General features: G+C 70.9%; 40 protein-coding genes and 1 other RNA gene (1 of these 41 running past the window's edge). 16 read left to right on the top strand and 25 right to left on the bottom strand.

The annotated features are described in order from the left end of the window. Window positions 1-993, top strand: the 3' portion of a protein-coding gene (locus tag AN215_RS15220; RefSeq protein WP_079123076.1) for a lipase family protein. 405 nt of this gene lie to the left of the window's left edge; the window shows 993 of its 1398 coding nt (coding positions 406-1398); its start codon lies beyond the left edge, outside the window; it ends in the stop codon at window positions 991-993. 73 nt (window positions 994-1066) lie between these two features. Here the strand turns inward: AN215_RS15220 and AN215_RS15215 are convergent, their stop codons facing one another. Continuing rightward, entirely contained in the window at window positions 1067-1456 is a 390-nt protein-coding gene (locus AN215_RS15215) for a VOC family protein (RefSeq protein WP_070013549.1), read from the bottom strand. An 88-nt stretch (window positions 1457-1544) separates the two neighbouring features. Between AN215_RS15215 and AN215_RS15210 the strand changes: the two genes are divergently transcribed. Further along, window positions 1545-2315 carry a TetR/AcrR family transcriptional regulator gene (locus AN215_RS15210; RefSeq protein WP_070013548.1) on the top strand — a complete coding sequence of 257 codons (771 nt, stop codon included), beginning with the start codon at window positions 1545-1547 and terminating at the stop codon, window positions 2313-2315. Window positions 2316-2499: 184 nt separating this feature from the next. Here AN215_RS15210 and AN215_RS15205 read toward each other — a convergent pair whose 3' ends face one another. The 7 genes from AN215_RS15205 to ftsE form a co-directional block, all read right to left on the bottom strand. Further along, entirely contained in the window at window positions 2500-3447 is a 948-nt protein-coding gene (locus AN215_RS15205; protein ID WP_070013547.1) for an oxygenase MpaB family protein, read from the bottom strand. A gap of 165 nt (window positions 3448-3612) precedes the next feature. Further along, a complete protein-coding gene (locus AN215_RS15200) occupies window positions 3613-4296 on the bottom strand; it encodes a GOLPH3/VPS74 family protein (RefSeq protein WP_070013546.1) in 684 nt (227 codons plus the stop codon). 692 nt (window positions 4297-4988) lie between these two features. Beyond that, window positions 4989-5359, bottom strand: a transfer-messenger RNA (tmRNA) gene (gene ssrA / locus AN215_RS15195). Between the two features lie 159 nt (window positions 5360-5518). Then, window positions 5519-6049 carry an SsrA-binding protein SmpB gene (gene smpB, locus AN215_RS15190; RefSeq protein WP_070013545.1) on the bottom strand — a complete coding sequence of 177 codons (531 nt, stop codon included), beginning with the start codon at window positions 6047-6049 and terminating at the stop codon, window positions 5519-5521. 18 nt (window positions 6050-6067) lie between these two features. Beyond that, window positions 6068-7366, bottom strand: a complete 1299-nt coding sequence (locus AN215_RS15185) for a S41 family peptidase (RefSeq protein WP_079123074.1) — start codon at window positions 7364-7366, stop codon at window positions 6068-6070. A gap of 68 nt (window positions 7367-7434) precedes the next feature. Beyond that, window positions 7435-8346: a permease-like cell division protein FtsX gene (gene ftsX, locus AN215_RS15180; protein WP_070013544.1), complete on the bottom strand. Its 912-nt coding sequence runs from the start codon at window positions 8344-8346 to the stop codon at window positions 7435-7437. Window positions 8347-8447: 101 nt separating this feature from the next. Next, window positions 8448-9137 (bottom strand): cell division ATP-binding protein FtsE, encoded by a 690-nt coding sequence (ftsE, locus tag AN215_RS15175; protein WP_070013543.1) that lies wholly within the window; start codon window positions 9135-9137, stop codon window positions 8448-8450. A gap of 438 nt (window positions 9138-9575) precedes the next feature. Here ftsE and AN215_RS15170 point away from each other — a divergent pair, with 438 nt between their 5' ends. Next, entirely contained in the window at window positions 9576-9770 is a 195-nt protein-coding gene (locus AN215_RS15170) for a hypothetical protein (RefSeq protein WP_070013542.1), read from the top strand. A 163-nt stretch (window positions 9771-9933) separates the two neighbouring features. On the opposite strand, the gene AN215_RS15165 is transcribed toward AN215_RS15170, so the two are convergent. The 4 genes from AN215_RS15165 to AN215_RS15150 all read right to left on the bottom strand — a co-directional run bounded on the left by AN215_RS15165 (window position 9934) and on the right by AN215_RS15150 (window position 15417). Next, the gene (locus AN215_RS15165) at window positions 9934-10614 is read right to left on the bottom strand and encodes an LPXTG cell wall anchor domain-containing protein (RefSeq protein ID WP_070013948.1); all 681 of its coding nucleotides are present in this window, start codon (window positions 10612-10614) and stop codon (window positions 9934-9936) included. Window positions 10615-10870: 256 nt separating this feature from the next. Then, window positions 10871-11989, bottom strand: a complete 1119-nt coding sequence (prfB, locus tag AN215_RS15160; RefSeq protein WP_070013541.1) for a peptide chain release factor 2 — start codon at window positions 11987-11989, stop codon at window positions 10871-10873. Window positions 11990-12211: 222 nt separating this feature from the next. Beyond that, window positions 12212-13564, bottom strand: a complete 1353-nt coding sequence (locus tag AN215_RS15155; protein WP_070031192.1) for a serine/threonine-protein kinase — start codon at window positions 13562-13564, stop codon at window positions 12212-12214. 119 nt (window positions 13565-13683) lie between these two features. Next, a complete protein-coding gene (locus AN215_RS15150) occupies window positions 13684-15417 on the bottom strand; it encodes a serine/threonine-protein kinase (protein WP_070031191.1) in 1734 nt (577 codons plus the stop codon). A gap of 531 nt (window positions 15418-15948) precedes the next feature. Here AN215_RS15150 and AN215_RS15145 point away from each other — a divergent pair. The 4 genes from AN215_RS15145 to AN215_RS15130 all read left to right on the top strand — a co-directional run bounded on the left by AN215_RS15145 (window position 15949) and on the right by AN215_RS15130 (window position 23760). Then, the gene (locus tag AN215_RS15145) at window positions 15949-19644 is read left to right on the top strand and encodes an FHA domain-containing protein (RefSeq protein ID WP_070031190.1); all 3696 of its coding nucleotides are present in this window, start codon (window positions 15949-15951) and stop codon (window positions 19642-19644) included. A 143-nt stretch (window positions 19645-19787) separates the two neighbouring features. Further along, window positions 19788-21218 (top strand): ABC transporter substrate-binding protein, encoded by a 1431-nt coding sequence (locus tag AN215_RS15140; protein WP_079123073.1) that lies wholly within the window; start codon window positions 19788-19790, stop codon window positions 21216-21218. A gap of 311 nt (window positions 21219-21529) precedes the next feature. Then, complete coding sequence (locus tag AN215_RS15135; protein WP_070013947.1) at window positions 21530-22807, top strand: carbohydrate ABC transporter permease; 1278 nt, start codon at window positions 21530-21532, stop codon at window positions 22805-22807. Further along, window positions 22804-23760, top strand: a complete 957-nt coding sequence (locus AN215_RS15130) for a carbohydrate ABC transporter permease (protein WP_070013538.1) — start codon at window positions 22804-22806, stop codon at window positions 23758-23760. Before AN215_RS15135 ends, AN215_RS15130 begins: the two co-directional genes overlap by 4 nt. 31 nt (window positions 23761-23791) lie before the next feature. Here AN215_RS15130 and AN215_RS15125 read toward each other — a convergent pair whose 3' ends face one another. Then, window positions 23792-24766: a class I SAM-dependent methyltransferase gene (locus AN215_RS15125; RefSeq protein WP_079123072.1), complete on the bottom strand. Its 975-nt coding sequence runs from the start codon at window positions 24764-24766 to the stop codon at window positions 23792-23794. A 383-nt stretch (window positions 24767-25149) separates the two neighbouring features. On the opposite strand from AN215_RS15125, the gene AN215_RS15120 reads away from it, so the two are divergent. Beyond that, window positions 25150-27798, top strand: coding sequence for a glycosyltransferase family 4 protein (locus AN215_RS15120; protein WP_070031189.1), 2649 nt, complete (start codon window positions 25150-25152; stop codon window positions 27796-27798). Here AN215_RS15120 and AN215_RS15115 read toward each other — a convergent pair. The 4 genes from AN215_RS15115 to AN215_RS15095 all read right to left on the bottom strand — a co-directional run bounded on the left by AN215_RS15115 (window position 27756) and on the right by AN215_RS15095 (window position 37072). Further along, on the bottom strand, window positions 27756-29924 hold the full coding sequence (locus tag AN215_RS15115; protein ID WP_070031188.1) for a hypothetical protein: 2169 nt from the start codon (window positions 29922-29924) through the stop codon (window positions 27756-27758). The genes AN215_RS15120 and AN215_RS15115 overlap by 43 nt on opposite strands. A 347-nt stretch (window positions 29925-30271) precedes the next feature. After that, on the bottom strand, window positions 30272-35290 hold the full coding sequence (locus tag AN215_RS15105) for an NAD-glutamate dehydrogenase (protein WP_070013535.1): 5019 nt from the start codon (window positions 35288-35290) through the stop codon (window positions 30272-30274). 457 nt (window positions 35291-35747) lie between these two features. After that, window positions 35748-36425, bottom strand: coding sequence for an HAD family hydrolase (locus AN215_RS15100; protein ID WP_070013534.1), 678 nt, complete (start codon window positions 36423-36425; stop codon window positions 35748-35750). Window positions 36426-36559: 134 nt separating this feature from the next. After that, window positions 36560-37072 carry a DUF6912 family protein gene (locus AN215_RS15095; protein ID WP_070013533.1) on the bottom strand — a complete coding sequence of 171 codons (513 nt, stop codon included), beginning with the start codon at window positions 37070-37072 and terminating at the stop codon, window positions 36560-36562. Between the two features lie 334 nt (window positions 37073-37406). Here AN215_RS15095 and AN215_RS15090 point away from each other — a divergent pair, with 334 nt between their 5' ends. After that, on the top strand, window positions 37407-37985 hold the full coding sequence (locus AN215_RS15090; protein WP_245694507.1) for an Rv3235 family protein: 579 nt from the start codon (window positions 37407-37409) through the stop codon (window positions 37983-37985). A 149-nt stretch (window positions 37986-38134) separates the two neighbouring features. On the opposite strand, the gene secA is transcribed toward AN215_RS15090, so the two are convergent. Then, complete coding sequence (gene secA, locus AN215_RS15085; protein WP_070013532.1) at window positions 38135-40966, bottom strand: preprotein translocase subunit SecA; 2832 nt, start codon at window positions 40964-40966, stop codon at window positions 38135-38137. A gap of 230 nt (window positions 40967-41196) precedes the next feature. Here secA and AN215_RS15080 point away from each other — a divergent pair, with 230 nt between their 5' ends. Together AN215_RS15080 and AN215_RS15075 are read left to right on the top strand one after the other, a co-directional pair. Beyond that, a complete protein-coding gene (locus AN215_RS15080) occupies window positions 41197-41805 on the top strand; it encodes a GNAT family N-acetyltransferase (protein WP_070013531.1) in 609 nt (202 codons plus the stop codon). A gap of 75 nt (window positions 41806-41880) precedes the next feature. Beyond that, the gene (locus tag AN215_RS15075; protein ID WP_070013530.1) at window positions 41881-43074 is read left to right on the top strand and encodes a winged helix-turn-helix domain-containing protein; all 1194 of its coding nucleotides are present in this window, start codon (window positions 41881-41883) and stop codon (window positions 43072-43074) included. 152 nt (window positions 43075-43226) lie between these two features. On the opposite strand, the gene AN215_RS15070 is transcribed toward AN215_RS15075, so the two are convergent. The 7 genes from AN215_RS15070 to mtnA form a co-directional block, all read right to left on the bottom strand. Continuing rightward, entirely contained in the window at window positions 43227-43982 is a 756-nt protein-coding gene (locus AN215_RS15070) for a response regulator (protein ID WP_070013529.1), read from the bottom strand. 141 nt (window positions 43983-44123) lie between these two features. Further along, window positions 44124-44822 (bottom strand): ribosome hibernation-promoting factor, HPF/YfiA family, encoded by a 699-nt coding sequence (hpf, locus tag AN215_RS15065; protein ID WP_070013528.1) that lies wholly within the window; start codon window positions 44820-44822, stop codon window positions 44124-44126. A 349-nt stretch (window positions 44823-45171) separates the two neighbouring features. Next, window positions 45172-45897, bottom strand: a complete 726-nt coding sequence (locus tag AN215_RS15060; protein ID WP_070013527.1) for a ComF family protein — start codon at window positions 45895-45897, stop codon at window positions 45172-45174. A 93-nt stretch (window positions 45898-45990) separates the two neighbouring features. Then, on the bottom strand, window positions 45991-47823 hold the full coding sequence (locus tag AN215_RS15055; protein WP_070013526.1) for an LpqB family beta-propeller domain-containing protein: 1833 nt from the start codon (window positions 47821-47823) through the stop codon (window positions 45991-45993). After that, complete coding sequence (gene mtrB / locus AN215_RS15050; protein WP_079123071.1) at window positions 47823-49967, bottom strand: MtrAB system histidine kinase MtrB; 2145 nt, start codon at window positions 49965-49967, stop codon at window positions 47823-47825. Before mtrB ends, AN215_RS15055 begins: the two co-directional genes overlap by 1 nt. Window position 49968: 1 nt before the next feature. Next, window positions 49969-50646, bottom strand: coding sequence for a two-component system response regulator MtrA (gene mtrA / locus AN215_RS15045; protein WP_070013525.1), 678 nt, complete (start codon window positions 50644-50646; stop codon window positions 49969-49971). Beyond that, on the bottom strand, window positions 50643-51794 hold the full coding sequence (gene mtnA, locus AN215_RS15040) for an S-methyl-5-thioribose-1-phosphate isomerase (RefSeq protein ID WP_070013524.1): 1152 nt from the start codon (window positions 51792-51794) through the stop codon (window positions 50643-50645). The genes mtrA and mtnA overlap by 4 nt, the downstream gene beginning before the upstream one ends. 137 nt (window positions 51795-51931) lie before the next feature. On the opposite strand from mtnA, the gene AN215_RS15035 reads away from it, so the two are divergent. From AN215_RS15035 to AN215_RS15015, 5 genes are read left to right on the top strand one after another with little or no spacing between them, the layout of a single operon-like run. Beyond that, on the top strand, window positions 51932-53173 hold the full coding sequence (locus AN215_RS15035) for a DUF7847 domain-containing protein (protein ID WP_070013523.1): 1242 nt from the start codon (window positions 51932-51934) through the stop codon (window positions 53171-53173). Between the two features lie 4 nt (window positions 53174-53177). Beyond that, window positions 53178-53954 (top strand): DUF4129 domain-containing protein, encoded by a 777-nt coding sequence (locus tag AN215_RS15030; RefSeq protein ID WP_079123232.1) that lies wholly within the window; start codon window positions 53178-53180, stop codon window positions 53952-53954. Beyond that, complete coding sequence (locus AN215_RS15025) at window positions 53951-55264, top strand: DUF4350 domain-containing protein (protein WP_070013521.1); 1314 nt, start codon at window positions 53951-53953, stop codon at window positions 55262-55264. The genes AN215_RS15030 and AN215_RS15025 overlap by 4 nt, the downstream gene beginning before the upstream one ends. Beyond that, the gene (locus tag AN215_RS15020) at window positions 55261-56226 is read left to right on the top strand and encodes an AAA family ATPase (protein ID WP_070013520.1); all 966 of its coding nucleotides are present in this window, start codon (window positions 55261-55263) and stop codon (window positions 56224-56226) included. Before AN215_RS15025 ends, AN215_RS15020 begins: the two co-directional genes overlap by 4 nt. 32 nt (window positions 56227-56258) lie before the next feature. Next, the gene (locus tag AN215_RS15015) at window positions 56259-57569 is read left to right on the top strand and encodes a DUF58 domain-containing protein (protein WP_070013519.1); all 1311 of its coding nucleotides are present in this window, start codon (window positions 56259-56261) and stop codon (window positions 57567-57569) included. The last annotated feature ends 102 nt before the right edge of the window (window positions 57570-57671 follow it).

Genomic DNA, 57671 nt, shown 5'->3' with positions numbered 1-57671 from the left:
CCGGGCACGATGGGGCAGGGCGACCAGTGCGCCGCCTCGCTCGCTCTCGAGCACCCGATCAGGTTCAACGGACGGTCCGTATCCGTCGGTTACGAGGACGTGGCGGTCTACCGGCTGCTGGCACGCGGCGCCGCCGTGGTCCTCACCGACTACGCGGGCCTCGGCGCGACCGACCGGCTGCACACGTACGTCAACCGCCGCGACGAGGCACACGCCCTGCTGGACTCCGCCCGCGCGGCCCGCAAGCTGGACGGGGCGTCGGTCACCGCCGCCTCGCGCGTCGGCCTGTACGGCTACAGCCAGGGCGGCGGCGCGACCGCCGCGGCAGCCGAACTGCAGCCGTCGTACGCACCGGACGTGAAGCTCGCCGGCACCTATTCCGGCGCACCGCCCGCCGATCTGACCGAGGTGATGAAGGGCATCGACGGCAGTGCGCTGGCCGGCGCGCTGGGCTGGTCGATCAACGGCTTCGTGCAGTCGGACCCCGCCCTGGAGGAGATCGCGGACGAGAACATCAATGCGGAGGGGAAGGCGGCACTGAAGGATCTGTCGGCGATGTGCGTGGGCGACTCGATCTTCAGGTACGGCTTCAAGCAGAGCGAGGACTGGACGACCAGCGGCAAGTCCATCACCGACATCGTCGCCGAGGAGCCGAAGCTCCAGGCCACACTGGACGCCCAGCGGATCGGCTCCCGCAAGCCGGCGGGCCCGGTGCGCCTGGCGACCGGCACCCAGGACGACATCGTGCCGCACGAGCAGGCGCGCCGCCTCGCGGTGGACTGGTGCGAGAAGGGCGCGGACGTCGCCTACAAGCCCCTCGAACTGCCCAACCTGGGCGACGGGTTGCTCACCAACCACCTCACGCCGCTGATCGTCGACCAGGGCGACGCGATCTCCTGGCTCACCGACCGCCTCTCCGGCAGGCCCGCCACGTCCGACTGCGGGACCGGGCCTCTGCGACACGGGCAGGGGCAGGGGCAGGGGCAGCGCTGACAGACGGGCGCTGACGGAGAGTCGCCCGGCACCGCCCGCGCGGGCCCGCGCGGGCGGGCTCGTACGGGCGGGTTCAGTCGCTGCCGGCCGCGTTCCAGTCGACGAGCTGCACGATGACCCCGTTCGGGTCGGTGACCTGGAAGGCGCGCTCGCCCCAGGGCTCTTCCCGCAGCGGCATCGTGATGGTGACTCCTTCAGCGGTCAGCCGGGCCAGTTCGGCTTCGAGGTCGTCCACGGTGAAGGCGAGGATCACACCGTCGGCGTGGTCGTCGCGCTGGTCGTCGGGGAGTGAGGCGAGGCCACGCCGCAGGTAGACGACGTTGATGCCGGCGTCCGCGCGGGTCAGTGACGCGAAGCCGTCGGCCGCCATCTCCTCATGGAATCCGAAATGGCCGGTGAGGAAGGCGCTGGACGCCGCCACGTCGTCGACGTTCAGGGACACGGCGGAAGCGGTGATCGACACAAGGGCTCCTTGAACCGGGCGGCAAGTTACTTCGTACGATGTACAGTGTACCGCGTACAAGAATGTCTCCCCGTGTGAGGATTTCCACGTGCCTGTCGACAGCAGCAGTGCCGGTGATCCGGCCCGCAGCCTGGAACTGCTGTGGCGAGTTCCTGCCGACGCCCCGCGACGCGGCCCGCAGCAGCGGCTGAGCATCGACACGGTCGTCGCCGTCGCGGTCGGGCTGGCGGACGCCGACGGGCTGGACGCGCTGACCATGCGCCGCGTCGCACAGGAGCTGGGGGTCGCGCCGATGACGCTCTACACCTACGTGCCCGGCAAGGCCGAGCTGCTGGACCTCATGCTCGATGCCGCGTACGCGCAGATGACCCGTGCCGACACCACGGGACAGCAGTGGCGGGCCCGGCTGACGGCGGTGGCCGAGGAGAACAGGACGCTGTTCGAGACGCACCCGTGGGCCGCGACGGTCTCCACGAGCCGGCCGCCGCTGGGGCCGGGGATGATGGCCAAGTACGAGCACGAACTGTCGGCGCTGGAGGGACACGGCCTCGACGACGTCGAGATGGACGCTGCCCTGACCTTCCTTCTCGACTTCGTCCAGGCCAACGCCCGCTCCACGGCCGAGGCACGCGCCGCCCGGCAGAAGAGCAAGATGGACGACGAGCAGTGGTGGGCCGCCAACGCCCCCCTGCTCGAAAAGGTCCTCGATCCCCGCGCCTATCCCGTCGCCGTCCGCGTGGGCACGGCAGCGGGCACCGCCCATGGCGCCGCCTACAGCCCGGAACACGCCTACGAGTTCGGCCTCGGCCGTGTCCTCGACGGGCTGGCCGTTCTCATCGACGGGCCGGTCACCGAATAGGCCGCCCGGCCGCCTGGAGGCGGGTACGGGCTGGACGGGCGGGTCAGGCCGTAGTGCTCGCAGACCCCGCACCGGGGTCAACAGCCCGCAGCGGCAAGGGAGAAAGCGCAATACGGGCTTCGCACCCCTGCCATTCCGGCGTCACACGGGGAACAGTCAGCGGCAGGCGATACGCGGCAGGCAGTCACCGGCGCCCCTGTGCCGAAGGCGGCTGCGGCGGCCGGTGCGGCGGCGGCACATAGTGCTTGGGAGAGTTGCGCTCCTCCGGCAGCGGCGAGTTCCGTACCGGCGACTCCACCTGGGGGGCGTCCGCCGGCCGCAGCCCTGCTTCGCGCTCCCACCCGGCGCGCGCCCGCGGATGGTAGCGGTACCTGAACGGCACCAGCCGCCACGCGTGATGGACGAGCCGCCCGATGCGCCGCAGCCTCCGCTCGTCCCGTACGGTCCAGCGGTGGCCGAGCCGCTCGCGTACCGGAGCGGGAAAGAGCCCGACCGTGAACCAGACGGTGAACCGTGCCTGCGGCCCGCGCAGCGCACGCCACACGGCATGCGGCATCCAGGAGAAGGCCGGCGGCCTGGCGATGAGGCGGATGTCGAGGACGTCACGCGTCGGCTGATTGTCCTCCAGCACCTCGCGCGCCATCCGGTCCCAGTACGTCTGGAATTCGGCCCAGCTCTCCGGCACGGGCTTCATGCTCATCCCGTACAGCCGCCACCAGCGCACGTGTTCGTCGAAGAGCTGCCGCTTCTCGTCCTCGCTCAGTCCCGGTCCGAAACGGTCTGCGACGAGCAGCGTGAGCATGAAGAAGGTGGAGTGCGCCCAGTAGAAGGTGTCCGGGTCGAGCGCGTGATACGGACGCCCCTGCGCGTCGACGCCCTTGATCGTGTTGTGGTATCCGCGCACTTGACGGGCGGTCTCGGCGGCGCGGGGGCCGTCGTACACGACGCCGCCGATCGGATACAGCGAACGGAACAGCCGCTGCCAGCGCTCCTCGAAGAACCGGGAGTGCTCGGCGACTCCGGCGCCCAGACCGGGATGCATGTTCTGCATCGCGCCCGCCCAGGGGGCGAGCAGCACGCCGCGCCAGTCGCCGAAGTACTTCCACGTCAGCGAGTCGGGGCCCAGCGGCATTTCGCCGCTCGGCGGCGTTCGGCCGCTCAGCGGCGCTTGGCCGCTCAGCGGCGTTCGGCCGCTCAGCGGCTCCTGATCGTTCAGCGGCCCCTGCCCGGAGGGGCCGGGCGGGGCAGGCGGTTGCTGCGCCATGTCCCGGCTCCTTCCCTCTGGGGGCCGCGCGAGTCACTCGCCGGCGGCACCCGCGGAGACCGCCGCGCCGATCACCGCGCCGGTCGCGATCTGCATGTCGTCCAGCGCCTTCTTCAGCGCGGGACCGGCCTCGCCGGCCCGCTCCGTCAGCGCCTTGATGCGCTTCTTGTGCTCGCGCCGGTCCTTGCTCGAAGTGACGGTGGGCATCCCGCTCACGGCGGCCAGCGCGGTCAGCGCGGCCTGCCGGGTGCTGAACTCCTCGACGGGACGGCCGCCCGTCAGCGTCTCGGAAGCCTCCGCGTGGAGCCGCTTCACCCGGGCGGCGTCCTTCACGACGACCTTGTCGGAGAGCCACGTGCGCCGCTCGACGCGGATCACCCGGTCCTTCTCCAGCTGCTGCTCCACGCCCTGGAAGGTCTGCTTGCGGTGCCGCTGCACCAGCGCCTTCCACTTGCGGGGACGCTTCTCCGCGGCTATGCCGCGCAACGCCTCGTCGAGCAGCGGGTCGCCGGTACGCCGGTCGCCGACGGTCCGTGCCTTGCCGTCCTCGTCGGTGAGGCAGCCGCGGTCGGTCAGCTCGACCAGCACGGCGGCACGCAGCACGCTGCCGAGCACGTCCCGCTTGGTGAGCTTCTCCTTCTCGGTGTCGCAGGCGAGCAGATACAACTCGGCGGGGAGGCTGCGCTCGTCCCCCCGATTCTTGTCCTTACGGTCCATGCCCCCATCACAGCACGGAAGCGGGGCGGGGCCGAAGGCCCGGTCACGGGGTTTGTTGGCGGGTGCGAGGTGGCGCTGCGCGCTTTGCCGTTTGCGCCTCGGGGCGCGTTCTGGTTCCGGGTGCGTGCCGCTGCGGCGGCGGCTCCGGGAAGGGCATGATTTACCTCCCTGAACCGGTACGGACTGTTGTGCTGCCCTCCATGTACCGGTCCGCAAATCATGCTTGAGTTTCCCGGAGCCACCGCCTCCGCGTCCCACCCCCTCCGGTCCGTTCGGCGGCTGCCCGATCGTGACCACCACATGACCGTCAGGTCCAACTCGTCCCGGCCGGTGACAGGCCGTCAACCACTCGTGAACAGGAGCCAGTTGACCGGGACGTACGTCGTGCCGACGGCGCGACGGGTCCGAGGACCGGGAAGCCTGTGCGCAACCGCCACGGAGTAACAGCGGGCGAACCCCCGCAATAGGGGTCGCAAGGGCGGAGTCCCCGGTGGGACCCGAGCGGTCGCAGAGGGCGAAGCCCACGCAATCGGGGAACCGGAAGACGGTGCGCACCCCCGAGGGGCCGCAGGGGGCGAAGCCCCCGCCGGGGGTGCGGGTGGCGGAGCCCCCGCCTCGCGCGGCGGAGCCGCGCAGAACACGACGAGGACGACCCGGTCCGCGCTTTCCGCGGACACACGTCGCCCTCGTCCGAGTGGAGATGGCGGGAATCGAACCCGCGTCCAACGGTGCAAAAGAAGGGCTTCTCCGAGCGCAGTCCACTTCGATTTTCTCGGCCCCGGAGATCACGTGGACAAGTCTCCGACGGGCCCAGTCACTGTTTGATGTCCCGGCAGACCCCGTGACCGGGCCTGCGCGGTGAGTCCCCTAGCTGATGCCAGGATCCGGGTCGGGAACGCACCCGGGCTGACACTTCACACTCGCTGCTTAGGCAGCGAGGGCGAAGGAATCGCGCTTCTGATTGGCGATTATTTTTTTGCGGCACATGGTTAACGAGATCATTGCCGCGTTCCTCGGCTCGCTTCACCTGCTTCGACATCCGCTGTCGAAACCGATCATCCCCATGTTGAGTTGACAACCCACGGCGCCCTGGCGGGGGCGCCGCGCTGTGACCATGGTACGTGACCCGGCCACACCAGGGCCAACCGTTATGCGCGCATCCGTATTCCCGGGAGCAGAACCGTAAGGTTTCCTTACAGTCCGTGTCGCCTACGCGCTGCGCTCAGACCTTCACCCGCTGCCGCCGACGCGCCGCGGCCATCGCGCGGTCCGACTCGCGCCGGTCCTGCCGCTCACGCAGCGCGTGCCGCTTGTCGTACTCCTTCTTGCCCTTCGCCAGCGCGATCTCGACCTTGGCCCGGCCGTTCAGGAAGTACAGCTGGAGCGGCACGAGCGTGTGACCCGTCTCCTGGGTCTTGCCGATCAGCTTGTCGATCTCGTAGCGGTGCAGCAGCAGCTTCCGCTTCCGCCGGGCCGTGTGGTTCGTCCACGTGCCCTGTGCGTATTCGGGGATGTGCACGTTGTGCAGCCAGACCTCGCCGCCGTCGAGCTGGGCGAAGCCGTCGGCAAGCGAAGCACGGCCCTGCCGCAGGGACTTGACCTCCGTACCCGTGAGCGCGATGCCGCACTCGTAGGTGTCGAGGATGTGGTAGTCGTGCCGCGCCTTCTTGTTCTGCGCGATGAGCTTACGGCCGCCGCGCGCGTCCTTGGCCTTGTCGGCCTTGCTCTTCTTCTTGTCGTCCTTCTTCGCCATAGCCCGGCCATTCTCCCACTACGACCGGGTCTCCAGGCCACTCAATACTGTGCGGGCCCGCTCCGAGGCGTCCCCCGGGGAGTCGACCGGCAGGTCCGGCGTGATGCCCTCCCCGTCCAGCGAGCGGCCCGAGGGGGTGGCGTAGTGGCCGACGGTGAGCTCGGCGACCGAGCCGTCGGGCAGCTCCCGCGGCATCTGGACGGAGCCCTTGCCGAAGGTGCGGGAGCCGACGACGACGGCTCGTCCGCGGTCCTGCAGGGCCCCGGTCAGCAGCTCCGCCGCGCTCATCGTGCCGCCGTCCACGAGCACGACCAGCGGGGGCGCGGTCCTGCCGTTCGCCACGGCACCGTGACGGCTGTCCGCGTAGAGGGCGCGCTGGCTGCCGTGCTCCTCGTACGTGGCGACGAGGCCGCCCTCCAGGAAGACGGAGGCCGCGGTGACCGCCTCGTCGACCAGGCCCCCGCAGTTGCCGCGCAGATCGAGCACGACGCCGGAACCCGACGAGGCGTGCCGGGCGACCGCTTCGCGCACCTGCTCGGCGGAACCCTTGCTGAAGGAGGAGACCTTGATACGGGTGACGCCGTGGCGCATCCGGTCCACGGTCACCGCGTCGGCGCTGAGCCGTGCCCTGTCCAGCGTCTCCTTGAACTGCCGCCCGTCGCGGTCCAGTTCGAGCTCGACGCTGCTGCCGACCGGGGACGGGTCCGCCGAACGGCCGCCGGTCTCCGAGCCGCGCAGCCGGGCCACGACGTCGGTGACGGGGTGGTCGGAGACCTCCTCGCCGTCGACCGCGCGCAGCCGGTCACCGCGCTGAACGCCCGCGCGGTGGGCGGGACTTCCCGGTGCGACCCGGGCCACGGAGACGGACGGCGTTCCCTGGGCGTCCCGTTCGCGGCGCACGGACACACCCACGCCGACGTACTCGCCGTCCAGGGTCCGGCGAAGTCCCTCGTACTCGCGGGCCGTGTAGGCGGAGGACCAGCGGTCGCCGCTGCGGCTGACCAGCTCCTCGGCCCCCTCACCACCCGTGGCCGCGCCGTCGCCCCTGCCGCGCCCGGTTTCCTCGTACAGGCCGGCCGTTCTGCCGGTGGCACTGCCGTCGGTGCCGTCGCCGAAGCCGGCGTTCGCGGGGGTCTCCCCCGACGCCGTGTCACGCGAGCCCGCGAAGGCCCGTACGCCGTCGCCCCAAGCGTTGGTCGCCGCGCCCGTCGCGAGGACGCTCGCGAAAACCAGTGCCAGGCCCGCCCCGCGGCGCAGTTGCCGGGAGCTCCCCCTGCGTTTGTCGGGGGATGGGGCGGAATACCACGAGTCCGACATGCTTCGGAGTCTAGGCCAGACGAGGGGCGCCGCACGGCCCGTTGGCCGTACGGCGCCAGCGTCGTGCGTCACACCTTCAAGTACTTGCGCAGCGTGAAGAACGCAGCCACCGCAGGCATCAGGACCCCCACCGCGATGAGCAACGGCAGCACCTTGAACACCGCGTCCCAGCCGATGAAGTTGATGAGTGCGATCTTCTCCGCGAGCCAGCTGTCGATGAGGAAGAACTTGCCGCCGAGGAGCAGCACGCACGCGAACCCGGCGCCGATGAGCCCGGCGATCGCCGCCTCCAGGATGAACGGCATCTGGATGTAGAAGCTGGAGGCACCCACCAGCCGCATGATCCCCGTCTCCCGTCGCCGGCTGAACGCCGAGACTCTGACCGTGTTGACGATCAGCAGCAGCGCGACGACGAGCATCAGCCCCATCACGAACAGGGCAGCGATGTTCATGCCGTTGAGCAGATTGAAGAGGTTCTCCAGGAGGTTCCGCTGGTCCTGGACCTCCTGCACCCCTGGTCTGCCGGAGAAGGCGGTCTGCAGCACCCGGTACTTGGTCGGATCGTCGAGCTTGACCCGGTAGGACTCCTGCATCTGGTCGGGCGTGAGGGAGTCGGCGAGCGGAGAGTCCTTGAACTGCTCCTTGTAGTGCTTGTACGCCTCGTCGGCGGACTCGTGGTAGACCTTGTCGACCACGCGGAGCTTCTCCAGGTCGGTGCGGATCTGCTCCTTCTGCTGGCCGGTCACGGCGCCCTTGGCGCAGTTCGGGTCGGAGTCGGCGTCGTTCTCGTTGCACAGGTAGACCGACACCTGGACCTTGTCGTACCAGTAGCCCTTCATGGTGCTGACCTGCTCGCGTGCGAGCAGGGAACCGCCGGCCAGGGCCAGAGACAGGGCGACCGAGACGATCACCGCGAAGGTCATCGTGAGATTGCGGCGGAGACCGACGCTGATCTCCGACAGTACGAACTGGGCGCGCATGGCGTCCTTTCAGTGTGTTGCCGTCTCAACTGCTCAGACTGCTCAGACTGTTCGCCCCCGGGGCCCGCCGGACGCAGTGCCGGCGGCGCCCCGCCGGCTGCTCAGTGCTGGTAGCCGTAGACACCGCGCGTCTGGTCACGCACGAGCCGGCCGCGCTCCAGCTCGACGACGCGCTTGCGCATCTGGTCGACGATCTGCTGGTCGTGCGTGGCCATCACCACTGTCGTACCGGTCCGGTTGATCCGGTCCAGCAGCTTCATGATTCCGACGGAGGTCTGCGGGTCCAGGTTGCCGGTCGGCTCGTCGGCGATGAGCAGCATCGGACGGTTCGCGAACGCACGGGCGATGGCCACACGTTGCTGCTCGCCGCCGGAGAGCTCGCCCGGCATCCGGTCGTCCTTGCCGCCGAGGCCCACAAGGTCGAGCACCTCCGGCACCGTCTTGCGGATCTGCACACGGGACTTGCCGATGACCTCCAGCGCGAACGCGACGTTCTCACCGACCGTCTTGTTGGCCAGCAGCCTGAAGTCCTGGAAGACCGTCCCGAGCTGGCGGCGCATCTGCGGCACCTTCCAGTTGGAGAGCCGCGCGAGGTCCTTGCCCAGTACGTGCACCTGCCCGTTGCTGGCGCGCTCCTCGCGGAGGATCAGCCGGAGGAAGGTGGACTTGCCGGAGCCGGACGATCCCACCAGGAAGACGAACTCGCCGCGCTCGATGTCCAGCGAGACATCGTGCAGCGCCGGGCGGTTCTGCTTCGGGTAGGACTTGGAGACGCTGTCGAATCGGATCACGGATACACCATGTCGGCCTTGGGTATGGGCTGCGGAAGCCGCGGTGCGGCTCCCATGGGGCAGTCCCCTGGCTGCTCCCCCTCGCTTCGCAGGGAGGTGCCCCCAGGGGGACTTCCCACCTGACCGCGCCGGGAGGACCCCTGCTGGCTGCGCCGGGGCCCGGCCGGCGTCAGCCGGGGGTGTGGCGACCTTACGCGAACCGGCCCACGGTGCGCAGTCGGCGTCCGTTGTTGGTGGGCTTGGTCACGCGCCCTTTGGGGCAAAGCGGGCATTTGCGGTCTTTCTCACCCGGTGTCGGGGCCGAGCGGGGCCTGCGGGCGGCGGTAGGCACCGAGCCTCTGCACGCGCGCGCGGATGCTGGCACAGTGGAGTGCAGGAGCGCATCCTTTGGGGAACCGATTACTCCCCGGTGTCGTTGGCAGACTGAGAGGAGTTCGCATGACATGCGACCGACTGGTGTGTGCCAACTGCGCCGGCCCCGTGAGCGAGGGCCGCTGCGCCGTGTGCCGCGCACACCGTGAGCGTCTGCACCGGGAGTCGCCTCTGGCGAGCCTCTCCCCCACCGCCCTTTTCGCACTTCTGCTGGCCCTGCTGACCGTCGCGCTCGTGGCCCAGCGGATGGCGACGGCGTAGGCCTACTGGCCTGGCGGTGTGAGCGGGCGGCGACACCGCGTGATCCCTTCGGGTCACCGCGGCTCTCCAGGGCCCGCCTGCCACACGTACACGAACGAGGGGCCCGGGACGCGCTGTGCGCTGCGTCCCGGGCCCCTCGTCTGTCTATCTGCGCGTGCGGACCTCAGGCGGCCGTACGGCGGTTGATCATGCGCGGCATGACGCGGAAGGCCACACCACCCGCGATCATCGTCGCGGCACCGACCAGCAGGTAGGTGGTCTCGGCGGAACCGGTGTCGGCCAGCTCCTCCTTCGGCGCCTGCGGCTGCTCGACGGGCTGGCTGCCCGAGCTGTCGGGCTGCGTCTCGCTGCCGCAGTCGACGCTGTCGTCGTTCAGGTCGCAGGTGTCGTCGCCACCGCCGGAACCGCCGATGGTGGCCGGCTCCTCGCCGCCGCCGGTGTCGCCACCGGTGGAGCCACCGGTGTCACCGCCGGTCGTGGTGGTGGAGCCGCCGTCGTCGCCACCGGTGGTGTCGCCGGTGGTGCCCTCGGTGGTGTCACCAGTGGTCTCACCGGAGGTCCCCTCGTTCTCGCCACCCTCGACGACGCCGCCGATGCTGACGGTGCCCTCGGTGTCGCCACCGGTGTCACCACCCGTGGTGCCCTCGGTGTCGCCACCGGTGTCACCGCCGCTGTCGCCACCGCCGATCACACCACCGAGGAGGCCGCCGACGAGGCCGTCCTCCTGCGCCGTGGCGCTCGGGCTGGCGGCCTGCGCGGCACCCGCGGCGGTGAACGAGGCGCCGACGGCGAACACCGTGCCGGCTGCAACGCGCGCCACACGCAGCCGCGTCTTCGATTTCATCATTGGCCAACTACCCCCAGTAGTTTCAATCTTCCATGGAGCAGCTGTGTGACGGGCTGCGGAGCCTCTTGCCGGGACACGGATTCTGTCCGCTCATCACCCCCGCACGCGCCCCTGACACAGGCATGCGATCGCACAGCTTTCCCACTTTTCACACCTCAGTCAAGCGAGAACAGTGTGAATTGGCCGTTCCGCACGGCGAGTTCACGAGTGCCGTCCGAATCGTTATGCGGACGTGGCTTGTTGAGCCTCGTGATCAGCTCTCGTCCTGCTGCTCCTGCTGCTTGCGCCAGCGGATGCCCGCTTCGAGAAAGCCGTCGATATCTCCGTCGAGAACGCTCTGGGGATTGCCGACTTCATGTTCCGTCCGCAAGTCCTTCACCATTTGGTACGGGTGCAGGACGTACGAACGCATCTGGCTGCCCCAGGAGTTGCCCCCGTCCCCCTTGAGCGCGTCCATCTTCGCCTGCTCCTCCTGACGGCGGTGAGCGAGCAGACGGGACTGCATCACGCGCATGGCTGCGGCGCGGTTCTGGATCTGGGACTTCTCGTTCTGACAGGAGACGACGATGCCCGTGGGGATGTGGGTCATCCGGACCGCGGAGTCGGTGGTGTTGACCGACTGGCCGCCCGGACCGGAGGAACGGAACACGTCGATCCGGAGCTCGTTCTCCGGGATGTCGATGTGGTCGACCTGCTCGACGACGGGCAGCACCTCGACGCCCGCGAAGGAAGTCTGGCGGCGGCCCTGGTTGTCGAACGGCGAGATGCGCACCATGCGGTGCGTGCCCTGCTCGACGGAGAGAGTGCCGTAGGCGTAGGGCGCCTTGACGGCGAAGGTCGCGGACTTGATGCCCGCCTCCTCCGCGTAGCTGGTGTCGTAGACCTCCGTCGAGTAGCCCCTGCGCTCGCTCCAGCGCAGATACATCCGCATGAGCTGCTCGGCGAAGTCCGCCGCGTCGACCCCGCCGGCCTCGGCACGCACGCTCACGACGGCCTCGCGCGGGTCGTACTCACCGGAGAGGAGGGTGCGCACCTCCAGCTCGTCGACCGACTTGCGCAGCGACTGCAGCTCGGCCTCCGCCTCGCCGCGGGCGTCCTCGTCGTTCTCACTGCCGGCGAGTTCGAAGAGCACCTCGACGTCGTCGATCCGCGAGCGAAGCTCCTCGACTCTCCGCAGCTGGCCTTGGAGGTAGGAGAGCTTGCTGGTGACCCGCTGCGCGTTCTCCACGTCGTCCCACAGGTCGGGGGCCGCCGCCCGCTCCTCGAGCGAGGCGATGTCCTCCCTCATCCTGCCGAGGTCCATGACGGCCTCGATCGACTCCATGGTGGAGCGGAGGGACTTGAGCTCTTCGGGAAAATCGGGGATGGCCACACCTCCACCCTAACGGCTGGGGCATCCGCCCGTTCCCGGCCGGGGTGAGCCGAACACCGCCCGTACCGGGCCCGCGGCCCCGGCGGGACCGCGTCCGCTCCGGGCCCGGGTCCGGGCGGATCGCGCGCGGTACGGGGCGGGGGACACGTACGGATTCCGGCCGGGGTCCGGGCCGGAATCCGTAGCCGGTTCGGGCTGCCCGTGCCGGTCAGCTCTGCGGGGTCAGGGCTCGTGCGGCTGCTCGACCGCGGGTGCCGGCTGCGTGGTCTCACCGTCGCCACCGGAGGCGGCGAACCATCCGCCCACGCCCGCCACGGCCGCGATCACCGCTGCTCCGGCGCCGAGTTTGAGACGCCGCCGGCGCTCCGCTGCCGCGGAGGCCCGGTTCCGGGCGGAACCCGCACGTGGCTCTCCCACGGCGCGAGGGGCCCGGGCGGTGCCGTGTGCGCCGCCGGCCAGCTCGTCGGCGCCGGGCACGCGCATGCTCGTATGGGTGTCGCGGTTGGAGTCGGGGCCCGCGCCGCTGTGCACGAGCGGCACCGCCGCACGGCCGGAGCGCCCGTGGACGCCCGTACCGTGGCCGCCGGCCGTGGACGCCGCGCGGCCGTCGTGCCCCGCGGCCGTACGGACGTGATCACCCGTGGAGGTCCGCCCGCCGGAGCCGTGGGTCTCCTGCGGGGCGCCGGAACCCCCGTACTCGTACGGCTCGTAGGGCTCCTCGGGCTGTTCGTCGATGTCCAGCTGCGGCAGGCCCTCCAGGTCCGGCAGCAGCTCGCGCAGCCGTGCCGCCACCTCCTCGGCGCGCAGCCGCGAGGCGGGGGCCTTGGCCAGGCACTGGTGGATCAGCAGCCACAGCTCGTCCGGGATGCCGGGCAGCGGAGCCACCGACTCGGTGACGTGGCGGCGCAGCACCGCGCCGGGGTGTCCTCCGCCGAACGGCGTGAATCCGGCGAGGAGTTCGTAGAGCACGGTGGCGAGGGCGTATATGTCGACGGAGGCGCGGGGCGGCAGACCTTCGACGATCTCCGGCGCGAGGTAGTCGGGCGTGCCGATGATCGACGTGGCCCGCGTGGTGCGCGGCGAGTCGATCAGCTTCGCGACGCCGAAGTCCGTGAGCAGCGCGGGCGGTGCGCCGCCGGGGCCCGCCGGTGCCAGCGCGTCCAGCAGTACGTTCTCGGGCTTGACGTCCCGGTGGACGATGCCCGCCGCGTGCGCGGCCGCCAGCGCTTCCGCGACGTCCGCCGCGATCGCGGCCGCGGGCTGCGGCGCGATGCGGCGGTCGTGCTCCAGCCTGGTGCGCAGATCCGTGCCGCGGACCAACTGCATGACGAGGGCGAGGTCGTTGCCGTCCACGACGAGATCGCGGACGCCGACCACACTCGGGTGGTCGAGGCAGAGCAGGGCGCTGCGCTCCTGCACGAACCGCTCCACCAGATTCTCGTCGGACGCGAGGTCCTCGCGGAGGAGCTTGACGGCGACGGGGCCGTCGGGACCTTCGCCGAGCCACACCGTGCCGGCGCTGCCGCGGCCCAGGATCTGGTGAGCGGTGTAGCGACTGCCGATCTTCCGTGCCATGGCGACAAAACTACGCCGCGGAAGGGGCCCGAGGGCCCAGGAGCGCACTAACCGTCACTTTCGAGGGGGAATTCTCTCTCCGGAAGTCGACAAATCACCGAACTCGCGTACTGGAAGCGCTATTTGGGAGCACTGTCGATCAGATTGCCGATCTCGTCGAACAGGTTCTGCACCGACTCCCAGAAACTCTTCCCTTGCTCCCACCACTCGGGAAGCGGAGTGAGATTCCACACCAGCACGGCGGCCACCACGAGAAGAAGGATCATGAACAGGCAGCCCTTGAGGCAGCCGAGCCCGGGGATGCGCATCGGGTTCGCGCCGCGCTGCCGCGGCTCGCGCCGGGGCCGCGGCTCCCTGCGGGGCGGCGGCTCCGGCTCGTACCGCTGCGGAGGCGGCTGGGCGGGGCGGCGCTGCTGCCGTCCGTAGTGCTCCGGGGGCGGAGGCTGACGGCGGCCGGGCGGCGGCTGCTGCGGCGGGGGCTGGCGGTGCGGACGGCGGCGCAGCGGGTCCATGCCCGGGTCGAGCGGCTGGACCTGGGTCTGCTCGTTGCGGTCGCGGGCCGCGCGCATCTGGCCTTCCCAGGGATGCGGGCCGTCCGGCTGCCCCGCGTCCGGGGACTGGGCGGGCGGTGGCGGTGCGCCCGGTACGGGCGGCATGACCTGGGTCGGGTCCGCGTTCGGGCCCTGGCCGGGCTGGCCGCCCTGTCCGCCCGGGGCCTGTGCGCCGGAGTGCGGCAGGTAGCTGGTGGCGGCGTTCGGGTCGTACTGGCCGCCGCCCGGGCCCTGCGCCTGGGCGGAAGCGGAATGGGGCAGCACCTGCGTGGGGTCGGCGTGCCCGGCGGCCGCACCCGCGGCGGCGCCGGCGGCCGCTCCGGCGACCGCACCGCCCGCAGCCGCGGCGGCCGCGCCGCCGCCCGTGCCGGTCTCCGGCACCGGCGCGGGGGCCGGGTCGGGCGCGAGCAGCCCGGCGACGCCCATCGCGGCCGCGGCCTGGTCCGGTGTGGCCTGGGCGCTGATGCCGCCGGCGACCGTACGGAGCGCGATCGCGAGGTTCACCGCGCTGGGCCGCTCCTCCGGCTGCTTGCGCAGGCACCGCTCCACGACCGTCCACAGCGGATCGGGCATGCTCGGCGGACGGACCGGGTCCTCACGCAGGTGACGCTGGAGCACTTCGAGCGCGGTGCTGCCGGCGAACGGCGGCTGCCCGGTGGCCAGTTCGTACAGCAGGATGCCCGCGCCGTAGATGTCGACGGCGGAGGTCTGGGGCCGGCCCTCGGCGGACTCGGGCGCCACATAGGCGGGCGTGCCGACGAACTCCTGGGTACGCGTCAGCCCCGGCGAATCGGCGAGCCGCGCGATACCGAAGTCGGTGAGCATCGGACGCATGCCCTCCGGACCGTCCGCGAGCAGCACGTTCGCCGGCTTGAGGTCCCGGTGCACGATGCCGTCGGCGTGGCTCGCGGCGAGCGCGTCGGCGACCTGCGCGGTCACCAGGGCGGCGGCCACCGGCGAGAACGGCCCGTTCTCGCGCAGATAGCGGTGCAGGTCCGGCCCCTCGACCAGGTCCATCACGAGGGCGAGCAGATCGCCCTCCACGACCAGGTCGCGCGTACGGACGATGTTGTGGTGCTGGAGACGGAGCAGGACGGAGCGCTCCCGCAGGAAGCGCATGACCACGTCGGGGTCGTTGGCCAGCTCCTCCTTGAGGACCTTGATCGCCACCGTCTCGCCGGGCTGGCCCGGCACTGCCGCCTCGGCGCCCGCCGTCTGATTCTGCCTCGCCCGCCACACGGTGCCCGTGGCGCCGCGGCCCAGCGGTTCCTCGAGCAGGTACTTGCTGCCTACAGGCCGCACGTCATGCGCTCCCTGGTGTCGTACTGCAATCCCACCCACAATAGTGCCGTCTCGCGAACGGTCGACGCCGAGTGCGAACGGATGGGCGACTTCCGGCAAAGACGCGCGGCGCGCCGGACACGGTTGCGACCACGCCGCGTCCGCTCGCGCCGCACTCCCGCCGCGGGAACGAATCCCGCCCGTCCCCGCCCCGTACGCCCGGCACACGGCACGCGCGGGGTCGCGGATCGTATCCGGCGAACTGTCCGGACAGGCCCCCTTGCGCACCACAGCGCAAAATCAAGATCATTGACCGCCGCGAGCGGGGCGCGATGTCAGTGACGGGTGCGAAGATGCTCGCGGCATCGACAGCACTGTGCGCGGGCGCGCGGACCCACGGGGCCGCGTGATCCGGGCCGTGGCGGCGTGGATTCGCCGGCCGCGGGGTGCTGTGCCGTGTGGGAGATGTGTGCAGGGCGCGGAAGCGCGGCGAGGGTGACCGCCTCGCCGCTTGCGCGGCCGGCACACCGGTGGTCGGGACCGGGAGGACCGATGCAGATCCGGCTGACTGTCACCCTCGGGCCGCGCGGAAGCGGCCAGGGTGCGGGTGGCGCGGCAGGTGCGCCGGGCGCTGGAGCGGCGTGCGACGTACTGGTCACGGCCCCGTCCGGCACGCCCCTGTCCGCCGTGACCGGCGGGCTCGTCTCCACCGCCGCCGCGTCGGTGAGCGGCTCGGGCACGGGCGGCGGCCACGGCGCCGGCGGCCCCGGGCACTCGGGCGGCGCCGAGTCCTCGGCGGATTCGACGACGGCGGTGTACGCGGGCACGGAGCGGCTGGATCCGCACCGTCAGATGCTCGGCGACCCCCCGCTGCTGGACGGCGCCGTCATCTCGCTGCACGGCCCTGCCCTCCCGTCCGCGGCGCCGGCCCTTTCCACGTACGGCTCGGCGAAGGCGAGACTGCACGTCGTCTCGGGGCCTGACGCCGGTGGCATACACCTCCTCCAGGGCGGCAAGGTCCGGCTCGGCCGTTCCGCCGAGGCCGACGTGCCGCTCGACGACCCGGATGTCTCACGGCTGCACTGCGCGGTCACGGTCTCCGACGGCGGTGCCGTCACCGTCGCCGACCTCGGCTCCACCAACGGCACTTCGCTCGACGGTGCGCCCGTCGGAGGGCAGCCGGTGCTCTTCCGTGCCGGTTCGACGCTGCGGGTCGGTGAGTCGGCGCTGCGCGTCGAGACGGCGGCGGACGGCGCCTTCCCGGAGTCCGGGGCGGCCGAGGGGCCTCCGGCCTCCGCCCCCCTGCCCGCCTCCCTCCGTACGCTGCCGGACGGGAACGGGCAGTTGCGCCTGGCGGCGCCGCGGGGCGGGCGGGACGGCCTGCCGGAGGCGGAGCGCACACCCGGCCTCGGCGGGGAGGCCGCCGCGCCCGTACGTGACGGGGGCGGCGCCCGGGAAGCCGGCGGCGAGGGCAGTGGCGAGGGCGCCACGTCCGCCACCGGGGACGGCGCGCACGGATACGCACCGGTCGGCCCCTTCCCGGACGGGGGCACCACACACGGCTCGGGAATCGCCCAACACGCCCGCTACGCACAGCAGTTCCCGCCCGGCGAGGCCGGGGTACCGACGAGCGGGCGGCACGGTGGGCCCGGCGGCCCGGGCGGCGCCGGCGCGGAGGCGCCCGAGCGGCCCCGCTCCCGCGGGCTGGGCGCCTGGGCCCGGCGCTTCACGGGCGGCCGCCAGGGCGAGGGCCACGCAGCATCGCTCGCGGGCGCGGCGGGCGGCCCGGACGGGCCCGGCGCCGCGCACGGGTCCGCATCAGCGTCCGGCGGCGAAGTCTCCGCACTGACGCCTTCCGGGGACGGACACCGGCCCGACCCGGCCACGATCCTGCTCACCGCGCTCGGTCCGGGGCCCAGGCTCTGGGAACGCGAGCCGGGCCACCCCGAGGCCCTGACCGTACGGATCGGCACGGCGCACCACGGCCACGGCCGGCCGGGGCCGCCGGTCACCGTCGGGCTGCGCGAAGCGGGCGCCCTGGGACTGGCGGGCCCGCGGCCGCGCCTGACGGGCCTGGCCCGGTCCGTGCTGGCCCAGCTCGCCGCTCTGCACGGCCCGAGCACCCTGGAGATGGTGCTGATCTCGGCGGACCGCTCGCGTGACGCCGAGGCGCGCATCCGGGAGTGGTCCTGGCTGGGGTGGCTGCCCCACCTCCGCCCCGCGCACGGCCAGGACTGCCGTCTGCTCACCGCGTACGACAGGGACCAGGCCACGGCGCGCGTTGCCGAACTCACCCACCGGCTGGAGGAGTCGCGGCACCAGCCGGGGCACGCGGGGCACTTGGGGCACGGCGGAGCCCCCTCCGGTCCCGGCCCGTACACGCTGCTGGTCGTCGACGGCGATCCCGGATCGGCCTCGCTGCGCGACTCGGTGGAGAGGCTGGCGGTGGAAGGACCGCGGGCCGGCATCCATCTGCTCTGCCTCGCCGAGACGCCGGCAGCCACTCCCTCCTCGCCCGTCTCCGAGACGGTGCGGGCGGCGTGCGACACGTCCGCGGCCTTCCGGGAGTGCGGGGCGCTCGCGCTGCTGAGCGGAGCGGTCGCGACGGCGGTGCGGGTGGTCCGCCGCGAGAGGACGGCGCCCGGCGGCCCCGGCGGGACGTCCGCCGGCCCCGGCGGCCAAGGCGCGCCCGGTTCTGCCGAGAGCCCCGGTGCCGCGCACGCCACGGCGGGCACCTCAGGCACCGTCTGCACGCTCGACGCCGTATCGGCGGCATGGGCCGAGCGGTTCGCGCGGGCGATGGCCCCGCTGCGGGAGCCGGAGGGCGCCGGGGCGCGTGCGGGCACGGCGGGCAGGGCCGTCACCGCACTCCCGCGCAGCTCCCGGCTCCTCGACGAACTGGGGCTCGCCCGGGCAACTCCCGCGGCGCTGCTCGCGCGGTGGGCCGAGCCCGGCGGCACGGAAGCGGGCGCGGCGCAGGGCGGACAGAGCGAACAGGACGGAAGGGGCGCGCAGAGCGGCACCGGCGGGCAGGGCGGTTCCGGCGGGCAGGGCCCGCAGGGCGGACCTCCCGTCCCGGCAGCCGGCCGCGCCACCCTCGTCTTCGGTGCGGGGCCGCGCGGCTCGCTGGAGGCAGAGCTGGGGCTCACCCGCGGGCACGCCCTCGTCACGGGGCCTCCGGCCTCCGGGAAGACGGAGCTGCTGCGCTCGCTCGCCGCCTCCCTCTCCGTGGGCAGCCCGCCGGACCGGCTCCAACTCGTACTGCTCGACGGTGACGGCGCCGCGGGCGACGGCCTGCACACCTGCCTGGAGCTGCCGCACGCCCGTCACCACCTGGCAGCCAGCGACCCGGCCACCATGCGGGAGTTCGCGCAGTCCCTCAGCGGGGAGCTCAAGCGCCGCGCGGAACTGATCGGCCCGGAGGGCACGTACGAGGGGTTCGCGCGCCGGCTCGCGCGCGCGGGGCACCGCTCGGCCGTGCGGCAGCAGCGCCGGGCACAACCCGCCGGACCGTCCGAAGCGGCTCCCGTGAGCGACCCTCGGGACGAGCCCGGCACGCTCCGCCTCCGCACGCAGACGGGCCCCGAACCGAGCAGCGGCACGAACGAGCAGAGCGACGCCACGACCAGCAGCGAAACCGGAGCGATCGTTCAACACTTGGACGCACAGGAGGCTCCTCTCCCCAGGATCGTCATCCTTGTCGACGACTTCGACACACTCGCCGACCCCTCGCTGGGCAATCCGGGGCGCCCGGCCGCGGGTTCGGTGATGCGCGCGCTGGAGAGCGTGGCGAAGGACGGAGCGCGTCTCGGGATGCACGTCGTGGCGGCGAGCGGCCGCCCGGACCGTACGGAGGGAACGGCGGTCGCCCAAGCGGCCGCGCTGCGCGCCGAACTGAGCCGGCAGGGCGGCGGCGACGGGCCGGACGGCGAGAGCGCCCTCCCGGGCCGCGGCACGCTCACCGAGGCGGACGGCACGGCCACGGCCTTCCAGGCGGGCCGGATCACGGGCCGCATTCCGCGCACCGCGACGCAGCGTCCGACGGTCGTCCCGCTGGACTGGACACGTGCCGGAGATCCCCCTGCGCGGCGCCCCGTTCGCGAACTCGGCAACGGTCCGACGGACCTCGCGCTGCTTGCGAGCGCGGTGGGCCGCGCGGCGCAGTCTCTGGGGCTGGACCGACAGGAATCGGGCACCGTCGCTGCAAACAGATCACGGAGTGGTCAAGATGAGGTTCTTGAAAGCTGACAACGTATTGCGGGCCATCCGCGTTCAGGCGTAGGAAGTTGCGCACGGGACTGAGGGCGTAGACCAGAAGCCCTCTGCCTTGTGACCAAGCGGCACGGCGGCCGGAACCCGGAGCCGTGCCTCCGATGGGGACGGCGGGAGCTATGCGTAATTCGGTCCGGGCGACTGGTGCATCAGGCACCAGGAACCACACCAGCATCTTCAGCAAGACCGGCACCACCAGGGCGACTGCACGTGGCGCGGTGGCGCTGTGCGCCGTCGCAGCACTGTCGTTGACGGCCGCCTGCGGTGGCGGCGGCAGCGACGACAAGGGGGGAGAGGGCGGTGCTTCCCAAGCTGACAAGAGCACCGTGAAGCTCCCCAAGCTCAAGGGTGAGAAGCTTCAGGTCGCGGCCGTCTGGACGGGCGACGAGGGCAAGAACTTCACCAAGGTCATCGAGGCGTTCGAGAAGCGCACGGGTGCCGAGGTCGAGGTCACGCCCACCGGTGACAACGTCGCGACGTTCCTCGGCTCGAAGATCGAGGGCGGAGCGCCGCCGGACGTCGCGATGCTGCCGCAGGTCGGCGTGCTGAACCAGTTCGCCGAGAAGGGCTGGCTCAAGCCTCTCGACGACGCCACCAAGGAGCAGCTCGGCAAGAACTTCTCCAAGGGCTGGCAGGACCTGGGCGCCAACAACGGCAAGCAGTACGGCGTCTACTTCAAGGCCGCCAGCAAGTCCCTGATCTGGTACAACGCCGGCGCGTACGAGGCCGCGGGCGTCAGTGAGGCGAAGACCTGGAAGGAGTTCGTCAAGAACGCGCAGACGATCTCCGACTCCGGTGTCGAGCCGGTCTCCGTCGGCGGCGCCGACGGCTGGGTCCTCACCGACTGGTTCGAGAACATCTACCTCTCGCAGGCGGGCCCCGAGAAGTACGACAAGCTCGCCAAGCACGAGATCAAGTGGACCGATCCCTCGGTGAAGAAGGCTCTGACCACTCTCGCCGAGCTGTTCGGGAAGAAGGAGCTGCTGGCCGGAGGCAACAAGGGCGCGCTGCAGACCGACTTCCCGAAGTCCGTCACGCAGACCTTCGACTCCACCGACACCCCGAGCGCCGCGAGCGTCTTCGAGGGTGACTTCGTCGGCATCAACGTCGCCAACGACACCAAGGCGAAGATCGGCAAGGACGCGAAGGTCTACCCGTTCCCGACTGTGGACGGCAAGGCCCCGGTCGTCACGGGTGGCGACGCGGCCGTCGCGCTGAAGGACAACAAGGGCGCCCACGCCCTGCTGACCTTCCTCGCCTCCCCGGAGGCCGCGGCTGTCTGGGCCCAGGAGGGCGGCTTCGTCTCGCCGAACAAGAACCTGGACGCCAAGGCGTACCCGGACGACGTCCAGCGCGAGATCGCCAAGGCCCTGGTCTCGGCGGGCGACGACTTCCGGTTCGACATGTCCGACCAGGCCCCGGCGGAGTTCGGCGGCACCAAGGGCAAGGGCGAGTGGAAGGCCCTCCAGGACTTCCTCAAGAACCCGAAGGACGTGGCCGGTACCCAGAGCGCTCTCGAGGCAGCAGCCTCCAAGGCGTACAAGGACTGAAGCCCGCGCCGGTTCACAGCGCGCTCTGAGGGCCGGCGGCACACAGCCGGTGCCGGGTCCGTCGTCGACGACGGGCCCGGCACCGGCCACGCCGCAGCACCCGGCCCACCCCGACCACTCCCTCGGTCCCGGACAAGGGACCGGCCCGGACAAGGGACACCACTGTGATGCCCACCCCCACCCCGACCCCGCCGACGGAAGATCCGCCGGGCGCGGGCACCGCTGCCACCAAGGACTCCCCGGGCGGAACGGCTTCCGTCGCCGCCTCGGCGCCGTCGGCGCCCCGGGCCACGAAGGCCTCGGTCTCCGTGATGCGTTCGCGCCCCTGGATCGCCTTCTCGTTCCTGCTGCCCGCGATGCTGCTGCTGAGTGCGCTGGTCGTCTACCCGATCCTGTACTCGGTCTTCCGCAGCACCTTCGACGCTTCGGGGTCGAGCTTCATCGGTCTCGGCAACTACGTCGAGGTCTTCACGGACGACGAGATCCTCACCGCGTTCAAGAACAACCTCATCTGGGTCATCGTCGTCCCGTCGGTGTGTACGGCGCTGGGTCTGATCTTCGCCGTACTGACCGAACGGGTGCGCTGGGGCACGGCGTTCAAGCTCATCATCTTCATGCCGATGGCGATCTCCATGCTCGCCGCGGGCATCATCTTCCGCCTGGTCTACGAGCAGGACCCGCAGCAGGGCGTGGCCAACGCCGTCTGGGTGGGGGTGCACGACACCTTCGCCGAGTCCTCCGCGTGGCCGGGTGCCCGTCCCCGTCCCAACGCCGATCTGGCCAAGTCGGGCGGCGGCGACTTCACCACCAAGTCGACCGCCTCGGCGTCCGGTCCGGCCAACCTCGCACTCGTCGGCGTACCGCCGAAGGATGCGGCAGGCGCGGCCCCCGCCAAGACGGCACAGCCGAAGCCCGGCCAGGTCACCGGCACCGTCTGGCTCGACTTCGCCCCGGGCGGCGCGGGCAAGCCCGACGTCGTCGACAAGAAGGAGAAGGCGCTCGCGGGCATCAAGGTCGAGGCGGTCAAGGACGGCAAGGTCGTCGGCACGGCCGAGACGGGCAAGGACGGCACGTTCTCGCTGCCGTCCAAGGCCGACGGGGCCAAACTCCGCCTGCCCGCCTCGAACTTCGCGGAGCCCTACAACGGCATCGACTGGCTCGGCTCGACGCTTGTGACGCCCTCCATCATCGGCTCGTACATCTGGATGTGGGCCGGCTTCGCCATGGTGCTGATCGCGGCCGGACTCGCGGGCGTACCACGGGAGTTGCTGGAGGCGGCGAGAGTCGATGGGGCGAACGAGTGGCAGGTCTTCCGGAAGATCACGGTGCCGGTGCTGGCTCCGGTGCTCGGAGTCGTCGTCGTCACGTTGATGATCAATGTGCTGAAGATCTTCGACCTCGTCTACATCATCGCCCCGAGCGCAAGTCAGAGCGAGGCCAACGTGCTCGCCCTCCAGCTGTATCTGTCGTCCTTCGGTGCCGGATCGAACCAGGGCATCGGCAGCGCGATCGCTGTCATCCTGCTGCTGCTCGTCCTGCCGGTGATGGTCGTCAACATCCGTCGCCTCCGAAGGGAGACCCGCCGATGACTGCCGTCAGCGCGGCCCAGCCCGAACCGACCACCACCGCCGATCCGTCGGGGCCTCCGCCTTCCGGGACGAAGAAGACCTCGGTCGCATCCCGGCTGGTCGCTCTCACCGGCCACTGGGCGGTACGTCTCGGGCTCGTCGTCATCGCACTCATCTGGCTGATGCCGACCGTCGGGCTGCTGAGCTCCTCGCTCCGCAGCCCCGAGGACATCGGCGTCTCCGGCTGGTGGAGCGTCTTCGACTTCAACTCCAGCTTCCCGTGGGTGATCGACGCGGGTCAGTTCACCGGTGAGAACTACAACGCTCTGCTCTCCAACGAGCTGGTGACGGGGTCGCTCTTCACCACCCTGCTCATCACGATCCCCTCGACCCTGACCGTCGTGATCATCGGTGCTCTCGCGGGTTACGCCTTCGCCTGGCTGGACTTCCCCGGCCGGGACTGGTTCTTCCTGCTGGTCGTGGGGCTGCTGGTCGTCCCGGTGCAGGTGGCCCTCATTCCGGTCGCCAAGCTCTTCAACACCCTCGGGCTCTTCGAGACGACAGCCGGCGTCGTCATCTTCCACACGGCCTTCGGCCTGCCGTTCGCGGTCTTCCTCCTGCGCAACTTCTTCGCGGAGATCCCCCGCGAACTGCTGGAGGCCGCCCGCCTCGACGGTGCCGGCGAGGTCCGTCTCTTCACCCGCGTGGTCATGCCGCTCGGCGGTCCGGCCATCGCGTCGCTGGGCATCTTCCAGTTCCTGTGGGTGTGGAACGACATGCTCGTCGCGCTGATCTTCGCGGATTCCAGCAGTCCGCCGATCACGGTGGCGCTGCAGCAGCAGGTCCGCCAGTTCGGCAACAACATCGACGTGCTGGCGCCGGGCGCCTTCGTGTCGATGATCATCCCGCTGATCGTCTTCTTCGCGTTCCAGCGTCAGTTCGTCTCGGGCATGATGGCCGGCGCCGTGAAGTAGGAAGCAGAAGCAGGGGCCGCCGCCCCTCCCGTCACCGGTTCCGGGCGCCGCGCAGTGCCCGGGCCAGGTGGCGGGAGACCACGGGCGGCAGCACCTCACGAGCGGCACGGCGGGAGAACGCGGATATCGCCGCGCCCCTGCCACGCCGGGCGGCGGCGCCCGAACCGGAGTCCCGGGATTCGTCCCGGGACTTCGCATGCCGGGAACGCGGCAGCGCCGGCTGCGTCGCCTTGTCGGCCCCCACCAACAGCAGCCGGTGGCCGGCCACGTCCTGCCACTGCAGCCAGCAGTCGCCGCGCTCGCGCAGCGCCGCGTGCAGCTCCGCCTGTACGGGCGCCGGGTCGCCCCAAGTGCCGTAGAACTTCTGGGCGCTGACGCACACCGGCCGCAGTCCGCCCTCCAGCACCGCCTGCCACGTCGCGCAGGCCACGCCGGGCGTGTGCGACGAGCGGTAATCGTCCAGGACGACTATCCCGTCCTCGGTGAGCGTGTCGCGTGCGGCCGCTATGTCGGGACGCACGTGCTCGTAGAGGTGCGAGGCGTCGACGTGCACGAACCGGCAGCTTCCCGCCGCGACTTCACCGGGGACCACCGAGGTCGGGGCGTGCAGCACACGCGGCAACTCGTCGTGGAAGGAGAGGAAGTTGCTCTCGAAGCCCCGCCGGGTCAGGGTCGAGTACGAGCCGCGCATCTCACGTTCGTTGCTCGCCGTGGGCGCCTCGGAGCCGAACAGGTCGCACACCGTGAAGGTCTCGTCGTCGCGCAGATACGAGCGGAGCATGATCGCGCTCTTGCCGAGATAGGCACCCATCTCCAGCAGATCGCCGTGCTGTTCGAGCTTGCGCTGCCGTGACAGCAGCCAGTCGAAGAGCACGATGTCCGTGTTGTAGAACCAGCCCCGCACTTCGCGGAACGAGCGCGGCTGCGGCAACTGGTCCTCCTCGCCTGCCGCTGCGGCTCCGTGTGCGTCCGTGGTCCCGGCTCGGGTCGTGGAAGTGGAGGTCATGGAGAGCGCTTCTCCTCGTACGGCGGGAAGGCGGAACAAGGGCGCCCGGACCGGAGATCCGCGGAGGACCCGCTGGGTCCTGGAAGCACCCACCGCTCTGTATACGAGGCCGCCGCCCCTGCGCGCACGCCCTGAGGGCGGCTGCGAGCAGGGCTTCCGCCGACCGACGTCCCGTGTCCACCGATGGTTCAGCCGGTGTTGGCGCCGGCCGTCCGGACCGGCTCCCCGCGCCCGCGGACTGTCTGCCCGGCACACATCCGCCGCCCGAACACGTCGACTTCGCCCTGCTGGCTATTTTCAGATCACCTATGGACAATACTGCCGATATGGGGCATTTCGGATGTCCCCCTTTTTTCGAGCAGGACCTGTGAGGAATAGGCCAGATGAAGATCGCTTTTCTGCTGGACAACGCCTACGGAATCGGCGGAACGATCCGCTCCACGGTGAATCTCTCCCGGGCGCTTGCCGATCGCCACACGGTCGAGGTCGTCAGCCTTCGCCGTACGGTCCGTGAGACCGCTCTCTCCTTCGACCCCCGGGTCACCATGACCCACCTGCTCGAGCTGCGCCGCACCGAGCGCGGCTTCGACGGCGACGACCCCCGCTTCCGCGAGCCCAGCCACCGCTTCACCGAGGGCGCCGACCACCTGGAGCGGGGCGTCTCCACGCACCTCGGCGACGTGCGCGTCGAGCAGTATCTGCGCGAGACCGACGCCGACGTCGTCATCGCCACCCGCCCCAAGATCAACGACTATCTGGCGGCCTACGGCAGCGACCGCTATCTGCGCATCGGCCAGGAACACCTCACGCACGCCATGCACAGCGAACACGTGCGATCCCACCAGGACGCGGCCATCCCGCTCCTCGACGCGTTCGTCACGGTCTCCTACGCCGACGCCGAGAACTACCGCGCCGCCATCTCCGGCACCGGCACCGAGACCGCCGAGCACGACGCCCTCATCACCTGCATCCCCAACGCCGTGCCGGCAGTGGACGTGGAGCCTTCCGACGGCGAGAGCAAGCTGATCGTCGCCGCCGGAAGGCTGATCAAGGTCAAGCGCTACGACCGTCTGCTCAAGGCGTTCGCACTCGTCTCCGAGCAGCACCCGGACTGGCGCCTCCGGCTCTACGGACGGGGCCGGCAGGCGGCTGCGCTGCGCGCCAGGATCGACGGTCTCGGCCTCTACGACCGGGCGTTCCTCATGGGACCGCACGCCCCCATCGAGGCCGAGTGGGCGAAGGGTGCGATCGCCGCCGTCTCGTCCGACGCGGAGTCGTTCGGGATGACGCTCGTCGAGGCCATGCACTGCGGAGTCCCGGTGGTCAGCACGGACTGCCCGTACGGGCCGGGAGAGATCATCAGTCACGGGCACGACGGTCTGCTCTCACCCATGGGCCCGTCCGAGAAGGACAGCGTCCGGGCGTACGCGGCGGCGCTGACACAGCTGATCGAGAACCCCGAGCTGCGGTACCGGATGAGCCAGGCCGCGCTGGAGAAGGCCGCCCGCTACTCGCCGGAGCGGATCGCGGGCGAGTACGAGCAGCTGATCGAGAAGCTGCTGGAGCAGCGGCGGAGCAGGGGCGCGCAGCCCGAGCGGATCCGGGCGGCGGAGGCGGCCACGCCGGGCGCCGGCGCGCAGGCGGCTGCCGCACCGGGTGCGGTGGAGGGTGCAGCGGAGGATGCGGCGGTGTCTGCCGGCGCAACGGCTCAGGCAGGGGCTGCGGGCGGGGCTCAGGCCGCCGGCCAGGAGCCTGCGTCCGGGCACGGGAAGGCGCACGGTCCGGAGCACGCCCCGGCGCACAGCTCGCAGCCCGGACCCCAGCCCGCCGCACGGCCCGGATCTCACCACGGACCGGACCCGGCCCCCGCGCTCGCCTCCGCACCCCAGCGCCCGGACGGGCCCGCGCTCGCGCCCCCCGGCGCTCCCGCCGCCAAGAAGTCACCGAGCGCCGCCAACCCGGCCCCGCCCCCGTCCCGCCCCTTCCGCCGCTTCGCCCTGCGCGTCGCCGGTCCCGTACTGCGTCCGGCCGTACGGGCCTGGCGGCGGCACCGCAGCGCGAACCGTCCCGCCGCGAAACTGCGCCGTCCGCTCGCCCGTACCCGCGTCGCCACCGACGGTTCGCTGGTGATCCGTCTGCTCGCCAAGCGGCTGCCGAAGAGCGCGTCCGTGCTCCTCGTACGCTCACGCCGCGACGCCGGAACACCGCACCGCATCCCGCTCCCGCCCCGTACCGAGGCCGTCGACGGCTGGGTCGAGGTACGGCTGGAGCGCACCGGGCACTTCCTGGCGGAGGACCGCTGGGACACGTACGTGGAGCGGACCGCGGACGGAAAGCGCAAGCGGATCCAGTCCGAGCTCGTCGAGACCGCACGGCTGCTGTCGATGCCCGCACCCGTGGGCGGCGACGGCGTGGTCACGCCCTGGGTTCCGTACACCACCCTCGACGGCTATCTGGCCGTGCGCGCCTGGCACCGCTCCGGGCACGCCGAGGTCGTCTCCGTCGAACTCGGCCGGGAGAGCTGCACCGTACGGGCCGAGCTGTACGGGCGTGCCGCCCAGCTGGCGACCGTGGAAGGGGGATCGGTCGTGGCCGTCTCCCGCGCCAAGCCGGAACCGGACTTCGAGCTTCCTTTCGACCTCACCCCGGGCCTCGTGCCGTCCCTCACCTTCGAGCTTCCGTACGAACTCCCGGCCGCTCTCGACTCGGGCAATCTGAAGGGCGTGTGGGACCTGTGGCTGCGGAGCGGTGAGAAGGACGCTCCGCGCGTGCGCTTCGGGCGGCTGCTCGGCGACCTCGCCGACCGCAAGAAGACCGATCTGGTGCCCCGCGTCCGGCTCGGCGAGACGGAGACGGGGGTGTGGTTCTACTTCTCACTGGTCAACGACCTGGTCGTGGCGCTTCAGCCGCTCCCGCTGGAGAAGCCGGTGGAGCCCGCGGCGGCCAGGGGAGCCAAGCCGGCGGCGTCCGCCGCTCCGGGAAGGACGGGTCAGAGCACCTCGTCCTCGTCGAGCACGTCGGCCGGCAGCTGACCGCCCGTCCCACCGGAGCGCACGCCCGGACGGGCCGGGCCTGAGGCTGATCCGGGGGACCCGGCCGGTCCGGAGGAGCCGGCCGCGCCGGCGGGCTCCTCCGCCGAGGCGGCTCCGAAACGCGCCCGGTGCGCCTCGGCTTCGGCGCGCAGGTCCTCCACCGCTCTGCCGAAGCGGACGGCGGAGGGCGGCTCGTCCGGTCCGAGGAGATACGCCTTGAGCTGGGCGCGGGCCGGCCGCAACACATCCGCGGCCGGCTCGCGGACGGACTGCAGCAGCGCGGGCACTCCTCCGGCGTCCGGCGTCAGGATGGTGGCCGCACGCACGGTCGGGAAGCCGGATCTGAACTCCTCCTCCGTCAGCCCGGTGGTGTTGACGACCGCGTACGGCTTCTCACTGCTCAGGTAGTCCGACACCACGCTGGAGACGTCCGAGACGAGCAGGTCGGCCTGGTTGAAGCACGAGTGGATGCCCGGCCGCTGGTCCGCGAGCACCAGGTGCTCCGCCGGGTCGCCCGCCCGCCAGTAGCTCTCCTCCCACGCCTCGACGGCTTCCCGGACGCTCGCAGCCGACGGGTACGCCCCGGCGTGCTGCCTCAGCATCCGTTCCGCCTCGTCCCTGCCGAGCCGCAGAGACGAGCCGTCGACGGCGCCCAGTTCGGCCTCGCACCGCTCCAGTTCCGCCATGGCCTCCGCCGGCCTGGCACCGGCGGCGGCACCGGCACCGGCGGCGCGGCGGCGCTCGTTGGCCGCGGCGATCAGTTCGCGGACGCGCCGGTCCACCTCGTTCACCGCCGGATCGACCGACCCCGTCATCGGGTGGGGCTTGTAGAGCAGCCGCACGCCCTCCTGTGCCAGCAGGGCGGCGACGATCCGCTCTCCGGCCAGCGGCAGCGAGGTGTTGCCCGGGTCGTCGGTCCACCCCTCCCAGGTGGGCGCGTACAGCACGGTCACGGGAGCGCCTGGTGCGGGCGGCCCGGCGAACGGTCGTACGGACTCCAACTGCGGACGGCCCACCTCCCGCACGTCCTCGTCGCGCACGCCGATTCCCGCGAGCCGGTAGCGCTCACGGGCGGCGGGACCGGCGACCCAGACCTCGTCGTAGGCCTTGGCGTACGGGTTGCAGGAGGAGAGCTTGTCGCTCTCGCCGTGGTTGATGAAGGCGTGCTTGATGGTGGGGATACGCAGCACGTGAGAGGTCTTGCCGGAGTTCGCCGGGTGCAGCAGCACGGGCAGGGCGGACTGTTCGAGACGCATCAGATGGGCGACCTTCGGGATGCAGACGACCGGGACGTCGGTCGCGTCGATCTTCTGCACCATGAAGCGTTCGCGCAGCACGATGAGCGGACGCCCTTCAAGCGCGTCCAGCGTCGGCAGCCACATGTTCGCCTGGTACGCGGAGGTGGCACCGCCGGAGAAGTACATGCCGACGGTGGGCCGGTAGGCGGCGAGCCAGCCGTCGAGCCAGTCCAGCACCTCCTCCTCTCCCGCGGGGCGGCGCCCCGGCAGCAGCCGGCACGCGAGGTGCACCACGCCCGCCAGCAGCACCGCCCAGCACACCAGCGCCACGGCGGCACCCCAGCGCGCGTTGCCGGTCACGGCGGTGGCGGCCGTGCCGGCGGTGATGAGAGCCGTGCACGTCAGCAGCCTCGCCGCGCCGTTGCGTCCGAAGAGCGGGGGCGGCGCGGGGCCGATGCGCAGCGCGGATGCGTCGATGTTGCGCGTGACGACGGGCAGCCTGCGCGACCGCCGTACGCGGGCGGCCACCGCCTGGCACAGGAAGTGCGTCGCCCAGCAGCCGAGCACCGCGACGAGCAGCCATGCCGCGTAGTGCAGCGGGCGCAGTGCGTCGAGCCGTGCCAGCCCGCCGAGCAGGAGGCCGTCGCGCAGCAGCTGCCGTACGGGGTGGTGAAGCTGGGCCCTGCCGAGGCCCCGGGCGAGGTCGGGCCGGCGGCTGAGCATCCATGACTCGGCCAGGACGCCGAGAAGCGCACCGGAGACGACCGGCACGGTCGCCGCCAGAAGCAGGCCCAGCAGCTGGAGCAGATAACCGGCGGCCAGGAGGGCCAGGAGGGCGGCCGCGGCCACCATGCGGGCCGGAATGCGGCGGCCGCGGGGAGCGGGCACGGACGAGGAGCCCGGAGCGGCTCGGTCCGCGGCGGCTCCGGCCGGAGGACCGTCCTCGGCCCGGGATGCCGCCCCGGAAGCGGACGCGGAAGCGGAAGACGCGGATTCGGATGCGGACGCGGAAGACGCGGATTCGGATGCGGACGCGGAAGCTGCGTCGGGCTCGATGCGCATGGGCCTCCCCTGCGGTCTCCTCCAGTGAAGACCGGCAGCATGCGCCGTGCGCTCTGGATACGGCCGAACGCGTGCACCCGGGGCCCGCCGGACATGCGGCGGTCCCCGTACGAGTGACGTACGGGGACCGCCGCCCGGGCCTTGCCGGCAGCCCGGCGGGTCAGGTCAGCGGGTCAGCGGTTGCTGCGCAGCAGCGTGCGCATCGTCCGCATGGCGACCGAGAGGTTGGCCAGGTCGAACGTCTCCGACGCCTGGATCTCGTCGAGGGTGGCACGGGCACGCGAGAGGATCGTCGCGTTCTTCGCCACCCACTTCTCGTACCGCTGCTCCGGGGTCGCCGTGCCGTCGCCTTCCGAGAGCACGTCGGCGGCGATCAACTGGTGGGCCGCGTAGAGGTCTTCGCGGATCGCCGCACGCGCCATGGACTGCCACCGGTCGGCGCGCGGCAGTTCGCTGACCCGCTCCTGCAGCTGCGTGATGCCGAGACGGTCCGCCAGGTCGTGGTAGACGGCCGCGACGTCGAGCAGCTGCACTCCCGTACGGTCCGCGACGGCGACCACGTCCAGCCCGGAGAAGGCGGCGGAGAACCCGGCCACCCGCTGGGCCAGCTCGGACGGAACGCCCGCCGCGTCCAACCTGTCCAGGATCGCCTGGTGCCAGACGCGGTCGTCACCCTTGAGGAGCTTCGGCAGTTCGTCCCACACCGCCGCCACCCTGTCGCTGAACAGCTCGATCGTCTCGGCGAGCTGCAGCGGCTGGGGACGGTTGTTCAGCAGCCAGCGGGTGCCGCGCTCCGCGAGGCGGCGCGACTGGAGCCTGATGCTGGTGAGCACGTCGTCCGGGACGACATTGTCGAGCGCCTCCGCCTCGTCCCAGATCTCGCCGAGCCGGAAGATCGTGCGCGCCGCGGTGTGCGCACGGACGATCTCCTCCGTCGACGCGCCCGTCTCCTCCTTCATGCGGTGCACGAGGCTCGAACCGCCGGTGTTGACCGTGTCGTTGACCAGCAGCGTCGTGACGATCTCACGGCGCAGCGCGTGCGCGATGATCTCCTCGGGGAACCGCTCCCGCAGCGCCCGCGGGAAGTACGCGTGCGCGAGCTGCTGGAGGTAGGGGTCGTCGGGGAGGGTCGTGCCGATCAGGTCGTCCGTCACCGTGATCTTGGTGTAGGCGAGCAGCACCGCCAACTCCGGCTGCGTCAGACCCGCTCCGGCCGTGAGCCGCTCCCGGATCTGCTTGTCGCTGGGCAGGAACTCCAGGCTCCGGTCCAGCTTGCCCTCCTTGGCCAGGCGCCGCATGTGGCGGTGGTGCGCCTGGAGGAGGCCGGAGGCGACCTCGATGGAGTTGGCGAGGGTCACGTTCTGCGCGTAGTTGTTGCGCAGGACGAGCTCTCCGACCTCGTCGGTCATCTCCGCCAGCAGGGCGTTGCGCTGCTTGACGGTCATGTCGCCGTTGGCGACGACCGAGTTGAGCAGGATCTTGATGTTCACCTCGTGGTCGGAGGTGTCCACGCCCGCGCTGTTGTCGATGGCGTCGGTGTTGACGCGGCCGCCGTTCAGGGCGAACTCGATACGCCCGAGCTGGGTCAGCCCGAGGTTGCCGCCCTCACCGACGGCCTTGACGCGCAGCTCCTCGCCGTCGACGCGGATCGCGTCGTTGGCCTTGTCGCCGACGTCCGCGTTCGACTCCGTCGACGCCTTGACGTACGTGCCGATGCCGCCGTTCCACAGCAGGTCGACGGGGGCGGCGAGGATGGCCTTCATCAGCTCGGCCGGGGTGACCTTGCCCGCCTTCGACTCGATGCCGAGGGCCGCCCGTACCTGCGCGCTGACCGGCACGGACTTCGCAGAACGGGGATAGACGCCGCCGCCCGCGGAGATCAGCGATGTGTCGTAGTCCTCCCAGGAGGAGCGCGGCAGCTCGTAGAGGCGGCGGCGCTCCGCGTAGGACGTGGCCGCGTCCGGATCGGGGTCGAGGAAGATGTGCCGGTGGTCGAAGGCCGCGATCAGCCTGATGTGTTCCGACAGCAGCATGCCGTTGCCGAAGACGTCGCCCGACATGTCGCCGACACCCACGACCGTGAAGTCCTGGGTCTGGGTGTCGTGGCCCAGCTCGCGGAAGTGCCGCTTGACCGACTCCCAGGCGCCCCGGGCGGTGATGCCCATGCCCTTGTGGTCGTAGCCCGCGCTGCCGCCCGAGGCGAAGGCGTCACCGAGCCAGAATCCGTACGCCTCGGCGACCTCGTTGGCGATGTCCGAGAACGTGGCGGTGCCCTTGTCGGCGGCGACGACGAGGTAGGTGTCGTCCTCGTCGTGCCGGACCACGTCCTCGGGGTGCACGACGTCGCCGGCGACCAGGTTGTCCGTGATGTCGAGCAGCCCGGAGATGAAGGTCCTGTAGCAGGCGATGCCCTCCGCCAGCCACGCGTCCCTGTCGGCGGCCGGGTCCGGCAGCTGCTTGCAGACGAATCCGCCCTTGGCGCCGACGGGCACGATGACCGTGTTCTTGACCTCCTGCGCCTTGACCAGGCCGAGGATCTCCGTACGGAAGTCCTCCCGCCGGTCCGACCAGCGCAGCCCGCCGCGCGCGACCTTCCCGAAGCGCAGGTGCACACCCTCGACGCGCGGCGAATACACCCAGATCTCGTACTCGGGGCGGGGAGCCGGCAGATCGGGGATGGCCTGCGGGTCCAGCTTCACCGACAGGTACTCGTGCGGCCCCGCCGACGGGTCCTTCGTGCCGGCGGCCCTGCTTCCCGCGCCGGTGCTCTGGAAGTAGTTCGTGCGCAGAGTGGCCCTGATGACGGTGAGGAAGGAACGCAGAATCCGGTCCTCGTCGAGGCTCGCGACCTGGTCCAGCGCGCCGTCGAGCTCCTCCATCAGGCCGTCGGTCAGCTCGTGCCCCGCCCGTGAGCGGCTCGGGTCGAGGCGCGCCTCGAAGAGATTCACCAGCAGCCGCGTCGTGTGCACGTTGTGCCGGAGGGTGTCCTCCATGTACGTCGGGCTGAAGGTGGCGCCGGCCTGCCGCAGATACTTCGCGTACGAGCGCAGGACCATCGCCTGGCGCCACGTCAGGCCCGCGGAGAGGACCAGCGAGTTGAGACCGTCGTTCTCGGCGCGGCCCGTCCACACGGCGGTGAAGGCGTCCTGGAAGCGCTCCCGCGCGTCCTCACCGAGGCCGTGCGCGTGGGAGACGGGCATGCGCAGCCCGAAGTCGTAGATCCACGCCTTGCTCTTGTCGCTGCAGCGCAGCTCGTACGGACGCTCGTCCACGACCTCGACGCCCATGGCCTGCAGCGCGGGGAGGACCGCCGAGAGGGAGACGGGCTCACCGATGCGGAAGATCTTGAACCTGCGCTCACCGGGGCCCGCTCCGACCGGCTCGTACAGGCTCAGCGAGAAGTCGGGGGTGCCGTTCTCACCGCGGGCGAGCCGGTTGAGGTGCTGGAGGTCCGCGACGGCGGCGCGCGGCGGGAAGTCCGCCTTGTACCCCTCGGGGAAGGCGTTCGCGCTGTAGAGATGGCCCAGCTCGGCCGCGGCTTCCTCGCCGAACTCGGCGTTCAGCGCCTCGATGTAGCCGTCGGCCCAGGAGCGGGCGGCCTCCGCGAGCCGTGCCTCGATGCGGTCGGCCTCGGAGTCCGTCAGCTCGGGGAGCTGCGCGCCGGGCCTGAGGCGGACGACGAAGTGCAGCCGGGTGAGCACCGATTCGGTGTTCCAGACACTGAAGTCCACATTGGTGCCGCCGAGTTCCTCGGAGAGGATCTCGGTCAGCCGCAGCCGGACCGTGGTCGTGTAGCGGTCGCGCGGCAGGTAGACGAGCGCCGAGTAGTAGCGCCCGTACTCGTCCTTGCGCAGATACAGGCGCAGCTTGCGGCGCTCCTGCAGATAGAGCACCGAGGTGGCGATGGAACGCAGCTGGTCTGCGGGGATCTGGAAGAGCTCGTCCCGCGGGTACGTCTCCAGGATCTGCAGCAGGTCGCGGCCGGCGTGGCTGTCCGGGGCGAATCCGGCGGCGGTCAGCACCTCCTCGACCTTGCGGCGGATGACCGGGACACGGCGCACCGACTCGGTGTACGCGGCGGAGGAGAAGAGGCCGAGGAAGCGGCGCTCCCCCACGACGTTCCCCTCGGCGTCGAACTTCTTGACGCCGACGTAGTCGAGATACGAGGAACGGTGCACGGTGGCACGGCTGTTGGCCTTGGTCAGCACCAGCAGATGGTGCTCGCGGGCCTTCTCCCGGGCGTCGGCGGGCAGCCGGCTGAAGGACGGCGAAACGGGGTGGCCGTCCTCGGCCGTGGTGTGCTGCGGGTCGGAACGCAGAATTCCGAGGCCGGTGCCCGGGACGGGTGTGAGCGTCAACTCCTTGTCCTCGTCGGGGACTTCCTCGGACAGCTCGTACTCGCGGTAGCCGAGGAAGGTGAAGTGGTCGTCGGCGAGCCAGCGCAGCAACTCCCGCGACTCCTCGACCTCCTGAGCGGGCACATCGGGAGCGGTGGGCTCGCTGTCCAGCTCCTCGGCGACGTCCAGCGCGGCGCTGCGCATCTTGCGCCAGTCCTCCACGGCCTCGCGCACGTCGGAGAGGACGCGCAGCAGGTCGTCGCTGATCTGCTTGAGGTCGTCGCGCTCGGTCTCACGGTCGATCTCGACGTGGATCCAGGACTCGGTGACGGCGTCGTGCGGCAGCTCCCGCGCCTCGGCGGGCCGTTCACCCGGGCCGAACGCGGGCTTGTCACGCCCGGCGTCGAGCACCTCCAGCAGCTTCCCCGTGACGTCGCGGCGCACGATCATCTGCGGGTGGATCACGACGTGGATGCCGCGGTGCTGCCGCGACAGTTCGTTCGTGACCGAGTCGACCAGGAAGGGCATGTCGTCGGTGACGACTTCGATGACGGTGTGCGTGCAGGTCCAGCCGTTCTCGTCCACCGACGGGGTGTGCACGCGGACGTTGGCGGTGCCCTGCGGCCGCTCCTGCGCCAGACGGTAGTGCGCGAACGCCGCACCGAGGATGTCGACCGGGTCGCGGTCGGTGAGGTCCTCCGGCGCGGTGTGCAGGTAGTAGCGCTGGAGGAACGCCCTGAGCGCTCCGTTCTCAAGACCCCGCGCCGGGTGCCGGCCCCCGGCAGGGCTCTCTTCAGCTACCCGGACGGCCTCCTCCAGCCGCTCGGCCTTTGCTTCATCCAGCTTGGTCTGCATGTCCTGTGGCTCCTGTCGCGCGCCGTTGCGTGACGTGAAAATGGCTGGGGCTTGTCGGGACACGGCATCGGAACGCGGGGTGACAGCCCCAGCTCGACGCGTGCCGTGGAAGAGACCAGCGGCTGCCCGGGGCGCTGTCGCGCAAGGGGCACCGGACGGGGGGTCGCGCCGCCCCCGCGAGATATCGCGCTGATCACGCCCGTAGGCTACAGCCCCTGAGCGGGGGGCAGTCATAGACCTTATGTGTACAAAATCAGGGGTTGGTCTTGGACGGAGTGGACAGCAACCGGCTGCCGCCCATCCGGTACGAACCGGCTGTCCGACCCTTCAGTCCTACCCCGCATTCCGACCGCCCGACTCCTCGACTCCCACGGCCTCTTGCGGCCCCTGCTGTCCCGACTGCCCTGCCTGCGGCTCCCGTTGACCGCCCGGCGGCCCGCCGGGCGGCCGGGGCCCGCTACGCCGCTATCTGCTCGGCCGTCTCGACAGCCTCCGCCAGTGTGTCCACCACGGGGACGCCCGCCGTCTCCAGGCTCTTCCGGCTGTGCGATCCGCCCGTGTAGAGAACGGCACGGGCTCCCACGTGCTCGGCGGCCAGGGCGTCGTCCACCGCGTCCCCGATGATCACCGTGTGCTCCGCCCGCACACCCTCCAGGGACAGAAGGTGCCGCGCCATCTGCTCGGCCTTGCCGCCCCCGGAGGGCCCCCGAGCGCCGTCGACGCGTACGAAGTGCCGGTCGATGCCGTGCGTGCGCACCAGCGGGACGAGCCGGTCGTGCGGCGCCAGCGAGCAGAGCGACTGCGTGCTCCCCGCGGCCGCACGGGCCGCGAGCAGCTCGGCGGCGCCTTCGGCCAGCCCGGCGTCCCGCGCCTGCCGCCAGTAGTGGCGGTGGAACGTCTCGTCCATCACCACCCACTCCTCGTCGCTGGGCAGCCGCCCCATCAGCCGCTCGTAGAAGCGGGGGACGGGTACGCAGTACAGCTCGCGGTAGCGCTCCAGGGTGATGGAGGGGTGTCCGAGCTCGGCGAAGGCGGCGTTCGTCGCGGCGATGACGGCATGGATGTCGTGCAGCAGCGTGCCGTTCCAGTCCCAGACGATGTGAGCCGACCGTCTGTGCTTGTGTCCCAGACCCATGGATACGACGGTACGTCGAGGCTCTGACAACGCGATACCGGATTCGGCCGTCCTGACCCGCCGCCCGTCCTCGCCCGGGACAGGAGCCCGGCCCGGCGCGCACCGGAGGCCCGGCCTCCGGCGGCACGCCTACGTCAGCAGGTCAGGTGCGGGATCTCCTGTGTGGCGTACCAGAGAAGCTCGTGGTCCTCGGCCCCGTCCACCGTGAACCGGGCGTCCTCGTCGCCCATGTCGGCAGCGCCGAGCGCCTCGGCGGCCGCGGTGACGTCCGCTTCGGCCTCGGCGGAGTCCATGTGCACGGCCGCCGCCCTCGACATCGCCAAGGACCCCTCGATCCGTACCTCCCCGAGAGACTCGCGCTCCAGGCCGTGATCGGGGTCGAAGGAGACCGCCCCGTCCGGGACTTCGAAGGCGACGACGACACGGCGACGGGGGACCTCCGGCCTGCCGGCCACCAGCCGGAGCGAAGCCTGTGCGGCGCGGTTGAGCGCGGCGTACTCCAACTCCTCGCTGTCGTCGGAGAGATACCACTCACGCAGGCCCGGGGTGACCGCGTACGCGACGGTGCCGCCGCGCTCCGGCGCCAGCTCCCCCGCCCCGTGGGCCTCGCGCAGCGCTGGGAAGGTCAGGGGGACGTAGACACGCATGGGCTGCCGCTTTCGTGTATCGCCGGAGGGTCTGCCCCGTCAGGATACGGGGCGTACGGAACAGGCCCGCCGCCCAGTCCTCGCACGAAGCCGCAGGTGAGAGGGGTTCGAGGTCAACCTTGTTCCACCCGTCGCCCTGATAGGTGAACCATGCGGGCACCTCGCCGCGCCCCTGGTCACGCATTGCGACCGGAAGATCACGCAGATACAACGATGAGCGAAGCTACCGCCGGGTAAACGCCGGCGTCACCGCGTACGGCGGCGTCCTCGTCGCGCCCTCGGGGACTCCCGCCGTCCGTCGTCCCGTCTCGTCACTCACTCATCGGGGGACCTCATGGACACCATGCCCACACCGCCCGCGGCCGCCTCACCGCGAAGCCGCCACAGCTCCGCGCGGAAGGCCCCGCCCGGACGCCGTGACTCGCGGCGCCCGGAGATCCGGAGCACCCGCCCGGCCACGGGCCGCGCAGCGACAGCCCGTACAGCCGCGGCCGGCCCCGGCGCCGCACCCTCCGCATCCGCACTGCGCGCGGCGGCCGCGAGGGAGCGTGAGCGGCAGCCGCCGTACTGGTTCGCCAGCCGGCTCGTGCTCGTACTCAGCGGCCAGCGGCCCGTACACACGCTGCTCGGCCACACCCGGAGCTCTGCCTACGAGCACCTGTCCGGCCTCGCGTCGCACGCACCGCTGCGCCCGCGCGGCGCGGACCGTACGAGCCCGTCGGTGCTGGACGCGCGGGGCAGCCGCCCGCGGGACGGGGTGATCGAGGCGTTCGCGCGCATCGTCACCGGCGACCGCCAGCGGGCCATGGCCTTCCGCCTGGAGCTGTGCGCGGACCGCCGCTGGAGGTGCACGGCCGTCGAACTCGACGGGCAGTCGCCGTCGGCCCGTGGGCCGGGGAGCCGTGAGCCATAGGCCTGTCCGGCGGACAGGCCCCGTGCCGCCGGAACGGTACGGGCCGGGCCCGCCGCTCGCTGAGGGCGGCGGACAGGCACCGTGCCGTGAAACGCGCCGAAGGCCGCACAGTGCCGAAGCACGGTGCGGCCTTCGGGGGCCTCAGCGGCTCACTTCTTGCGCTTCTTGCCCTTCTGGGCCTTCCGGCGCTCCGCCCGCGTCAGGCCGTCGGCCTCGGAGCGGACGGGGCCGCCGTTGCCGGTCTCCAGCTCGCCCTCCTCGACGCCGCCCTCGGCGGTCGGCGCGGAGTAGTGGAGCCTGTCGGGACGCTGCGGGGCGTCCAGACCCTTGGCCCGGATGGCCGGAGCCGCGCCCATCGCCGCGCCGGCGGGCACCACGTCCTGCGGCTCCTTCTCCAGCGACGCCTTCTCCGCGGGCTTCCGCTCCTCGACGGGAACTTCTTCGACCTGCTGCTCGACCTGGACCTCCAGGTTGAACAGGTAGCCGACGGACTCCTCCTTGATCCCGTCCATCATGGCCTGGAACATGTCGAAGCCCTCGCGCTGGTACTCGACCAGCGGGTCCTTCTGCGCCATGGCACGCAGGCCGATGCCCTCCTGGAGATAGTCCATCTCGTACAGGTGCTCACGCCACTTGCGGTCGAGGACCGAGAGCACCACGCGCCGCTCCAGCTCACGCATGATCTCGCTGCCGAGTTCCGCCTCACGTGCGTCGTACTGCTCGTGCACGTCGTCCTTGACGGACTCGACGATGAACTCCGCGGTGACGCCCTCGCGTTCGCCGGCGGCCTCCTCCAGCTCCTCGACGGTCACCTTCACCGGGTAGAGCTGCTTGAAGGCGCCCCACAGCCGGTCCAGGTCCCACTCCTCGGCGAAGCCCTCGACCGTCTCGGCCTGGACGTACGCCTCGATCGTGTCGTCCATGAAGTGCCGCACCTGCTCGTGCAGGTCCTCGCCCTCCAGGACGCGGCGGCGCTCGCCGTAGATGACCTCGCGCTGCCGGTTGAGGACCTCGTCGTACTTCAGGACGTTCTTGCGGATCTCGAAGTTCTGCTGCTCGACCTGGGACTGCGCGGAGGCGATCGCCCTGGTGACCATCTTGTTCTCGATGGGCACGTCGTCCGGCACGTTGGCCATGGCCATCACGCGCTCGACCATCTGGGCCTTGAACAGCCGCATCAGGTCGTCGCCGAGCGACAGGTAGAAGCGGGACTCTCCCGGGTCGCCCTGACGGCCGGAACGGCCGCGGAGCTGGTTGTCGATACGGCGCGATTCGTGCCGCTCGGTGCCCAGAACGTACAGACCGCCGAGCTCCTTGACCTCGTCGACCGCGTCCTTGACCGTGCGCTCCGACTTCTCCAGGGCGGCGGGCAGCGAGGCGGCCCACTCCTCGGCGTTCTCCACCGGGTCCAGACCGCGGTCGCGCAGCTCCTTCTCGGCCATGCCCTCGGCGTTGCCGCCGAGCTTGATGTCGGTGCCGCGGCCGGCCATGTTCGTCGCGACGGTGACGGAGCCCTTGCGGCCCGCCTCGGCGACGATCGCGGCCTCACGTTCGTGGTTCTTCGCGTTCAGCACCTGGTGACGCACGCCGCGCTTGTTGAGCTGCTCCGAGAGGTATTCGGACTTCTCGACCGAGGTCGTGCCCACCAGCACCGGCTGGCCCTTCTCGTACTTCTCCGAGATGTCGTCGACGACGGCGTCGAACTTGGAGACCTCGGTGCGGTAGATCAGGTCGGCCTGGTCGGCGCGGGCGAGCGGGCGGTGCGTCGGGATCGGGACGACACCGAGCTTGTAGATCTGGTGGAACTCGGCGGCCTCCGTCATGGCCGTACCGGTCATGCCCGAGAGCTTCTCGTACAGGCGGAAGAAGTTCTGGAGAGTGATCGTGGCGAGAGTCTGGTTCTCGTCCTTGATCTCCACGCCTTCCTTGGCCTCGATCGCCTGGTGCATGCCCTCGTTGTAGCGGCGGCCGGCGAGGATACGGCCCGTGTGCTCGTCCACGATCATGACCTCGCCGTCGATGACGACGTAGTCCTTGTCCTTGTGGTAGAGCTCCTTGGCCTTGATCGCGTTGTTCAGATAGCCGACCAGCGGGGTGTTGACCGACTCGTAGAGGTTGTCGATCCCGAGCCAGTCCTCGACCTTGACGACGCCCGCCTCGTGGATGCCGACCGTGCGCTTCTTCTCCTCGACCTCGTAGTCGCCGGTCTCGGCCTTCTGCGTACGGGGATCGCCGGGCTCGCCCTTCTCCAGGCGCTTCACGAGCTTGGAGAAGTCGCTGTACCACTTCGTGGCCTGGTCGGCGGGGCCCGAGATGATCAGCGGCGTACGCGCCTCGTCGATGAGGATGGAGTCGACCTCGTCGACGATCGCGAAGTTGTGGCCGCGCTGGACCAGTTCGTCCTTCGACCACGCCATGTTGTCGCGCAGGTAGTCGAATCCGAACTCGTTGTTGGTGCCGTAGGTGATGTCGCAGTTGTACTGCTCGCGCCGCTCCGGCGGCGTCATGTGCGCGACGATGCAGCCGACCGACAGGCCGAGGAAACGGTGGACGCGGCCCATCCACTCGGAGTCACGCTGGGCGAGATAGTCGTTCACCGTGATGATGTGGACGCCCTCGCCCGAGACCGCGTTCAGATAAGCGGGCAGGGTGCCGACCAGGGTCTTGCCCTCACCGGTCTTCATCTCCGCGACGTAACCGAGGTGCAGCGCGGCACCGCCCATGATCTGGACGTCGTAGTGCCGCTCGCCGAGCACCCGCTTGGCCGCCTCACGGACGGTGGCGAAGGCCTCCGGCATCAGGTCGTCCAGGCTTTCGCCCTCCGCGTACCGCTCCTTGTACTCGTCCGTGAGGGCGCGGAGCTCGGCATCCGACAGGTCCACGAAGTCCTCTTCGATGGAATTCACCTGCCGCGCGATGCGGTCCAGCTTGCGCAGGATCTTTCCTTCACCTGCGCGCATGAGCTTGCCGAAGACGGACACTTGGGGTGGCTCCTTGCCGGTCGAACCTGGCACGGTCAGTGCGCGGACACGGCGATACGGTCGCCGCCGCACCGGCCATCGTATGCGAGGGACGTACGCCCCTGTACCCCTAACGGTCCGGAGCACTGGAAGGTGCCGGGCCGTACGGCCGGACCGGACGCCCGGCGCGGAGGGGCGCCGGCCGCGAAATGCCGGGGCCCGGCTCGTGGAGGCAGGGGCACAATCACTCCATGGAGCCCCCGACCCTCGTCACCGAACGACTGATGTTGCGCCCCCTCGACGAACGGGACGTGGAGAGCGTGCAAGCCGCGTGCCAGGACCCGGAGATCGTGCGCTGGATACCTGTGCCGGAACCGTACGGGCGCGAGGACGCCGAGCAGTTCGTGTGCGGCGTCAGCCCGGCGGGCTGGCGCGACGACACGATGTACAACTTCGGCGTCTTCACGAAATCGGGTGGCCTCGTCGGCTCCATGGGTCTTGTGCGTCTGTGGCAGCTGGGCACCCCCGAACGCCAGGCGGAACTCGGCTTCTGGACCGTCAAGGAGCAGCGCGGCAACGGCTACACGGTGGAGGCGGGCCGCGCGGTGATCGACTGGGCGTTCTCGGAGCTGAAGGCGGAACGGCTCGAATGGGTGGCCGAGGCGGGGAACCTCGCCTCGCGGGCGGTGGCCCGGCGGCTGGGCTTCGTGATGGAGGGGACGCAGCGCGCGAAGATCGTCCAGCGGGGAATCCGGCGGGACGCGTGGGTCGCGGCGCTGCTTCCCACGGATCTGGGACAGCAGATGGAGACGCCCTATCTGCCCGCGAGCGGCAGGTCACGGGCGAAGCGGCCTGCCTGAGGGCCGCCGGCAGACCGCCGGGACGAGGTCGTCCGCCGGGCCCGGATGTCAGCGGGTGCGTTTATCGTCTGCCGCATGACGACTGCGGAGATCTCGCTCTCCGCCGACGAGGCCCGGCGCGCGGCCCTGTCGGCGCAGGCGTTGCTGGGCGCGCCCGACCGACGGGCCGGGGTCCGTGGGCTGCTGCGCCGGCTCGGCGCCGTCCAGCTGGACACGATCTCCGTGCTGGCGCGCTCCCACGAGCTCGTTCCGTACGCACGGCTGGGCGCCGTCGGCCGCTCCGCCGTCGAATCGGCGTACTGGACGGGCGGGCACAGCTTCGAGTACTGGTCGCACGCCGCCTGCATCCTGCCCGTCGAGGAGTGGCCGCACTTCGCCTTCCGGCGCCGTGAGCGGCGTGCGCGCGGGCACCGCTGGCACATCCTGGAGGACCGCGACCGCGCCTGCGCCCTCGTACGGGACAGGCTCAAGGCCGACGGACCGCTGACCACCACCGAGCTGGGCGGCGGGAAGAACGGCGGCGAGTGGTTCGACTGGTCCGACACGAAGATCGCAGTCGAGTGGCTGCTGGACACCGGCGAGGTGGTCTGTGCGGAACGGCGGGGCTGGAAGCGTGTCTACGACCTCGCCGAACGTGCCGTCCCCGACGAACTGCTGCACGACGACATCGACGACCACGAGTGCATGCGCCGTCTCGTGGCCCAGGCGGGGGCGGCGATGGGCGTGGCGACGCGTTCCGACCTCGCGGACTACCACCGCCTCAAGGGCGAGCAGGTGGACGCGGTGCTTCCGGACACGGACCTGGTGCCCGTGGAGGTCGAAGGCTGGGGCAAGCCCGCGTGGGCCGATCCGGCGGCACTTGAGAACTCCCCGCGGGGCCGGCACCGCACGACGCTGCTCTCGCCCTTCGACTCCCTGGTCTGGGACAGGCCGCGTACGCAGCGGATGTTCGGCTTCACCCACAGGCTTGAGGCGTACGTGCCCAGGCCCAAGCGGATACACGGCTATTTCGCGATGCCGCTGCTGTCCGGCGGCAGGCTGCTGGGCCGGGTCGATCCGGGCCGGGAAGGCAGGACGCTGCTGGCGCGCCAGGTCTCCATGGCCGGTCGCAAGGCGGTGGTGCCGATGGCCAAGGCGCTGTGGGAGGCGGCGTCCTGGGTGGGATGCGACGAGGTGCGTGTGGGGCGCTGCGACGACCCCGAGTTGGCGGGAGCGCTGGCTCACGCCCTGACCGAGGGCCCCGCGGATGCGCGGACGGGGAAGGGCTGACCGGCTCTTCCGACGGCCCTGCCTGCCGCCCGGCGGACCGCGCCGGGCGACGCACCGGGCGACGCGTCAGCCGGTGGTCGCCGTACCGGCAGGCCGGCCGACGCGTCAGCCGGTGGTCAACGTACCGGCGGGCCGGTCGAACCGGCACGGCGTCAGCGGATCTCCAGGATCTTCTCGCGCATCGCGTAGACCACGGCCTCCATACGTGAGTGGAGCTGGAGCTTCTCCAGGATGTTGCGCACGTGGTTCTTGACGGTGTTCTCGCTGATGAAGAGCTCTTTCGCGATGTCGCGGTTGTTCATGCCGGTCGCCACGAGCTTGAGCACTTCCAGCTCGCGGTCGGTCAGCTTCGGAGCGGGCACCAGCTTGCTCTCGTCGGTGCGCTGAATCATCGACTTGAACTCGGTGAGCAGTTTCGCCGCCATGGACGGGCTGATCTGGGACTGACCGTCCGCCACCGCGCGGATCGCTGCGGAGACCTCATCCGTGGAAATCTCCTTCAGGAGATACCCCGTTGCTCCGGCCTTGATCGCGTCGTAGAGGTCGGCCTCCTCGTCGCTGATCGTCAGCATGATGATCTTCGCGCTCGGTGCCACCTCCTTGATGGAGGTGCATGCCTCGATCCCGCCGCGCTTCGGCATACGAACGTCCATCAGCACGATGTCGGGCAGCAGGTCGGCGGCCTTCTCGACGGCTTCGGCCCCGTCACCCGCCTCGCCGACGACCTCGATGTCCTCTTCCTGGGCGAGAACGATCTCCAGCCCACGCCGGAAGAGTTCGTGGTCGTCCACGACCAGGACACGGATCGGCTCCGGCTGCCGCGCCTCATGCTGGGCGCCGTTCTCCGCCGCGACCCGAGCCGGGTGCGTCTCCGCCATGGGCATCACCGGCCCGAAGCTTTCCGCCATCAATCCTCCCCCTGCAGGCTATGCCGCGCCAACCGCGCTGCACAGGGCACAGGTTGACGAGTGAGGCCATAATTCCACGTTCGCGCCCCCGGCCAAGTCCTCGACCCGGCCGGGGGCGCGGTTCTAGGTGGTTCCGAGCGGTCAGCCGCCGAGGGCGCCACCCGCTTCAGGAGGCGGATCCACGGCGAACGGATCCGGATCCAGATGGATCACGCCGTAGTCGTAGCCGTGCCGGCGGTAGACGACGCTCGGCTGCTTGGTCTCGGAGTCGACGAAGAGATAGAAGTCGTGGCCGATCAACTCCATTTCGTACAGAGCCTGGTCCAAAGCCATCGGCGCGGCGGCGTGGGTCTTCTCGCGGACGACGAGCGGTCCGTCGCCCTGGACCTCCAACGGACCCACCCTGGTGGTCATCGGCTTCTCTTCGGTCTTGGCCGGTGCGGGTGGCGCCGCCGCGGCGTCGAGCTGTCCGTTGAGTTCTGCCGCGAGGTGTGCGGTGGCCGCGGCTACGCTGATCGGTGCGCGGCTTCCTCCACGGTGTACCCGGCGCTTGTCGTGCTGCTTGCGCAGCCGTGCCTCGAGCTTGCCCGCTGCCAGGTCCAGGGCAGCGTACGGGTCGGAGGCGGCCGCCTCCGCACGAATGACCGGCCCGCGAGTGCGGAGGGTGATCTCCACCCTCTCGGAACGGTCGGCCTGCCGGGGGTTGTGTTCCTTGCACACCTCGACATCCAGGTTGATCACCTTTCCGTCGAGCTTTTGGATCTTCGCCAGCTTCTCGGCCACGTGCTTGCGGAACCTCTCGGGCACCTCGGTCTTGCGGCCCTTGACGACGATGTCCACGCAGAACTCCGTTCCCGGAGCACTTCCGTCACAACTGGACGGAGTGCGTCCTTTGTGCACTGACACCGGAGGCGGGGCCTGCCTTCTGCCGCCAGCCTCCGGAACCTCGGCTTGCGACTGTCACCTCCTTCTCCCCCTGGGGGAAGATCGTCACCCCACCTCGAACGTACCTCCACTGGAGGACGCTGGGCACCCCCTACTGGCACGTACCTACGTTCAGGTATCAATTCGCGACAATCCCTCTCGACGCTGCTTGATCTCTGGTAAAGATCAACGTCCTTCAGAATGGGCCTGCTCAACGGCGCCCTGACACGCGACGCCCGCTCATGCGCGTACTCGCGGCACATGCTCACGGCCTCGGCCGGAAGGCGATCACGGCCGCCGCAACCACCGGGCGTGTCCCCTCCGCCACTGCGCGGGCCGCCTCGGCCAGCGACGCCCCCGTGGTCATCACGTCGTCGACCAGCATCGTCTCCCCTCCGGCCAGCAGTCTCCCGACGCCCGGCACCAACTCCAGTGCGCCACCGACGTTCACTACGCGCTGCCGCGCCGTGAGCCCCGCCTGGTCCGCCACCGTGCGTCGCTGACGGAGCACAGCCAGCACGCGCGCGGAGACACCTCTCCCGCGCAGCTCACGGGCCGCCGCCCCGGCGATCCGCCGAACCGGGTCGTGGCCGCGGCGAGCCACCGCGCGACGTGCCGAGGGCACCGGCACGAGCGTCAACGGCCCGCCTCCCGCCCGTCTTCTGGCTGAATCCGGCGCCCGGACGGATGCCTCCCGCACGGCTGCGGCGAGCAACACGCCCAGCGGCCCGGCCAGTCCGAGCGCACCGCGTTCCTTGTGGGCCAGCAGAAGAGCACGCAACTCGTCGGCGTACGGCAGGGACGCGTACACACGCGGCAGACCGGACGGCACCGGCGACGGCCGCACCCGGCGCGGCACCGCTCCGGCGAGCGTGCTGCCGCACCGCGCGCACAACTCCCCACGCACCCCCGGGACTCCGCATCCGGCGCACCCGCCCGGCAGCACCAGACCTGCGAGTTCCTGCCGGAGCTCCCGCCACAACTCCCGCATGACGACACTCTTCCAGCGGCCGCGAGGGCCTGCCAGGCCTGTGGAAAACCGGGCTGTGGACAACTCGGACGGGCAGTCCGTCCGGGGCCGGCGCTAGCCGGGGTACGCGGGACTCGTACCGCTGTCCGTCAGCGTCTTCCAGTTGGCGTCGGGAGGCAGCCGCACGATGCCGTCCTCCGAATCGGCGAGCAGGGGCTTGCTCTCGTCCTCCGAAGCGGCCACGCCCGTCACGTCGTTGATACCTGGAAGCGCGGGCTGGTTCGAGGCCGAGCCGTCGGTCTCTATGTACTGCATCTGCTGCACGCTCCCGGACTCGCGCCCCACGACCACCAGCCGGCTGCCGCCCGCCCAGGACATCGCCGCGACATCCTCGAACTGCGGAGCGAGAGGCCGCAGCGCCGTCACCCTCACCTGTGGGTCCTGAGCCGTCCCCTGGCGCTGGACGCGTCCCAGCTTCAGCGTCCGCGAGCCGTCCTTCTGCCGGATGTGCAGCGCCATCCGTACGCCGTCGGACGCGATGCGGAGCGACTCGATCCGCTCCCCCTCGCCCAGACCCGGCACATCGACCTCCTCCGGCTTCTCCTTGCCGCCCGCCAGACGCAGCAGGCGCGGATCGTCCGGATCGCGGTCGGCGACCCACAGGTCGCCCAGGCCGTCCCAACTGGGCGCCGTCAGCCGGTCGTTCTCACGTTTCGCCTTGCTGCTCAGTACGGGCTCGCCCAGCTCGCCGCCCTCCGTGAGGCGTGCGACGTACAGCGACCGGCGTGCGCGGGAGACGGCTGCGCCCTCCTGCTCGGCGCGGTTGACCGCGACGGCGCCCATCTCCGTCTCGCCCTCGCCGAGCGCGCCCTGGACCGGCCTCGGGTCCTCGCTGTTCTCGTCGAAGGAGGAGACACGGTGATCACCGTCGACGAAGTACTGGCGCGAGGCACGGCCGTTGAGCCGCCCTGGCTGATTGTCCTCCGCCTGCTCACGCGTCCGCTCGCACTGCGTCTCACCGTCCGCTCCCGCGAGCACCACCTTGGTGACCTTGGCCGACGCCTGGTCCTGCACGGTGTGCAGCACCTGGGACGCCATCCGCACGCAGCGCGCCTCGCTGACCATGGTTCCCCTGGCGTTGAGCCGGACGCTCAGCGCTCCCGAGTCGTCCAGCGAGAGATGCTGGTCGCGGGCGAGTGCCGCGCCCTTCGGGAAGGACGAGTGGACGACGGGGTCGACCCAGCCCGTCGGGCCGTCCAGCAGCGCCTGGACCGTCGCGGTGACCGGGTCTATGCGGCGCCGGAGATAGACCGGATCGGCGACGAGGACGTCCTTGCCGCCTGTGATGGACTCGGAGTCGCTGCCCAGTTCCGCGTAGTAGTAGTTGTTGATCGGGCGGTAGATGCGCTGGAAGTCGGATTCGCCGAGCACGAGCCCGTCCGGAAGCTGGTCGATCCGCCACTCCCCGTCCTCCTTGGAGAGATGGAACCCCTCGCTGTAGTCGCCTGCCGCCGGTGAGTACGCATGGCTCTCGTCGACCTCCGCGACGCGCGTGCCGGTCACCTGGACGCTGAAGCCGCTGCCGCCTCCCGAGTCGCGCCGGGCGTTGCCGGGGCTGGGGCCGCCCGAGACGACGCTCGTACTGGCGAAGGGGTCCCACTTTGCGGCCGTACGGTCGGCCAGGTACTTCTTCGCCGTCGAGAACGCCGCCTCGTCGCTCGTCGTCGACTCCAGGAATCCGCGGACTATCTGCTGCGGCTTCTCGCCCTTCTGCGGGCTGACACCGAACACGCGGACCTGCGAGTCCGAGTCGGCGCGGTGCGAGGAGTCGACGTGGTCCACGGAGCCGTCGTCCGGCATGGAGGCGCAGCCCGACAACAGCAGCGCGAGCGCGGTCAGCACGACCGCTGCGGCACGGCCGTCCCGGCTCCGCCGAGCGTCACCCATCACTGTTCTCCGTCCTCGCGAGCCGGCGGCTCGCCGTCAGCGTCAGGGGGAGCGGGGCCGCGCGGCGCGGCGACCGCGCGGGTGTGCGTGGAGGTGGAGGTGGTCGTGGACGTGGACCTGGCTGTGGGCGCGGACGTGGGCCCGGACCGGCCGGCAGGCGCCGCTGCCGGGGCCGACTGCCGGGCGGAGCCGGGGGCCGGTCCTCCTGCACTGTCCGTTCCGGGCGCGGAACCGGGCGCGGGTCCGGACGCGGAGCCGGCCCCGGCGGAGCTTCCTTGCCGTCCTTGCGACGGAACCTTGCTACGGGCGCCTCCCGGCCCCTCCGCCACGGGCCGCCTGCGGCGCGAGTCGGCCGGCTGCAGCGGCAGCGGCGAGGAGCGCAGCGTCTCCCCCGCGGTGCACGGCAGCGTGAGCCTGAACTGCGAACCGCCGCCCGGCTCACCCCACACCTGGAGCCATCCGCCGTGCAGCCGCGCGTCCTCCAGCGCGATGGAGAGGCCGAGGCCGGACCCCCCGGTCGTACGGGCGCGGGCCGGGTCCGCGCGCCAGAAGCGGTTGAAGACCCGCTCGGCCTCGCTGCTGCTGAGCCCGACGCCGTGGTCCCGTACGGCCACCGCGACCGCTCCTCCTCCGGCTGCCAGCCTGACCACGACGTCGTGGCCCTCGCCGTGCTCTATGGCGTTGTCGACGAGGTTGCGCAGCACCCGCTCGATGCGGCGCCCGTCCGCCTCGGCGACCACCGGGTGCTCGTCGCCGCGCACGAGGACGCGGCTGCCCTTGCGCTCGGCGAGCGGCTCACAGCCGTCGACGACGCGGCGTACGACGTCCCGCAGGTCGATCGGGTCGGGCTCGAGGTTGGCGGCTCCCGCGTCGAAGCGACTGATCTCCAGAAGGTCGCCCAGCAGCGACTCGAAGCGGTCGAGCTGCCCGAGCAGCAGCTCCGCGGAGCGCGCGGTGGCGGGATCGAACTCCTCCCGCGCCTCGTGGATCACGTCCGCGGCCATACGGACCGTGGTGAGCGGCGTACGCAGCTCGTGCGAGACGTCGGAGACGAAGCGGCGCTGCATCCGGGAGAGCTCCTCCAGCTGCTGGATCTTCACCTGGAGGTTCTGGGCCATCTTGTTGAAGGACTCGCCGAGCCGGGCGATGTCGTCCTCCCCCGTGACCTTCATCCGCTCCTGGAGTCTTCCGGCAGCGAGCCGTTCGGAGATTCCCGCGGCCATACGTACGGGCGTGACGACCTGCCGCACCACCAGCCACGCGATCGCGCCGAGCAGCACGACCACGAACACTCCGGCAGTGGCGAGAGTGCCCTTGACCAGATTGAGCGACTCCTCCTCCAGGGTGAACGGGAAGACGTAGTACATCTGGTACGGAGCTCCGCCGGCGTCGTTGAGCCGCTTGCCGACGATCAGGCCGGCGGTGCTGCTGCCGTCCTGGCGGTACACCTTCGCGTAGCGCTGGTGGGTGCCGGGCTGCTTGTCCAGGGCCCTGCGCAGGTCGGCGGGGATGCTCTCCTCGGGGCGGATGTCACCGGAGGCCCGCGGGCCGCGCGTGGTGGAACGCCCGTTGCCGAGGAACGGGGATTCGTCGTTCTGGGAGCCGAGCGCGACGACGGAGTAGACGCCCTGGCCACCGCTTGCGAGCTGCTCCACCAGGTTGTTCAGCCAGGTGCCGGTGTTCTGCGAGCTGCGGCCTCCGCTGCCGGGACGGCCCTGCGGACCCTCGCCGCTGCGGCCGCTGCCCGCGCTGTCGGCCATCTCCTGGGCGGCCGCGAACCCGCCCGCCGCCTGGCTCTGGGCGGTCTTCTCCTTCGCGTCCAGCAGCCCGTTGCGCACCTGCCCGATGACGACGATGCCGAGGAGCAGCACCACGCCCAGGGACATCAGGAGCGTGGCCGCGACCACTCGGAGCTGGATGTTCCGCCGCCACAGCCGCAGCACGGGCAGCAGCGGGCGGCGCACCCAGCGGATGAAGAAGCGGATCGCGGGGTGGGCACGGGGTCCGGTCGTCCCTTCAGGCAGCAGGCCCTCGGAGAAGAGCGCCCCGCTGCGCCACAAGCGCCGGAATTTGGACATTTCGGACTCGGGTGCCGTGGCTCCGTCCGCGTCGGCGCGCTGCTGGACGGAGCCGTTCCGGGTCATCTCAGCCGGGCCCGGCCTTGTAGCCCACTCCGCGCACCGTCACGACGATCTCGGGGCGTTCCGGATCACGCTCGACCTTCGAGCGCAGACGCTGCACGTGAACGTTGACCAGGCGCGTATCGGCCGCGTGCCGGTAGCCCCACACCTGCTCCAGCAGCACCTCACGGGTGAAGACCTGCCAGGGCTTGCGGGCCAGCGCCACAAGAAGATCGAACTCCAGCGGCGTGAGGGCTATGGACGCCCCGTCCCGCTTCACCGAGTGCCCGGCGACATCGATCACCAGGTCGCCGATGGCCAGCTGCTCGGGTGCCGGGTCGTCCGACCGCCGCAGCCTCGCGCGGATCCTCGCCACGAGCTCCTTCGGCTTGAACGGCTTGACGATGTAGTCGTCGGCCCCCGATTCCAGGCCCACCACCACATCCACCGTGTCGGTCTTGGCGGTCAGCATGACCACCGGCACCCCGGATTCCGCGCGGATCAGGCGGCAGACCTCGATGCCGTCCCTGCCCGGCAGCATCAGATCGAGCAGCACCAGGTCCGGCTTGACCTCGCGGAAGGCGGCGAGTGCCTTGTCACCGTCCGACACGAACGACGGTTCAAAGCCTTCGCCGCGCAGCACGATCCCGAGCATCTCTGCCAGTGCGGTGTCGTCGTCGACGACAAGGACTCGTCCCTTCATGCGTTCATCATCCCATTACCCCATCGTGACGTTGTCGTTCGTGACGGGGAACACAGCCCCGCGACAGTTTCGCTGGTGACGGGCGAGATCACACCTCGCTCCGTGACGACGGCCGTCACCAGTTCCGGCGGGGTCACATCGAAGGCCGGGTTGTAGGCATCGGCCCCCCTCGGGGCCACAGGAATGCCGCCGCCGCGCTCCCCCCGTTCTTCCGGATGGTACGGCGAGTACGGCGAAGAGATGTGCGTCACCTCTTCCGGCGCCCGCTGCTCGACCACTATGTCCGTGCCCCGTTTCGTCGCGAGATCGACGGTCGTCACCGGCGCCACCACCACGAACGGCACGCCGTGGTGCCGCGCCACCACCGCGAGCGGGTAGCTGCCGACCTTGTTGGCGACGGAACCGTCCGCCGAGATCCGGTCCGCACCGATCAGCACCGCGTCCACCTCGCCGGCGGCGAACAGCGAACCAGCGGCCCCGTCCGCGAGGACGCTGAAGGGCATGTCCTCCCGCATCGCCTCGTACGCGGTCAGGCGCGCGCCCTGCAGCAGCGGACGGGTCTCGTCCACCCAGAGCCTTCGCAGCTCGCCTGCGGCGTGCACCTGCGAGACGACTGCGAAGGCCGTGCCCCGGCCCCCGGAGACCAGGAACCCGGTGTTGCAGTGCGTGAGCAGCCGTAGCGGCTTCCGTGGGACGAGCTTCCGGAGCAGGTCGTGCCCGAGCTGCGCCATCCGCTCACTCGCCTCGGCGTCCTCCTCGTGGAGCGCCCTGGCTTCGGAGAGGGCCGCTGCCGCCGCACGCCCGCCATCCGCGCCCTCGCCGGCCACCGCCCGCTGGTAGGCGCGCTCCACCCGCCGTACGCCGGCAGCGAGGTTCACAGCTGTGGGCCGCGCGGACGCCAGACGGTCGGCCGCCTCTGCCACATCGTGACCACGGGCGGCGGCGAGCGCGACCCCGTAGCCGCCGGCCACACCCAGCAGCGGCGCGCCCCGCACCGACAGAGCCCGGATCGCCCTCACCAGGTCCTGTACGTCCCGGCAGGCGAGCTCGGCTTCCTCTGCCGGCAGCCTCGCCTGGTCGAGAAGCAACAGCACCGGCCCCTCGGGGCTGTCCGCCCAGCGCAGCACCGGGACACCATGATCTGCCATTCGCACAGTCTGCCTCGATCCGCGACGTCTTCTGAAGGAGATCCAAGAAGCCGGGGGCCGCCCGACGTCGCGGGCGAGCGTGGGACGATGGCAGGCAACCAGGCGACGGAGCGACCTAGACCTCGAGGTGACGACAAGTGAACGACTCTCCGGGCTGGACCCCGCCCGGATCTCCCACACCCGATCGTTCGCAGGACGGCGAGGAGCCAGCCGTCGTCCCCGGGAGCAAGGCGCACCCGGCGCCCGAGAACGATCCACCCAGGAACTGGTCCGCGCAGCAGCCGCCCGCCCAGGCGAACCCTGGCTGGGGGGCTCCTCCTCCCGGTCCTCCCGGCCGTCCGGGCTGGGACAAGTGGGGCGGCCACTGGAACCAGCCGCCCGCCGCCAAGCCTGGAATCATCCCTCTGCGGCCGCTGGGCGTCGGGGAGATACTGGACGGCGCGGTCACCACCATGCGCGCGCACTGGCGCACCGTGCTCGGCATCTCCCTCGCCGTCGCCGTGGTCGTGCAGTTCGTGGCCACCGTGGTCAACGGCCTCTGGATGTCGGAAGCCTCGGACCTGAACGCGCTGACCAGGGACCCGCAGCCCAGCCCCGACGAACTCATGAATGCCCTGACAGGAACGCTGCAGGTCTCCGGCGTAAGCGCACTCGTCGAAACTCTCGGCACCGTGCTCGCCACGGCCATGCTGACGATCGTGGTCAGCCGGGCAGTGCTCGGACGTAGCGTCTCCGTCGGTGAGGCATGGCGGGACTCCCGCCCTCAGATGCTGCGTCTGCTGGGCCTTCTCTTCCTCCTGCCCCTGCTCGTGGCTCTGGCCATGTTCGCCGGCTCCGCACCGGGTGGAGTGCTCCTGGCAGCCGGGCTCAGGACGCTCGGGGTCGCCGTGCTGCTCGTGGGGTTGCTGGCCGGTCTGGTGGCAGCCGTCTGGATCTGGGTCCGCTTCAGCCTCGCCGCCCCGGCCCTGATGCTGGAGAAGCAGGGCGTCATCACAGCGATGCGGCGCTCCGCCAAGCTCGTACGGGGCAGCTGGTGGCGTGTCTTCGGCGTACAGATGCTGGCAACGATCCTGGTCGTCATCGTCGCGTCGATCATCCAGATGCCCGCGACGCTCATCGGCATGGTCGTCAGCGGCCAGGGTGTCTCCGCCTTCGCCGAAGGAACGCCGGCCACGAGCTGGTCCTATCTGATCGCCGTGGGCATCGGCGCCGTCATCGCGTCCACGATCACCTTCCCGATCCGCGCCGGTGTCACCGCCCTGCTCTACCTCGACCAGCGCATCCGGCGCGAAGCCCTCGACCTCGAACTCGCCCGCGCCGCAGGCGTCCCGGGCTACGGCGACCCCCAGTCGTCCGGCCACCGGACTCCCGGGAGCTGAGGTGATGCCGGGGGATGTGGCAACCGCGGCGCCGGCCACGGCAGTCGGGACGCACCCGGCGGCGTTCACCGGCGACGGCGGCCCGCCCGTGACAACCCCTCGCACACCCGCGCGCGAAGCAGCCGAACGTGAGCTGTCGAAGGCCGAGTACCACAGGGACGACCCGGGTCTTCTCAACCGCATCCTCGACTGGCTGTGGGAGCACATCAGCTCTCTGCTGAACTCGGCTGCGCAGGCGTCTCCCGGAGGGTGGGTCGGTCTCACCGTGATCATCTGCCTGCTGGCCCTGCTGGGCATGGCGCTGCGCCTCAGGCTCGGCCAGCTGCGGCCTGGGCCGGCCTCCGAGGCCTCGGCCCTCTTCGCCGAGGGACCGCGAAGCGCGGCCGAACACCGAGCGGCAGCGGAGACCCATGCCGCCGCCGGACGTTGGAACCGCGCCCTCCAGGAACGGATGCGAGCCATCGTCCGGTCCCTGGAGGAACGCGCCCTGCTCGACCACCGCCCCGGCCGCACCGCCGACGAAGCCGCCGTCGAAGCCGGCCGTGCGCTGCCCGGACATGCGGACGCGCTGCGCTCGGCCGCCCGCTCCTTCGACGAGGTGACGTACGCGGACAGGGACGTCGACGCCTCCGCGTACACAGCCGTCCGCGATCTCGACCTCGCCCTAGGACGCGCCGAGCCCGTGCTCGCGAGCGCCGGCGCGGGACAGGACGCGAACCGCCTGGTGGGGCAGGAAGCGCCGAGCACGGACGCCGCCCCGCCGGACGGAGGGAGAAGTTGAGTGACGCGTCCGGCACCTCCCTCTCCCCCACGGCCCGGCAGCTGTGGGCCCGTGCCCGTGGACTGCTGCTCGCCGCCGTGATACTCGCCGTGGCCGGAGTGATCATCGCGGCTCTTCGCTCGGGGAACGAGTACGGACTCCTCGATCCCCGGTCCACGGCCGACCACGGCAGCAAGGCCACGGCCCAGCTCCTCAGGGAACGGGGCGTCGACACGAAGATCGTGACGACCGCCGCCGGGGCCAGGAAGGCCGCAGGACCGGGCACGACACTCCTCGTCAGCGACCCCGACGCCCTCAGCCGAAGCCAGAAGGCCGACCTGCGGGGCGCGTTGGAACGCGGCGGCCGGACCGTCCTCATCGCTCCGGGCCCCGCCCCGACCAAGACCCTGGTCCGCGGAGTACGCGCCGCGGCACCCGCAACGACGCAGCCCACACCTCCGGACTGCGGCTTCCCCACCGCGGAACGCGCCGGCGACGCCGAACTCGGCGGCGTCCGTTACGCGGTCTCCAACGACCAGGCCGACGCCTGCTACCTGCATCAAGGTCTGCCCTCCCTGCTGAGGATCCCGGACGAGCCCACCGAAAAGGGCGACCGCCCCGGTCCCGGAGGCGACACCGTGCTGCTCGGCAGCCCCGCACCGCTCTACAACCAGCGGCTCGACAGGCACGGAAACGCCTCCTTGATGATCCAGTTGCTCGGCTCGCGCCCGCATCTCGTGTGGTACCTCCCCTCCTCCGCCGACGCCTCCGCTCCCAAGGGCGGGGAGCGCAGCTTCCTCGATCTCCTGCCGGAAGGCTGGACCTGGGCCACCGTCCAGCTGTCGATCGCCGCCGTACTCGCCGCTCTCTGGCGCATGCGCCGTCTCGGACCGCTCGTGCCCGAACAACTCCCCGTAGCCGTACGGGCATCCGAGACGACCGAGGGCAGAGCACGCCTTTACCGTCGTGCCAACGCACGCGACCGCGCCGCCGACGCACTGCGATCCGCCACTCGCGCCCGTCTCGCCTCGCTGGCAGGCGTCAGCGCCGCCGAGGCCGACTCCCCGCAGACCCTGGTCCCCGCCCTCGCCAGGAGCGCCGAGTCCGGTACGCACCCGCGCCCGCATACCGGTGCGGACGCCGGGCCGGCACCCGGCACCCGACCGGATCCCGGTGGCAGCGCGAACCTCCACTCCCTTCTCTTCGGCCCGGCCCCTGCGACCGACGCCGAACTCATCCAGCTCGCCGACGAACTCGACCACCTGGAACGGCGCTTGACCGACGGCGCCTCCTTCACCCGCCGACCGACAGACAAGGAACGCACCCAGTGAGCGCCCCCTCGCCAGACAGCGCCCGCAGCGCGCTCGAAGCACTACGCCTTGAGATCTCGAAGGCAGTCGTCGGCCAGGACGCCGCCGTCACCGGACTGGTCGTTGCGCTGCTCTGCCGCGGCCATGTGCTCCTTGAAGGTGTCCCCGGGGTCGCCAAGACACTGCTTGTGCGGACACTCGCCGCCACCCTCGAACTCGGAACCAAACGCCTGCAGTTCACCCCCGATCTGATGCCGAGCGACGTCACCGGATCCCTCATCTACGACGCCCGCACGGCAGAGTTCTCATTTCAGCCCGGCCCGGTCTTCACCAATCTGCTGCTCGCAGACGAAATCAACCGGACACCCCCCAAGACCCAGGCGTCCCTCCTCGAAGCCATGGAGGAACGTCAGGTGTCCGTCGACGGCACCCCACGGGCGCTGCCCGACCCCTTCCTCGTGGCAGCCACCCAGAACCCGATCGAATACGAGGGCACCTACCCCCTGCCGGAAGCGCAACTCGACCGCTTTCTGCTCAAGCTGAACCTCCCGCTGCCCTCACGCGAAGACGAGATCAGCGTCTTGACGAGGCACTCGGAAGGGTTCGACCCCCGGAATCTCGACACCGCCGGCGTCCGCGCCGTCGCGGGGCCCGCCGAACTGGAGGCGGCACGAGGCGCGGTCGCTCAGACCTCCATCTCACCCGAGGTCACGGGCTACGTCGTCGATATCTGCCGCGCCACTCGTGACTCCCCCTCGTTCATGCTCGGTGTGTCCCCCCGCGGCGCCACCGCTCTACTCGCCAGTGCCCGCGCCTGGGCCTGGCTCACCGGACGCGACTATGTGACCCCCGACGACGTCAAGTCCTTCGCCCTGCCGACCCTTCGCCACCGCGTGCAACTTCGCCCCGAAGCGGAGATGGAAGGTGTCACTGCGGACAGCGTGATCAATTCGATCCTTGCCCATGTCCCCGTCCCCCGTTGAATCTCAGTGAGCTGATTGGCGAGCCCTGATTCATGGCACTCACCGGCCGTACAGCCCTGATCGCCGCCCTCGGCGCGATCCTCGTCGGGCTGCTGCTCCCCAGCTGGACCGGCGTGCTCGCCGTCGAACTCCCGCTGCTGATTGCAATCCTGTACGACCTCGCCCTCGCGGCGCCAGTGAATCAGCTGCGCTTCACACGTTCCGGTGATACATCAGTTCGCCTTGGCGAACAGGCATACGCAAGCATCCTCGTCGTCAACCCGTCCCGCCGCCGTTCCCGTCTCCGTCTCCGGGACGCATGGCCACCGAGCAGCCGGCCGGACGGAGTCCCGGAAACGGCAAGCAGGCACCATGCGCACATCGGGCCCGGCGAGCAGCAAGTTGTGACCACCGTTCTCCACCCCACCCGTCGCGGCGACCGGCGCTCCGAGCGCATCACCGTCCGCTCCTACGGACCACTCGGTCTGGCGGCGCGCCAGGGAAGCCACGCCGTCCCCTGGACGGTACGAGTCCTCCCGGCCTTCCACAGCCGCAAGCACCTCCCCGCCAAGCTGGCAAGACTCCGCGAACTCGACGGCCGCACAAGCATCCTGACCCGCGGCGAAGGAACCGAGTTCGACAGCCTCCGTGACTACATCCCAGGAGACGACACGCGGTCGATCGACTGGCGTGCCACCGCCCGGCAGTCGACGGTCGCCGTCCGTACGTGGCGCCCCGAACGCGACCGTCACATCCTCGTCGTTCTCGACACGGGACGGACGTCCGCCGGCCGCGTGGGCGACGCCCCGCGCCTCGACACCGCGATGGACGCCGCGCTTCTTCTCGCCACCCTGGCCTCGCGGGCCGGCGACCGCATCGACCTTCTCGCGTACGACCGCGCCCCTCGCGCAACGGTCAAGGGACGCGCGGCACATGAGGTCCTGCCGGCATTCGTCTCTGCGATGGCACCGATCGAACCCGCACTCGTCGAATCCGACACCCTCGCCCTGGCCTCGACAGCACTGCGCATGGCAAGGCACCAGTCGCTCCTGATCCTGCTCACAGGGCTGGAAGCATCTCCCGTCGACAACGGCCTCCTTCCGGTGCTGCCGCTGCTCACCGAACGCCATACCGTCCTGGTCGCCTCGATCGCCGATCCGCGCATCGCGGAGATGGCCGCCGCGCGAGGCGATGTCGATGCCGTCTACAACGCCGCGGCTGCGGCACGGGCCCAGTTGGAGCGAAAACAGACCGCGGACCGTCTCCGCCGGTACGGGGTCACAGTCGTCGATGCACTGCCCAGCGAACTGGCACCCGCTCTCGCCGACGCATATCTCGCGCTGAAATCAGCAGGCCGGCTGTGACCTTTAGTCGATGCACCCGTCGCCAAAGTCGAGGTTGTGCGGGCATGAGGAAGCCCCGTTGGTGTGGGTGGTGTTCCCATTCCAACGGGGCTTCTTCTACTG

It is taken from the genome of Streptomyces abyssalis, from assembly GCF_001751365.1.
GTDB lineage: Bacteria > Actinomycetota > Actinomycetes > Streptomycetales > Streptomycetaceae > Streptomyces > Streptomyces abyssalis.
Note: the sequence above shows the minus strand (reverse complement) of the source record. Positions and strands in the feature narration are given on the sequence as shown.

Bases quoted from the DNA above. Each gene is read 5' to 3' on its own strand.
- AN215_RS15205 (WP_070013547.1), bottom strand. From the start codon at position 3,447: ATGCCGCTGGGCCCCGACTCGCTGACGTGGAAGTACTTCGGCGACTGG.
- AN215_RS15090 (WP_245694507.1), top strand. From the start codon at position 37,407: ATGGACACCATGCCCACACCGCCCGCGGCCGCCTCACCGCGAAGCCGC.
- AN215_RS15055 (WP_070013526.1), bottom strand. From the start codon at position 47,823: ATGGGTGACGCTCGGCGGAGCCGGGACGGCCGTGCCGCAGCGGTCGTG.
- AN215_RS15145 (WP_070031190.1), top strand. From the start codon at position 15,949: ATGCAGATCCGGCTGACTGTCACCCTCGGGCCGCGCGGAAGCGGCCAG.
- mtrB (WP_079123071.1), bottom strand. From the start codon at position 49,967: ATGACCCGGAACGGCTCCGTCCAGCAGCGCGCCGACGCGGACGGAGCC.
- ftsX (WP_070013544.1), bottom strand. From the start codon at position 8,346: ATGCGCGCCCAGTTCGTACTGTCGGAGATCAGCGTCGGTCTCCGCCGC.
- mtrA (WP_070013525.1), bottom strand. From the start codon at position 50,646: ATGAAGGGACGAGTCCTTGTCGTCGACGACGACACCGCACTGGCAGAG.
- AN215_RS15030 (WP_079123232.1), top strand. From the start codon at position 53,178: ATGCCGGGGGATGTGGCAACCGCGGCGCCGGCCACGGCAGTCGGGACG.
- AN215_RS15125 (WP_079123072.1), bottom strand. From the start codon at position 24,766: ATGACCTCCACTTCCACGACCCGAGCCGGGACCACGGACGCACACGGA.
- AN215_RS15015 (WP_070013519.1), top strand. From the start codon at position 56,259: ATGGCACTCACCGGCCGTACAGCCCTGATCGCCGCCCTCGGCGCGATC.
- AN215_RS15105 (WP_070013535.1), bottom strand. From the start codon at position 35,290: ATGCAGACCAAGCTGGATGAAGCAAAGGCCGAGCGGCTGGAGGAGGCC.
- AN215_RS15080 (WP_070013531.1), top strand. From the start codon at position 41,197: ATGGAGCCCCCGACCCTCGTCACCGAACGACTGATGTTGCGCCCCCTC.
- AN215_RS15095 (WP_070013533.1), bottom strand. From the start codon at position 37,072: ATGCGTGTCTACGTCCCCCTGACCTTCCCAGCGCTGCGCGAGGCCCAC.
- AN215_RS15060 (WP_070013527.1), bottom strand. From the start codon at position 45,897: ATGCGGGAGTTGTGGCGGGAGCTCCGGCAGGAACTCGCAGGTCTGGTG.
- AN215_RS15170 (WP_070013542.1), top strand. From the start codon at position 9,576: ATGACATGCGACCGACTGGTGTGTGCCAACTGCGCCGGCCCCGTGAGC.
- AN215_RS15120 (WP_070031189.1), top strand. From the start codon at position 25,150: ATGAAGATCGCTTTTCTGCTGGACAACGCCTACGGAATCGGCGGAACG.
- AN215_RS15135 (WP_070013947.1), top strand. From the start codon at position 21,530: ATGCGTTCGCGCCCCTGGATCGCCTTCTCGTTCCTGCTGCCCGCGATG.
- smpB (WP_070013545.1), bottom strand. From the start codon at position 6,049: ATGGCGAAGAAGGACGACAAGAAGAAGAGCAAGGCCGACAAGGCCAAG.
- AN215_RS15155 (WP_070031192.1), bottom strand. From the start codon at position 13,564: ATGGCACGGAAGATCGGCAGTCGCTACACCGCTCACCAGATCCTGGGC.
- AN215_RS15165 (WP_070013948.1), bottom strand. From the start codon at position 10,614: ATGAAATCGAAGACGCGGCTGCGTGTGGCGCGCGTTGCAGCCGGCACG.
- AN215_RS15130 (WP_070013538.1), top strand. From the start codon at position 22,804: ATGACTGCCGTCAGCGCGGCCCAGCCCGAACCGACCACCACCGCCGAT.
- AN215_RS15185 (WP_079123074.1), bottom strand. From the start codon at position 7,366: ATGTCGGACTCGTGGTATTCCGCCCCATCCCCCGACAAACGCAGGGGG.
- AN215_RS15140 (WP_079123073.1), top strand. From the start codon at position 19,788: ATGCGTAATTCGGTCCGGGCGACTGGTGCATCAGGCACCAGGAACCAC.
- AN215_RS15100 (WP_070013534.1), bottom strand. From the start codon at position 36,425: ATGGGTCTGGGACACAAGCACAGACGGTCGGCTCACATCGTCTGGGAC.
- AN215_RS15075 (WP_070013530.1), top strand. From the start codon at position 41,881: ATGACGACTGCGGAGATCTCGCTCTCCGCCGACGAGGCCCGGCGCGCG.
- AN215_RS15070 (WP_070013529.1), bottom strand. From the start codon at position 43,982: ATGGCGGAAAGCTTCGGGCCGGTGATGCCCATGGCGGAGACGCACCCG.
- AN215_RS15200 (WP_070013546.1), bottom strand. From the start codon at position 4,296: ATGGACCGTAAGGACAAGAATCGGGGGGACGAGCGCAGCCTCCCCGCC.
- mtnA (WP_070013524.1), bottom strand. From the start codon at position 51,794: ATGGCAGATCATGGTGTCCCGGTGCTGCGCTGGGCGGACAGCCCCGAG.